We start from the raw sequence: 55636 nt of genomic DNA, 5'->3' as shown, positions 1-55636 counted from the left end.
ACAATTCAAAATATCGCGGTGCACAGGGGCTCGATCCGGCATTTATCGCCAGTCTTGAAAAGCAGTTCGGCCTCGACAAGCCGCCGCTGGAACGGTTCGGTCTGCTCGTCTGGAACTATGTGCGTTTCGATTTCGGCAAGAGCTACTTCCGCGACATCAGCGTCGTGGATCTGATCAAGGAAAAGCTGCCGGTTTCCATATCACTCGGCCTTTGGATGACGCTACTTTCCTACATGATCTCTATACCGCTTGGCATCCGCAAGGCTATACATGATGGCTCCACCTTCGATATCTGGACGAGCGGCGTCATCATCGTCGGCTATGCCATACCTGGCTTCCTCTTCGGCATCATGCTGATCGTCTTCTTTGCCGGCGGCTCGTTCTTTGACTGGTTCCCGTTGCGGGGTCTCACCTCGAACAATTTCTCGCAGCTTTCGCTCTGGGGCAAGATCGTGGACTACGCGTGGCACCTGGTCTTGCCGCTCACGGCCATGCTGCTGTCCGCCTTTGCGACGACGACGCTCCTCACCAAGAACTCGTTCCTCGATGAAATCCGCAAGCAGTATGTCACGACCGCCCGTGCCAAGGGGCTGAGCGAGCGCAAGATCCTCTACGGGCACGTGTTCCGCAACGCCATGCTGATCGTCATCTCCGGCTTTCCGAGCGCCTTCATCTCGATCTTCTTCACCGGGCAGCTCTTGATCGAAGCGATCTTCTCGCTCGATGGTCTTGGCCTCCTCGGCTACGAGTCCATCATCAACCGCGATTATCCGGTGGTGATCGCCACCGTCTATATCTTCGCGCTTGTCGGTGTAATCGTCAGCCTACTGTCGGATCTCCTCTACACCTGGATCGATCCGCGGATCGATTTCGAGCGGAGGGATGTCTGATGACCGATGTTGTTGGCGCACCGGCTCTACCTGTCCGCCGCCCTCGCCTGTCGCCGCTCAACGCGCGCCGCTGGCAGAATTTCAAGGCCAACCGGCGCGGCTGGTGGGCATTGTGGATTTTCCTTTTCCTGTTTGTTGCCTCGCTGTTCGCCGAGTTCATCGCCAACGACAAGCCGATCCTCGTCTCCTATAAGGGCGAGATCCTGTTTCCTGTCCTTGTTGATTACCCCGAGGAGAAATTCGGCGGCTTTTACGCGGTCACCGACTACCGCGACCCGGTGATCCAGGACGAGATCAACGCCAATGGCTGGGCAATCTGGCCGCCGGTCCGCTATTCCTACCGCACTGTCAACAATGAGCTACCCGATACAGCGCCGTCGAAACCATTCTGGCTCTACACACCAGAAGAGCGCTGCGCGCGCTATCCACAAGGTGTCAACGATCCGAACTGCACCTTCGGCAACATGAATGTTCTCGGCACGGATGACCAGGCGCGCGACGTCTTCGCGCGTGCGCTCTATGGGTTCCGCATCTCGGTGCTCTTCGGCCTGATCCTGACCGCCGCCTCCGCAGTCATTGGCGTGACTGCAGGCGCGTTGCAGGGCTATTTCGGCGGCTGGCTCGATCTGATCGCCCAGCGTTTCATCGAAATCTGGTCATCGGTCCCGACCCTCTATCTGCTCCTGATCATGGCCTCGATCCTGCCGCCAGGCTTCTGGATCCTTTTATGCATCATGCTGCTGTTTTCTTGGGTCAGCTTCGTCGGCATCGTCCGCGCCGAATTCCTGCGCGCCCGCAATTTCGAATATGTCAACGCCGCCCGGGCGCTTGGCGTGCGCAACCGTACGATCATGTTCAGGCATCTCCTGCCCAACGCCATGGTGACGACGCTGACCTTCCTGCCCTTCATTCTCAACGGATCGATCACCACTTTGACGTCGCTCGACTTCCTCGGCTTTGGCCTGCCGCCAGGATCGCCGTCGCTCGGTGAACTGCTGGCGCAGGGCAAGAACAATCTACAGGCGCCGTGGCTCGGACTTACAGGTTTCGTCGTCATCTCGCTGATGCTGTCGCTGCTGATTTTCGTGGGCGAAGCGACGCGCGATGCCTTCGACCCGCGGAAGGCATTCAAATGAGTGCCCCTCTCCTTTCCGTCCGCGACCTTTCCGTTGCCTTCACGCAAGGCGGGCGCGACACGCTCGCCGTCGATCGTATCTCTTTCGATATTGCCCAGGGTGAAACGGTGGCGCTCGTGGGCGAATCCGGTTCCGGCAAATCGGTCTCGGCGCTATCGATCCTGAAGCTCCTGCCCTACCCGCCCGCCTCGCATCCGTCGGGCCAGATCCTGTTCAACGGCGAAGACCTTCTGGACAAGGATGAGACTGATCTGCGCCGTGTCCGCGGCAACGACATCACCATGATCTTCCAGGAGCCGATGACTTCGCTCAATCCGCTCCACACGATCGAGGACCAGATCGGCGAAGTGCTGAAGCTGCACCAGGGCATGGGCGACAAGGCGGCCCGCCAGCGTACGCTGGCGCTGCTTGAAGAAGTCGGCATTCGCGAGCCTGAAAAGCGCATGTCGGCCTACCCGCACCAGCTCTCCGGTGGCCAGCGCCAGCGCGTGATGATCGCCATGGCACTCGCCAACAAGCCGAAGCTGTTGATCGCCGACGAACCGACGACTGCGCTCGACGTGACCGTCCAGGCGCAAATCCTCCAGCTCCTGGCCGATCTCAAGGCCGCGCAGGGCATGTCGATGTTGTTCATCACTCATGATCTCGGCATCGTGCGCAAGATCGCCGACCGCGTCTGCGTCATGACCGGCGGAAAGATCGTCGAGACCGGGCCGACCAAAGAGATCTTCGACAATCCGCAGCACGCATACACACGGCACCTCCTTGCCGCGGAGCCCAAGGGCAATCCACCATCCGCGAACCTTGCTGCAGAGCCAGTCATGCATGGCGAGCAGATCAAGGTATGGTTCCCGATCAAGCAGGGATTCCTGCGCAAGACCGTCGATCACGTGAAGGCCGTCGATGGTATCGACGTGACAATTCGCGCTGGGCAGACACTCGGCGTCGTCGGCGAATCCGGTTCGGGCAAGACGACGCTTGGCCTCGCCCTGTCGCGGATGATTTCGTCCGAGGGCGTCATCCGCTTCGGCGACAAGGACATCAACAAGTATTCGTTCAGGGAGATGCGGCCGCTGCGCCGCGCCCTGCAAATCGTCTTCCAGGACCCCTATGGCTCGCTTTCACCGCGCATGTCGATCTCCGACATCATCGCCGAAGGACTGCAGGTGCATGAACCCGGTCTCACACCAGACCAGCGCGATGCGCGTGTGGTCGCCGCCTTGAAGGAGGTTAACCTCGACCCGGAGAACCGCTTCCGCTATCCGCACGAGTTTTCGGGCGGCCAGCGCCAGCGTATTGCGATAGCCAGGGCCATGGTTCTCAATCCGCGGTTCGTGATGCTGGATGAGCCTACATCGGCGCTCGACATGAGCGTGCAGGCGCAGGTTGTCGACCTGTTGCGCGCATTGCAGCAGAAGCACAATCTGGCGTATCTTTTCATTAGCCACGACCTGAAAGTGGTCAAGGCGCTTGCCAATGACGTGCTGGTGATGCGCAATGGCAAGGCGGTGGAATACGGACCTTCGGAGGAGATCTTCGCGAGACCCAAGACCGACTATACAAAAGCCCTGATGGCCGCCGCCTTCAGGATAGAAACGGCCGAACAGGGAGCGGTTAGTGAATGACTGGGAATGCAGACGATAAGATCTTACTTGCCGTAACTGGATGGGATCCGGAGATCTGGCGTTCCGAGTTTGCCAAGGCCGCATCTGGCCGCAAACTCGTGCTCGATGCCGATACGGACAAGGAGAATATCCGCTACGCCCTTGTATGGAAACAACGGCAGGGGTCGCTCGCCGGACTACCCAACCTTGAGGTGATCTTCTCGCTCGGCGCCGGCGTCGATCACGTCTTCCATGACCTGCAGATTCCGGATGTTCCCATCGTCCGCATTGTCTCACCTGACCTCACCATGCGCATGAGCGAATATGTGGTCTGGCAGGTGCTCGACCATCAGCGGCTCGGGCAGCGCTACCGTCAGCAGCAACGCCAGAAAGTCTGGCATGAGGATCGCCGCCAGCCCGCAGCGCATGAGGTCACCGTTGGCATCCTGGGCCTCGGTGTGCTTGGACGTGATGCCGCGCAAAAACTCCGCATGCTTGGCTTCAGGGTCAGCGGCTGGAGCCGCCGGCTGCAGACGATCGAAGGGGTGACTACCCATTTCGGCAAGGATGGCCTCAAGGACTTCCTCAAGGATGTCGACATCGTGGTTTGCTTGCTGCCGCTGACGCCCGATACCAAGGGTATCCTCTCAATGACCATGTTTGCGCAGATGAAAGCGGAGGGTCCGCTCGGCGCACCGACGCTGATCAATGCCGGACGCGGCGGGCTGCAGAACGAGCCTGATATTCTGTCGGCGCTGGATCGCGGCATGCTGTCGGTGGTGACGCTTGATGTTTTCAACAAGGAACCGCTGCCGAAGGACAGCCCCTTGTGGACCCATCCGCAGGTCATGGTCACGCCGCATGCTGCCGCAAGCTCCAGCCCGCAGGCGCTTGTCCCCGAGATTATCGCCCAGATCGAATCCTACGAGCGCGGCGAGCCTCTGAAAAACATCGTCGACCGGGCAGCACAATATTAGAAATTTGGCTTTGATCGCCGAAACCGTTCGACTATGGTGCCAGCCGTTAAGTGTTCTCAGGGCGGGGCGCAATTCCCCACCGGCGGTAATCACCGGATGCCGGAAGGTGTCAGGTGCGAGCCCGCGAGCGCTTTCCAGCCCGCTGGAAAGGTCAGCAGATTTCGGTGCAATCCCGAAGCCGACGGTATAGTCCGGATGAAAGAGAACAACTGAAAGGCGAGACCGCCCTAGAAGCGGCCCCGAGCCATATTTGGTTGTGCCCTGATTCACGTCCACTCGAAGGAGAAAGACATGGATCAGTTCCAGAATAGCAATACCCCACACAATCCACCACCAAATCCGCGCATCGCCTTCATCCAGGCGCGATGGCACGCCGATATCGTCGACCAGTGCCGCATCGGCTTCGAAGGCGAGCTACAGCGTCAGGGCGTCAAGCCAGAGCGCTTCGATGTGTTCGACGCACCCGGTTCGTTCGATATTCCACTTCTCGCCAAGAGACTGGCGGAGACCGGACGCTACGACGCGATCATCGCCGCCGGTCTTGTCGTCGATGGCGGCATCTACCGGCATGATTTCGTTGCGGGAAGCGTCGTGAATGCTCTGCTCACGGCGCAAATGGAAACCGGCGTACCCATGCTGTCAGCGGTACTGACGCCACATCACTTCCAGGAACACGCACAACATATCGACTTCTTCACGCGGCACTTCCTGACCAAGGGCCAGGAGGCTGCCCGGGCCTGCCTGCAAATCATCCATACGTTTCGCCAGGTGGCACAGCTGACGGTTGGCTGACTTTGCTTGCCCGTCGTCCCGGCGGCGGGCTTCTGCTCTAAAGGCGCCGCACGGCGGTAGGCTGACCATAGAGATAGTCGATGCGCTCGATGGCATCACGCAGCGGCTCCAGCGTTACGCTCATCGTGTGGCCGCTGGCGTGCACCAGCATGGAATGGCTCGCCATCATGGCGACATGGCCCTTCCAGAACACGAAATCCCCCCGCTGCAAGTTGTGATAATCCCTATCGGGCTCAATGAGCTCCCCGACTGAGGTAGCCTGCATGTCGGTATCCCGCAGAACGGGCTGTCCTGTCATCAGCAAGGAGAGCTGGACGAGACCGGAACAATCAATACCAAAGCCCGAGACACCGCCCCATAGATAAGGCGTATGCATCAACGTTTCGGCGACCGCCACATGATCGTCTGTTACCTCGTCGATCGGTACCAGATGCTTGGCGATGACCGCCTCCCCACTCGGCAGCATGCCGTAGAGCGTGCCCCGCCGTTCCTCGCCGCCGATGACCGTGACCAGCGACCCCATCGACAGCGCCCTGGTCCGCGGAAATTTCAGATCCGAGCCAGGATAGACGAACGTCCTCGGCGCAATGACGATATGCGTCGGATCGGTTGAACGGCGGTCGAGCGTGGTGTCCACAACGTAGCCGACATAACCGTCGCGCTCATTCTGGACCCAGCACCAGCCGTTATCATCCTCGAAGACGAGTACATCGTCGCCGTAAAGTAATTGGGTGATTATGCCTGCATCGCCGCGGGGTTCCGAACGCACATCGACAACCGGATCAGCAACACGCATCGGCTTGCCGGGAACGAAGCGTTCCGCCGCGGCCATCCCGCGCAAGCTTTCATCAGCAAGATCGGGCCGAAAGGCGTTCAGCCGTTTGTCCAAGTTCGCATCGTTCACAGCGGTAATCCCTTTGCCTTGGCGATGACGAGATCGCCGAGCCTTTCAACATAGAGCGCACCCTTTACCGTTCTCTTGACGAGAACGTTGCGCTTGTCCTTCTCATCGCGGTGGCGATCGACCAAACCATAGCCGCCCATTGTGTCGAGAGCGCGGGTGATCACGGGCTTTGTCACACCAAGTTTCGCCGCCATGCCGCGTATCGTATGCGGCGGCGATTCGAGATAGACCGTCAGAAGCACCGCCAGCTGCCGCATGGTGAGGTCATGGGCATCATCGCGCACTTCCGAGAGCGCGATTTCCTTCCACAATGTCAGCGCCTGGATAGGCTTCAGTTCGATCATCATGAACGGCATCCGCGATCATTTCGGCTCCGTTCCAGTTTAGACTTCGTCTTGTCTGGCGCAAGCAGTTCATTTCACCGGGTAACGCTGTCTTAGAAGATGGTAAAGCGCGCGTATACCCTGCGCCTCGCCGCCAACCGGCGCATGCGGCTTCTCGACAGGATTCCAGCCGAAAATGTCGAAATGGGCCCAAACCTTCGCCTTGCCGACAAAACGCTGCAGAAAGAGTGCCGCGGTGATCGAACCGGCAAAGCCGTCGCTCGTCACATTGTTCATGTCGGCAATGCGCGACGAAAGCTTGGCATCGTAGGGCTGCCATAGCGGCATGCGCCAGAGCGGGTCGGCAACCGCATCCGCAGCCCTCGCCACGTCGAACGCGAAGGCATCATCATCGGAATAGAAGGGGGGAAGGTCAGGCCCGAGCGCGACACGCGCGGCTCCCGTCAGGGTCGCCATGTCAATCAGGATTTCTGGCTCCTCGTCGTCGGCCAATGCCAGTGCATCCGCCAGGACCAAGCGCCCCTCCGCATCGGTGTTACCGATCTCGACCGTCAGGCCCTTGCGGCTGGTCAACACGTCGCCTGGACGGAACGCATTGGCAGAAATCGAATTTTCGACTGCGGGAATGAGCACACGCAGTCGTATGGGAAGCTTGGCGTCCATGATCAGGCTCGCCAGCGCCAGGACGTTGGCCGCGCCGCCCATGTCCTTCTTCATCAGCAGCATGCTGCTTGATGGCTTGATATCGAGCCCACCCGTGTCGAAACAGACACCCTTGCCAACCAGCGTCACCCTGGGCGCATCTTTCTTGCCCCATTCAAGGTCGATCAGCCGCGGCTCCTCGCTTCCTGCCCTGCCGACCGCATGGATCATCGGGAAGTTCTTCTTGAGCAGGGCATCGCCCTTGATCACACTGACGGACGCCTTGTGCTCTTCGCCCAGCTTGCGCACCGCGGCTTCCAGCGCCTCCGGCCCCATGTCGTTGGTCGGCGTGTTGATCAGATCGCGCGCAAGCGTAACGGCCTTGGCCAGACGCTTCACATCGGCCTTGTCCGCTCCATCCGGCAACGCCAGTGTGACATCGACATCATCCTTGCTGGCATAACGGTCGAACTTGTAACCACCGAGCAGAAACGCCAGGGCCGCGAGGTCAGGCTCTTTGACGGAGTTCGCCAGATGCCACGACCCTTTTGGCAGACCGGTCGCCAGTCTTCCGGCAACAAGGCGGGAGTCATCCTTTCCGATGCCAAGCAACGCACCTGAAATCTCACCCTTTTCACCGGGAACGATCAGCACCCTCCCCGGCTGCCCGTCGAAGCCATTCGCATTGGCCCAGGCGAGTGCTCTGCTGTCCAGTCCGGCATTGTCCAGCCCGCCCTTGTGCACAAACCACACGGGCTTGCTGTCAGAGGCTTTTTTCCTGGTAATTTCAGCAGGCATTTCGGCGTCTCCTTGGTCGATCAAGCACACAACGACCCCAAATATGGCGTCATTAACGGTCCGTTAGGGTTAACAGAATATTTCTAATCCGTGGGAATGGGTTAATGCACAGATGATTTGTGCTGTGGATGGGGCAAATTATGACAAGCGCAGGCATTATTCAACGTAATCGCCGCTTCATTTTTTCTATCGCAATCATTGCGCTGGCAACCGGTCTATCCGGCTGTGCCACAACGGACAAGACGACGACCGGCTCGATCACGCCGGCGTCAGGTGCGGACGCCGGTCCGGCCGGCAATTTCGACCAGATGAACGAACAGCAGTTGATGCAGGCGTCGACCAGTCTCGGTGCCCGCTATCAGGCCAATCCAAAAGACAAAACGACGGCAGTGAACTTTGCCGCGGTCTTGCGCATGACCGGCCGCAGTGATCAGGCCCTTGCCGTGATGCGAAGCCTCGCCATCGCCTATCCGAAGGACCGCGACGTTCTCGCCGCTTATGGCAAGGCACTCGCCAGCAGCGGCGAATTTGAAGCCGCACTCGATGCTTTGCGCCGCGCCCAGACGCCAGAATATCCGGATTGGAAACTGCTCTCGGCCCAAGGCGCCATTCTCGACCAGCTCGGCAAGACCAGCGAAGCCCGCGACCTTTACCGCCAGGCGTTGCAGATCAATCCCAACGAGGCATCGATTCTCTCCAATATGGGCATGTCCTACGTGCTTTCCGGAGAATTGAGTACAGCGGAAAGCTATATGCGCAAAGCCGTCGGGGCACCGGGTTCCGACAGCCGGGTCCGGCAGAACCTTGCACTGGTCGTGGGGCTGCAAGGGCGGTTTGACGAGGCCGAAACGATCGCTAAGCAGGAGCTCTCGCCGCAACAGGCGCAGGCCAATATCAAGTATCTGCGATCCATGCTGTCACAGCAGAATTCATGGAGCATGCTGAAAGACAAGAGCAAGCCGAAGACCTGAACCGATTTCAACAGCCACAAAAAAGCCGCCCCGTCCCGAGCGGCTTTTTTTTGTGATGGCGCATCGTTATTTCGGGGTTGCAGGTCCGAATATGCCGCCCTGTGCGGATATCTGGATGAAGGCCGGTCCAAGAATGACGGCGAAAAGTACGGGAAGCAGGAAGACGATCATTGGCACGGTCAATTTTGGCGGCAGTGCTGCGGCCTTTTTCTCGGCCGCCATCAGCCTCGCCTCACGGCTCTCATCGGACAGAACCCGCAAAGCGCTGCCGATTGACGTTCCGTAGCGTTCGGATTGAACCAGCGCCTGCACCACCGATTTGACCGTCTCGAGTCCGGTACGGCTTGCAAGATTGTCATAGGCCTGACGACGTTCGGGCAGGAATGACAATTCAGCATTGGTCAGAACCAGTTCTTCGGCAAGTTCGGCCGATTGCACGCCGATCTCCTCGGAGACCTTCTTGAAGGCCGCCTCGATCGACATGCCTGATTCAACGCAGATCAGCATCAGGTCCAACGCATCGGGCCAGGCGAGCTGGATCGATTGCTGGCGCTTGGTGCCGGCATTGCGAACATAGAGATTTGGCAGATAGAACCCGACATAGGCGCCGGCAAAACAGGCGGCTACCCGGATCATCGTCGACTTCTCCGCCAGGCCACCCATGCCGAAAATCCAGAAGACCGTCAGGCCGAGTGTGACGAAGGGCAGCCCGAAGCGTGCGACCAGGAAGATATTCAGGGCGTTCTGTCCGCGAAAACCGGCCGTGCGCAGGGACGAAACGGTTTTCTCATCGGCGAGCGCACGTTGCAAATCCAGTTTCTCGACGAACTGCCGTACCCCCTGCCGTTCCGTGATACGGAGGGAGCTGCGGCCATTCTTGCGCCGGTTGTCGCTTTCAGTTGCCATGCGGGCCCGTTCACGCGAACGGATCTGGTCCCGTTCGAGCGCTACCGACTTCATTCGCGATTTCAGATCCGAACCAGAGAACATCGGCATCACGAAGGTAACGAGCGTCGCAAAAATGGAGATCCCGACAAGGACAGCAAAGATAAAGGCCGGATCGTGCAAGGCTTTGGCAATGGTGGCAATCATTTTCGAGCGCTCCGGCTAGGATCTAGGACCCTAGAACTTGAAGTTGATCATCTTCTTCATGACCAGGATACCAATCGACATCCAGACGGCAGCACAACCGAGAATGACGTGGCCAGTATCCGAGCTGAAGAGAACCATGATGTATTTGGGGGTTGTCAGATAGACGAGCCCTGCGACGATGAACGGCAGCGCGCCGATGATATAGGCCGAGGCCTTGGCCTCCATCGACAAGGCCTTGACCTTGGCTGCCATCTTTTTCCGGTCTCGCAAGACCCGCGAAAGATTGCCGAGCGCTTCAGAAAGGTTGCCGCCCGCCTGCGATTGAATCTGGATGACGATGCCGAAGAAGCTGGCCTCCGGGCATGGCATGTATTCGGACATGCGCATCGCGGATTCGGGAATGCTGACGCCAACCTGCTGCGCATCGACCATGCGGCGAAATTCACCACGCACCGGTTCCTGCGATTCCTGCGCGATGAGCCGAATTCCGTCGTTGAGCGGAAGACCCGACCGAATGGCGCGCACGATCACGTCGATGGCATTGGGAAATTCGTTGAGAAACGCCTTGATGCGGCGTCCGCGGCGGAAATAGATGAACCATCGCGGCAGGCCGAAAGCTCCCGCGAGAAATAGGCCCGGCGCGAGATAAAGCGGCGACCCCAGAAACAGCCCGAGGGCGCTCACCAGCATCCCTGTAATGACTGAGTATGTATAAAACCGCGGAACCGGCACTTTCATGCCCGCCTGCATGAGCAGCATCTTCAGCGGCGGCGATTTGATGTTCTTGTCGCGCAGTTTCTGCCGCTGCTCGATATCCTTCAACGTATCCTGAACGGATTTGCGGCGTTTGAGCGCTTCGGCTTGCTTGTCACGGACTGCAAATTTGCCGAGGCTGTCGGTTGCGGAGAGCTTGACCGACTTCAGTCGTTCATCCGATTTCTTCTGCCACGCCATCGATTCGAAGAAGAACACATAGGCTAGGGCCGCGAATGCCAGCGCGACCAGGCAAACAAAAGCGAGCTGCGCCAGATCAAGCCCGAACATGTCGTTGTCCCCCGGGCAGCATCAGTTCTTCACCGTTTCCATTGCATCCAGAGCAGTGGCGAGGCGGCGGTCTTCATTGTAGTAGCGCGCTTTTTCCCAGAAATGCGGCCGGCTGATGCCGGTCGAGGCGTGATGGCCAGTCAGCCGGCCATTGGCGTCCTCGCCAGTGATCTGGTAGACGACCAGATCCTGGGTGATGATGACGTCGCCTTCCATGCCGATAACTTCGGTGACGTGGGTGATGCGGCGCGATCCGTCGCGCAGGCGCGCCGCCTGGATGATGATATCCACCGAACCAACAATGATCTCGCGCACAGTCTTCTGCGGCAGGGCAAACCCGCCCATGGCGATCATGGATTCGATACGGCTCAGGCATTCCCTGGGGCTATTGGAGTGAATGGTTCCCATGGAACCATCATGACCGGTGTTCATCGCCGACAGGAGATCGAAAACCTCCGGTCCGCGCACTTCGCCGACGATGATCCGTTCCGGACGCATGCGCAGGCAATTCTTGACGAGATCGCGCATGGTGATCTCGCCTTCACCTTCCAGATTTGCCGGTCGCGTTTCGAGACGGACCACATGCGGCTGTTGCAGTTGCAATTCCGCCGAGTCCTCGCAGGTGATGACGCGTTCATCCTTATCGATGTAGTTCGTCAGGCAGTTCAGAAGCGTCGTTTTGCCGGAACCCGTTCCACCCGAGATTACGATATTGCAGCGGACGCGACCAATGATCTGCAGCAGCTCTGCGCCCGCCGGAGAGATGGCACCGAAGCGGACAAGCTGGTCAAGGGTCAACTTATCCTTCTTGAACTTACGAATGGTCAGTACCGGCCCGTCGATCGCGAGCGGAGGGGCGATGACATTGACGCGCGAGCCATCTGGCAGACGGGCATCGCAGATCGGGCTTGATTCATCGACACGGCGGCCAACCTGACTGACGATGCGCTGGCAGATATTGAGAAGCTGCTGGTTGTCGCGGAACCTGACGCCGGATTCCTGCACCTTGCCCTGCACTTCGATATAGGTCTTGCGGGCGCCATTCACCATGATATCGGCAATGTCGTCGCGCGCGAGCAACGGCTCGAGCGGGCCATACCCAAGAACATCGTTGCAGATGTCATCGAGCAGTTCCTCCTGCTCGGAAATTGACATGGCGAAGTTTTTGATCGCGATGATGTCGTTGACGATATCGCGGATTTCCTCGCGTGCGACCTCGGGATCGAGTTTCGACAGCTGCGCAAGATCGATGGTGTCGATCAGCGCCGCGAAAACCTGCGATTTCGTATCGTAGTAGGCTTCATTCTTCTCGCGCAGGGGCGCAACAGGCTTGGGCGCTTCGACCGGGCTACGCTTTGGCTCCAGAATGTCCCGGGGTAACCGGCTGGCTTCGGCGGCAATTGCGCCAGCAGGCGGCAACACAGTTTCGAGCGCAACTGCCCGAAACTCCTGAAACTGTTGATTTCCACCGGCGCCGCCGCGTTTACCAAACATGATGCCTCTTCTACTTCTTGCGCTTCAGCCGGGACAAAACCGACGTGAGCCCAGGCTTTTTCTTTGCCTTCAGCGTCATGCGGCCCGTCAGGATATGCGCAATCTCATTGATGCTCTGTACGATCGGGCTGGCAGCGTCGGTTTCCGCCAGCATCCGGCCATTGTTTGCGGCGCTACCGAACAGCGCCGGATCAAACGGGATGGTCGCCATCGGCAAGATGCCGAGCGGGCTGCAGAAGTCGAGCGGCGCAATCTCCGGGCGCTTCGGAACACCTACTTGATTGAGAACAAGTCTCGGAGGAGCATCGTTGGGGCGGAGTTGCTTCAGCGTGTCAAGCAGGTTCTTGGTGTTGCGAAGATTTGCAAGTTCCGGTGATGCGATGATGACCACCTCATCGGCCCGGGCCAAAGTAGTCCGGGTCCAGCCATTCCATGTGTGCGGCACATCGAGAATGACGTGGGGAACGGATCGTTGTGCCACATCGATCAGGTGTGCGAAGGAATCGTCGCGGAAATCGAAGACCCGGTCCAGCGTGGAGGGCGCTGCCAGGAGCGAAAGATGCTCGGCACATTGTGCAAGGAGCCGGTCGAGATAGACATCGTCGATGCGTTCCGGCGAAAACACAGCTTCGGCAATTCCCTGCGCCGGGTCCTGGTCGAAATTGATGTTCGCCGTGCCGTAGGGCAGGTCCATGTCGGCAATCACCACCTCATTCTTGAACAGCGACGAGATCGACCAGGCGATGTTGTGGGCGATGGTCGATGCGCCGACGCCGCCTTTCGCGCCGATGAAGGCGATCGCATGGCCAAGAGGCTTTGCCTCTGGATCAACGAACAAGCCGCCGATCACGCCGACAATGTCCGACAGATCGATGGGCGCGACCATATATTCGGAGATGCCGTTGCGGATGAGTTCGCGATAGAGCCAGACGTCATTGAAATGACCGATAATGACGACCTTCGTACTTGGATCGCATACTTCGGAGAGAGCCGTGAGGCTTTGCAACATGTCGCGCGGAGCAGCCGATGTCTCGAGCAGAATAAGATTGGGCGTCGGTACGGTCTGGAACAATTCGACCGCCCGCTCTACGCCGCCCATATGCACCTGCGTATGCGCCTTCGCCATGCGCCGGTCTTCGCTGGCGCGTCCGACCTGCCTGGCTACTGCATCGGTCTCACAAAAGGCCTGGATCGAAATCCGGGGTATCGGCCGAAAGGCGTGCAGTCCCGATCCAGCTGGCCGGTCGTGGCTCTCTCCGGATTGATTTTCTGTTTCAAAGGCGAGCTGGCTCATTTTAGCATTCCGCTTTTCAAGAGAGCTGCAGATCAGTTGAAGTCATAGTTGACTTCCTGCGTGGTGACTGGCTTCGGTGTCTCGGCGTTCCTATAGTCGTCGATGACAACGCCGCGCCGTTCTGCATCGATTGGTGACGTTGCTCTTGGGCCAAGCAGATCTGCTGGGTTAGCGATCTGTGCGGCCAGGTTTGTCTGACTAGCACAGCCGAAATTGGCGTAGTGCCGGTTGTCGGCCGTCTCAAGCAAATCCTTGGGCCACTGGCCGCAGGGGTGCGTTGATGCCGTGATCGCGGAGTAAACGAGACGTATTGGCGGAGACTCGCTCCCCCCTGCAGGGTATGGCTCACTGGAAATGTTGAATGGCTTGACGCCGCCCCGCCGCAGAGTTGCAGCGACGTCCTTGCGCAACCTCGTTGCTGCGCGTTCGTTCGGAGAACCGGTCGGAAGCAGGATGTGGATGACGCCGGAACCGTTGGCGCGATAATTGGCTATCGTGTTCTGGACAATGCTGCGCTGCGTAAGCGACAATTTGCTGTCCGCATGACCGACCGGAATATCAGCAACCTGCTCCTTTTCCGAGATGACGATCGGATGATTGGTCCGATAGTCGTCGGGGATGCTGCCAGTCATCACGCGCTGCGCGCAGCCTGCGAGCAATGACACGGCAAGCAGAGCCAGGACGGGCTTAGTGCGGAACTTTTTTGTTTTTGACATAGCCTGGTCCTTGCTCATTTGTAGATATAACCGACGGCGCCCTCGTAGCGTCCGTCGGGCAGATTGGCTTCCTTCGTGCCATAGACACGATTGACTTTGCCGAGGAAAATGCCGGCAGCATCACTGGCGGGATTTAGATTATCGTCGGGCCGCGCAAGCGCGGTGCGCGGAACCGGTCTGACAAGATAAGGCGTTATGATGATGACAAGTTCGCTTTCATTGCGAACGAATTCACGGCTGCGAAACAGAGTTCCCAGCACTGGAATTTTCGACATTCCCGGCAGTCCGGATATGGCCGCACGGTTTTCATCGCGCATGAGACCGGCGATCATCATCGAACCACCAGATGGCAGTTCAACTGTTGTGTCGGCGAGGCGCTTGCGCAACGAAATTAGGTTTGTTGCTGGCTGCTGCGCCCGATTCTTATTCCCGACCCCGTCAAACGACGAATTGACGCCCGCACCCAAGGAGACAGAACCCTCGAGCGTTGGCTCAGATACCGATGTCCTGACCTTCAGACTGATCCGACCGGGAGAAAGAACAACGGGAACGAATTCAAGCCCAATGCCGTATTCTACCTTGGTGATCGTGTATTGAATGCCACCTTGGTTATTGACGGTTTGGCCGGTGATCAGGTTGTACTCGCCGCCAACCTTGAATTGCGCCTGCTCTCCTGAGATCGCTGTCAGCGACGGTTCCGCCAGTGTTTTCATGACACCGGCAAGTTCCATTGCGTTCAGATACGAGTCGATCGTGGCGCTGCCGATTGATATGGGCGCTGTAATTCCAGAGTTGGTCAGACCTTTGCCAACCAGCGAAGCGATGTTGGTCGAACTGAAGAAAATGCCGTCGGACTTCGTCTTGCCAACAAGATTGACACCCAATTGTTTCATAACAGTCCGGCTGACCTCCGCGACCGTAACTTTAAGCGTGACTTGGTCTTCACCGGCAATCTGAATGAGATTGACGATCTTGCTGGTCTGGCGGGCTTCGTCCGGGTCGCTGATGGCAACGTCCGAGCCGCCACCACCATTGCTGCCGCCCTGACCAGATGCCGTGATTGCATATTGTCCGGTCGTCGCTTCGCCGCCGGAGACCAGAAGATTGGCAAGGTCACTTGCCCTCTTGGCATCGAGCGGTGTCTGAACTGTTCCAGTCAGGATGACGTTGTCGTTCATCAGTTCGACTTTGATGTCGGAATCCGGAATATATTTTTTCAGGCTGTCCTCGAGCCCGGCAACGTCGCGCTCGACCACCAGATCAAAGCTGGCGAGCTGCTCACCATTCGGACCGAAGACGAAGATATTGGTCTGGCCAACCTGCTTGCCGAAGAGATAGATGCGCCGTGCCGTGCGGGTGACAGCATCGGCGACGGTCGGATTGGCAACAAGAATGTCATAGGCGTCTGCCGGGAGGTCCACAACCAGCGACTTGCTTAGGCCAAGATTGATGCGCTTGCTGGCGCCCTGGGCCTGATTGAGCTTCACGACATTACTCTCGGCAACGGCCGTGCCGCTGACCGGCAGAACTGCCAGAGCGCTGCTGACGGCTAAAGCCATCGCCTGCAAGGACCGGGACCTGCGTTTGAACAACGTGGTGGTTGGATCGTTTCCCATTTTGTTATTTCCGCCCCAGGATTTCAATGACCGTTCCGGACTTGATCAGTTTCACGTTGCCGGCACGGCCCGGCGAATTGACGAGATATTCCGCGCCGGGGCCCGTTGCCTCTTGCGCATCCTGCAAGGAGCGCAACGCCAGCGTCATTCGGGTCGCCATTTGCTCTGCAACGGCCAGGATCTCGGCCTGTTCGGGCGTCAGTTCAAGCGTTGCGGTGGACCCGACCTTGGTCTTTTGCCCAGTCTCATCCTCCTGAATCGTCTGGTCGATCGCCAGGACGCGGATGTTGCGAAGGATGGTCTCGGTTGTAAATTGCTTTGGCATCTCGTCGTTCATCTGGCGGATCATGATGACGTCGACATAGTCGTCGGGCAGAATGAAACCGCCCGCGGACGTTTCAGCAGCGATCTGTGTTGCGACGGCTCGCATCCCGGCCGGAAGCTGTGCCGACATGAAGCTCTGGCCCTTGCCGATGAGTTTCGCTTCGCGGATTGGTTCGCCCGGGAAAATCTGCAGGCGGACGGTGGAGCCGCGCAATTCCTCCTCCGCGTTCGGTCGGTCAGTGCGCTTGATATAGCCGTCAGCCAAAGCATCCTCGGGCCACGCCTGCCAGCGCATCTGACCCTGCATTTCTGCGCCGACCCCGAGGTTTTCGGTTGCTACCAGAATGTCCTGCAATTTGATCTGCGGTTTTGCGTTTTCGACAACCACTGTCGTAGGCTTCATACGCGTGGCGATATAGCCAGCTGCCCCCGCAGCAGCGACCGCCACGATCAAAATGACAAGACGTGCTTTTTGCATTCTGCGCCCCAATAGACTTTCGTCTTAGATACTAAGGTCGCACTCTGACTTACCAATCGTGTAATTAAGGTTAACGCTTTGCTTAAAAGTATGATTAACAACGCTTAACGTTTACTATTTGGGCAAGAAGCTGCTGGACCAAGTCCGTTGCTTCTAGATCTGGGCAAGACGATTGATCACCCATTGACACAAGGGCGACCCGGGGAAGGTCAGCAGGCCGGCCATCCCCAGCGCAATTCCGTAAGGCACACCCACATCTTTTCTTGCCAGACGGCGCATGAATTCAAAACGGTCAGTATATGCGACCGCAAACTGGGAACTCCGGTAACGCAGTATTGCGATTGTCAGCAGACCACCGAGCATCGACATCGTCAGGAGATATTCGACCAACCCGAGATTCCATCCGAGCCAGACTGCCGTGGCGGACATGAGCTTCGCGTCGCCCCCGCCCATCGTTCCCGTCGCGAATAGTGCAAACGTTGTGGCAAGGACGGCGGCACCTGCAACAAAATGCATTCCGTAAAGCTCCCACGGCATTCCGGTCAGGGGCGCAAGAACCGCGAAGGATATGATGAGTATGAGCGAGACACGGTTCTGAATTGTCATGGACAGCAAGTCCGAGACGGCCGCGAATGCCATTGCGAATGGAAAAACGGTGAGTATGGCCGCTTCGATCATCAATATCATCCGTGATTAGTTCATGGCTTCTGTGACGTCTTCCGCAAGATCGGCGTACAGATCCTGGACCGATACGCCGAGTATTCCGGCACCAACGATGACACCGATGCTGACGAGCGAGGCGATCAGCGTATATTCGATGGCAGTTGCACCGGCGTCGTCCCTAAGGAACCGGGCGAAAGCATTGAGGAGCGCGCCTTTGCTGCGTTTCATGTCAAGCCCTCTCGTTGTTCCACCGCCTTGATAATGATTGAAAACTATCTGTGGTGACTTGCATTCACCTTAAGAAATACCGTTACGGAAGTGTAAAACAGACATAAATCAAAATCCCGTATTTGAAGGGTAAAGAGCACTGCAGGGATTTATTATAAATGCGATCTATCTCCATGCGTGCCAGATCATGAACCTGCATCATACTTAACAGTTCGTTCGGAGATTTAAGCTTTCCTTCACCATTCCACGCCATTGTTTATCAAGCGTTTTTTCGAAGGGTTTCCCCATGGTTCGCATTAAAGGCCACCGCATCCGTTCCTGTGGACTGGCCGCAGCAATGACGCTGACAGCTGTCCTGTCGGCGGCCGCAACGGCCGGGGCCGATACGGGCATTCACGTGATCATGAACCAGGCCAAGATCCTGAAGCTGGCGCGGCCGGCCGACACTGTCGTTGTGGGTGATCCGGAAATCGCCGATGCCGTCGTCAAGGATGCGCGGACGGTCGTCCTCACCGGCAAAGGTTTCGGGATCACCAATATCGTCATCATGGATGCCGATGGCGCTGCCATCGTCGATGATCAGGTCATGGTCAGCCGCAGTGTCGCCAACACGACGCGCGTCTACCGGCGGGCCTATGTGCAAACGCTTTCGTGCACGCCCTATTGCGAGACTGCGCAGAAGACCGAGGCTGAAAAGGCCTCCGATGCCCAGATTGGCGGCAATTGATCCGCTGTTGCCGGATCACGGTTGAGAAACAGTGAATCCAATAGTTGCAATTTGTACCGGGCTTCGAACGAGATTCTAACATCTGGCGTGATAGAGATTTCCCAAGCCTGAGTGGTGCGGGGAAAACCAAGTTGCGAAATACCGATAAACTTCTCGATGATCAGACCCATGCTGGAAGCGCACGTCCGCGATCGTCGTTGACTGCGCGCTTTTGCGCCAACAGGCGTGGCACAGTGGCAATCGAATTCGCCTTGATCGCGCTGCCTTTCTTCCTGCTGATCTTCGCCATTATCGAAGTCAGCCTGAGCTTCACCGCCCAGCAGGTCATGTCAAACGCCGCCGACGACATTGCGCGCCAACTGCGCACAGGCGAGATCACCGCCGCAGCCATCAGTGCCCCTAACAGATTAAAACAAACCATTTGCGGTAGATTGTTCATGCCTGCAGCCGGCTGCCCCGACCTCTTCGTCGATCTGCAGACTTATACCACCTTCGCCAACGTTCCGAGAACGCTGCCTCTGACCACCGCCGGGGATGTTGACGTGTCCCAACTGAGAGTTACGCCCGGTGGGGCCAGCACAATCAATCAACTGCGCATCTTCTACCGCTGGCCGATTCTGACCGACCTGATGAAACACCGCATCGAAAGCGTCGACGGCCAGGGAAAGATGATGCTCTTCTCGACCGCGACCTGGAGAAACGAACCCTATCTTTGACGCCAATAAGACAGTCGAACAGGCTGCTCGTGCATTCTTCCAAGGGTATGACACATGAAAGCGTATAATAGACAAATGCTGGGGGCCGGAAGACTTGCAACGCTCGCCAAGCGTTTCCTCAGCGACAAACGCGGCGTTGCAGCGATGGAGTTCGCATTTATCGCGCCCATCCTGATTGCCCTCTATCTAGGTAGCATTGAGGCGACGTCGGGGCTCGACGTCAACAAGAAGCTCGGCCGTTCGACCAACATGGTGGCCGATCTGGTGACGCAGCAGCAGACGATCAACACGGATCAGCTCAGGGACATTATGGAGATCGGCACGGCTCTCCTCCTGCCTTACCGGTCCGACACACCGCAGATCACGATAACGGCCATCAACATCCCCGCGGCGGGCTCACCAACAGTTGCCTGGTCGCGAAGGGTGGTGAATAACGTCTTTTCAAGGCCGTATGCACCGGGCTCCAATGTGGTCCTCGATCCCAATCTGGTTATTCCCGGAACGACGGTGATCCGCGTGGAAACCAAAATCGCGTACGTTCCATTGATGGCATTCAACTACAAAGATTCGGTCGGCACAGCCGCTGGTGGTTCGAAGCTCGGAATACCCATGGGAAGGACTGCTTTTGGGCGCGTGCGTCAAGGCACAGCCGTCGCCTGCTCCAACTGCTGACAAGTATTCTTCGTGACCAGCAATCACTTGCGCCATTGATTTGTCATGACGCCCTGTTTGACCTATCTGTGATGTCTGGTCTAACGGAGTGAGGCATGTCACGCACTTTCCTTTTTGTCCTCGATTCCTTCGGGATCGGCGGCGCACCCGATGCCAAAACATTTGGCGATGAGGGTTCAAACACGTTTGGTCATATCGCCGAGGCCTGTGCTGCCGGCCGCGGCGACAAGACCGGACTCCGCTCCGGCCCGCTGAAATTGCCCAACATGGCCTCGCTCGGATTGTTCCACGCGGCCAATCTGGCCTCGAATGTGCCGCTTCAGCCACAAATGCCGGAGCCGGTCGGGCTTTGGGGCGCTGCAGAAGAAGTCTCGAACGGCAAAGACACACCATCGGGACACTGGGAGATCGCGGGAGTACCTGTCACGTTCAACTGGGGTTACTTCCCGCAGACCATCCCGACCTTCCCGGACAGTCTGGTTGCCGATGCCGCGCGCCGCGCAAAGCTGCCCGGGATTCTTGGGAACAAACATGCCTCCGGCACCGATGTCATCGATGAATATGGCGAGGAACATATCCGGACCGGTAAGCCGATATTCTATACTTCAACCGATTCTGTTATTCAGATCGCCGCCCATGAGACGCATTTCGGTCTCGATCGGCTGTACGAGCTCTGCGGGATTGTCCGCGAGCTGGTCGATCCGCTGAACATTGGCCGGGTGATCGCCAGGCCTTTTGTCGGCGAGACCCGCGAAACCTTCACCCGCACCGGCAACCGCCGCGACTATTCGGTGCCGCCGCCGGAACCGACACTGCTCGACCGGCTGACACAGGCCGGACGTTCCGTCATCGCCATTGGCAAGATCGGCGATATCTATGCGCATCAGGGCATCAGCCAGGTGCGCAAAGCCAATGGCAATATGGCGCTGTTCGACGAGACACTGATCGCCATGGATGATGCGCAGGAGGGCGACCTCGTCTTTACCAATTTTGTCGATTTCGACATGCTTTATGGCCACCGCCGCGATGTACCGGGCTATGCGGCGGCGCTGGAAGCATTCGACCGGCGTCTGCCCGAAGCCATCGCCAAGCTGCGCCAGGGCGATCTGATGGTGCTCACTGCCGACCACGGCTGCGACCCGAGCTACAAGGGGACAGATCATACGCGCGAACGGGTGCCCGTGCTCTGCTTTGGCCCGGACCTGCCGCACGGGTCATTCGGCATCCGCCCAACCTTTGCCGACATTGGCGAGACTGTCGCTGCGCATCTGGGAATTGAGGCGGGTCCGCATGGCAAGAGTTTCCTGAAGGGCACGGGAGTCCGCACGCCCGATGCCTGAATTACCTGAGGTTGAAACTGTCAGGCGCGGACTGCAACCCTTCATGGAAGGTGCGACCATCCTTGCCGTCGAGCAAAGGCGTGCGGACCTGCGCTTTCCCTTCCCCGAGCATTTCGCCGAACGGCTGGCCGGGCGAAAGATCGAGGCGCTGGAACGCCGCGCCAAATATCTCATCGTGCATCTCGATGATGGTCTCGGCCTGATCAGCCATCTCGGCATGTCCGGCTCGTACCGGATCGAACAGGATGATGAGGGCAATACTCCCGGCGTTTTCCATCATGATCGGTCGAAAAACGGCTTGCATGATCATGTGGTGATGCATCTCGGGGCGAAGGACGGAACGAAAAACCGCATCATCTACAATGACCCTCGGCGTTTTGGCTTCATGCTGTTTGCTGAACCCGGCGGCCTCAATACGCATCCGCTGATCAAGGATCTCGGTACCGAACCGACGGGCAACCGTCTGGATGGGGCGTTGCTGGCCAAGCTGTTCCAAAACAAGGCGGCTCCCTTGAAGGCAGCGCTGCTCGACCAGAAGCTGATTGCCGGCCTTGGCAATATCTATGTCTGCGAGGCCATGTGGCGCGCCGAACTCTCCCCAACGCGACCTGCTGGCAGTATCGCGGACGCAAACGGCGAGGTTACCGACATGGCGAACCGGCTTGCCGCTGCCATCCGCTCGGTTATTGCCGATGCCATCAAGGCGGGCGGATCGAGCCTGAAGGATTACCGCCAGGCGGACGGCGAGCTCGGCTATTTCCAGCATTCGTTTTCAGTCTATGATCGCGAAGGAAACCCTTGCCCGCGCGCCGGTTGCAATGGCACCGTTGCGCGTATCGTTCAAAGCGGGCGCTCGACGTTCTACTGCCCAGTCTGTCAGCATTAAATGGAGGAAAGCCGGATGACTTACGAAAACATCATTGTCGAGACACGCGAAAAAGTCGGTTTCGTCCAGCTCAACCGTCCGCAGGCGCTCAATGCGCTCAACTCTGCCCTCCTTGCCGAGCTCAATGTCGCCCTTGAGGCCTTCGACAAGGACGACAATATCGGCGCCATTGTGATCACCGGCTCGGAAAAAGCCTTCGCGGCCGGTGCTGACATCAAGGAGATGCAGACGCTGGCGTTTGCCGATGCGTATCTCGGCGATTACTTCAGCGAATGGGAACGGGTGACGCGGCTGCGCAAACCCCTGATCGCTGCTGTGGCCGGCTATGCGCTGGGCGGAGGGTGTGAACTTGCCATGATGTGCGATTTCATCATCGCAGCTGAGAACGCGAAATTCGGCCAACCCGAAATCACGCTCGGTGTAATGCCGGGCATGGGCGGATCACAGCGTCTTACCCGTTTCATCGGCAAGTCGAAGGCCATGGATCTCTGCCTGACCGGGCGCATGATGGACGCGGCCGAAGCGGAACGCTGCGGTCTGGTCTCGCGTGTGGTTCCGTCCGGGGATCTCATTGAGGAAACCCTCAAGGCCGCGGGCAAGATTGCCTCCTTCTCGCTTCCGGTCGTTATGATGACCAAGGAGACCGTCAATCGCGCCTATGAGACGACGCTCTCGGAAGGCCTGCGTTTCGAACGGCGCGTCTTCCACTCGATGTTCGCCCTGGAAGATCAGAGAGAGGGCATGGCTGCCTTTGCCGAAAAGCGTCCGCCAAAATTCAAGAACCGGTGAGGACAAATTATCCGTTCGGATCGCGTAGATTCCAAGTTGACGCAAAAGGAAACGTCCTCTATAAGCCCGACAACGTTCGGTGGCCCCTCGGCCGCCCTATTATTTTGTGACGGCTGCTACAAGGCTGCCGATTAGCTGACAGAAAAGAGAGGCATCATGGCCAACACTCCTTCGGCCAAGAAAGCGGCGCGCAAGATCGAAGCCCGCACCGAAGTAAACAAGTCCCGCCGCTCCCGCGTGCGCACCTTCCTTCGCAAGTTCGAAGATGCGGTGGCAAGTGGTGACCAGGCAGCCGCTTCCATCGCCTTTAAGGCGGTCGAACCGGAAGTAATGCGTGCAGCATCCAAGGGCGTCATGCACAAGAATACTGCCTCGCGTAAGGTATCGCGCCTCTCGGCCCGCCTGAAGAGTATGTCTGCATAAACAGACCTCTCATTTTTCTATTTGAAAACCCGGCTTCTCTTTAGCCGGGTTTTCTTATTTGGCCCTGATTCTGGGAATAAATTCGTTTCCCGGGGAAAAGATTGTGGCTTATCAAAACCATGACATATGACGGTTATAAATGGATTAGGACAAAAAGCGTCAATCATCATTTTACATTTAATTTCAATGGCTTATGGCAGGTAATCATTATAGCACAAACCTAGCGCGGAGAATCTGGAGCCCCAGCATGTGTCAAGCGATAATTTAATATTTTTTTTTGATCGCGAGAGTCTGCAGTGCAGCAAAATTGGCATTCCAAAAAAGGCTTTGAATCCGAAGGCTTTTTCCTCGTCAAACCGGAGACGGTTAAAAAAAACGGTAATCCGTTAACCTTTAATTCATCAAAAAACCCATGGTGCTGCCCTTGCTCTTCCTGCCAAGGTTTTTGTAAGGTCCAGACATCGAAGGGGTGGGCATAAACCCATTTAATAGGCTTATAAAATTGTGGTTTCGGGCGCAAATTTCGTGTTTGCGTAACGAGTAGGTTTTGTCGGTACTCAGGTCCAACGGATTTGAGTCGTTTCATAAAACAAGCGCGGTGACGACGCTGGCGGAAGCCGGGCGGGAGTCTTTCTGCGCCTAAACTGAGAGGGATGCGAACGTGGTAGTTAACAATATTCTGGACAACATTCAGTCAGTCCAACACCGCGTGATCGCTGTAACCTCCACTCACTAGTTTCAGGATTTTCGGGCTGACCATTGGGGCGGTTGGCTGGAACTATTGCAGGCGAGCAATCGACTGCACCCATAAAAACACGGGCATACAATAGACCCGATCGAGATATATCAGGATGAGGCAATGACAATGACCAGCGGAATAATGGAAAACGGCACAAAAGCCATAGTCCCGCTCCATATGGAAGGGGACGATATGGATGTGGCCAGCAGTCAAAGCGAGATGATCTTTGAACGCGTCAAGAGCAAGCTCAAAGCCAAGCTCGGAAGCGAGGTCTATTCGAGCTGGTTTGGCCGTCTGAAGCTGGATGAGACCTCCAAGAGCATAGTCCGCCTGTCCGTACCGACGGCGTTCCTGCGCTCCTGGATCAACAACCATTACTCCGACATGATTGCAGGGCTGTGGCGCGAAGAAGACGAGCAGGTGCTGAAGGTTGAGATCGTGTTCCGCAGCGCCAGCCGCGCCGTGCGGCCAGTCTGCGATGCCGAAGCAACGCCGCGCGAAACCCGCGCCCTTGCCCGCGACAAGCCGGTATTTCCGGTTGGCAATACCGTGCAGGACAAGAAAGCGCCAGCGCACTTTGCCGACCGCTCCCAGAATTCCGTTTTTGGCTCGCCGCTTGATCCGCGCTATACGTTCGACACCTTCGTCGACGGAACTCCCAATCGCGTCGCGCTTGCCGCTGCCCGCACCATTGCCGATGCCGGCGCCAGCGCCGTGCGCTTCAATCCATTGTTCATCCACGCCTCGGTCGGCCTCGGCAAGACGCACCTTCTGCAGGCGATCGCCGCAGAAGCTCTGAAACGTCCGGAACGCGCCCGCGTCGTTTATCTCACCGCTGAATATTTCATGTGGCGCTTTGCGACGGCCATCCGCGACAACAACGCGCTGTCGTTCAAGGAGCAACTGCGCGATATCGACCTCCTGATCATCGACGACATGCAGTTCCTGCAGGGCAAGTCGATCCAGCATGAATTCTGCCATCTGATCAATACGCTGCTCGACAGCGCCAAGCAGGTCGTCGTCGCAGCTGACCGTCCGCCGTCCGAGCTTGAATCGCTGGACCCGCGCGTTCGTTCGCGTCTTCAAGGCGGTGTCGCGCTTGAAATGATCTCACCGGATTATGCAATGCGCCTCGAAATCCTCAAGCGCCGCCTCGTCGCAGCGCAGGCGGAAGATCATTCGCTCGACATCTCGCCGGAAATCCTCGATCACGTTGCCCAATCCGTGACGGGTAGCGGCCGCGAACTCGAAGGTGCGTTCAATCAACTCCTGTTCCGCCAGACCTTCGAGCCCAACCTTTCTGTCGATCGCGTCGACGAACTCTTGAGCCATCTGATGCGCGGCGGCGAAGCCAAGCGCATCCGTATCGAAGAAATCCAGCGTATCGTCGCGCGGCACTACAATGTGTCGAAGCAGGACCTCCTGTCCAACCGCCGTACGCGCACGATCGTCAAGCCGCGCCAGATCGCCATGTATCTGGCCAAGATGCTGACACCGCGTTCGCTACCGGAAATCGGCCGCCGCTTTGGCGGGCGCGATCACACCACCGTTCTCCATGCCGTGCGCAAGATCGAGGACATTGTCGGCAAGGATCAGAAACTGTCGCAGGAGCTCGAACTCCTGAAGCGCCTCATCAATGATCAGGCCTGACGCTTCATAGTTTATCAACAGAAAGCCTGTGGTATGGTACGCTGATACCCGCCACAGGCTTGCTTTTTGCGTTTGTTTTCTGCCAATTTGCTTGACCCTGGGGAAATTGCATTCCTCACCAGCGAGATGCCGCAACCCCGCGGTGATGGTGCTGGGATAGAAGTCAGCGAGACCGGTTTATCATGCGTGTAACTCTTGAACGTTCCAATCTTCTGAAGTCGCTCAATCATGTCCACCGCGTGGTCGAACGACGCAATACCATTCCGATCCTGTCGAATGTTCTCCTGAATGCGGATGGCGGAAGCCTTGCGCTGAAAGCGACTGACCTTGATCTCGAAGTGACAGAAGCGACGGCCGCGCAGATCGAACAGTCCGGTGCGACCACCGTTCCGGCCCACCTGCTCTACGATATCGTGCGCAAGCTGCCGGATGGCGCCGAAGTCATGCTGGCGACCAATACGGACGGCAATTCCATGGCCGTCACCTCTGGCCGGTCGACCTTTCGTTTGCAGTGCCTGCCGCAGTCGGACTTCCCCGAACTGACTGCCGGTACCTTCTCACATACGTTCCGCATGCCTTCGAGCGCGCTGAAGAGCCTGATCGAGCGCACGCAGTTTGCCATTTCCACCGAAGAGACCCGCTATTATCTCAACGGTATCTATTTCCATGCCATTGAGAGCGATGGCGCACTGAAGCTGCGCGCTGTCGCGACCGACGGCCATCGCCTCGCCCGCGCCGAGCTTGAGGCTCCGTCCGGTGCCGAAGGCATGCCCGGCATCATTATCCCGCGCAAGACCGTCGCTGAGCTTCAGAAGCTGGTCGATGATCCGGATGTGGCCGTCACAGTCGAATTGTCGGAAACCAAGATTCGCTTCACCATCGGCTCGGTGGTTCTTACCTCCAAGCTCATCGACGGCACTTTCCCGGACTATCAGCGCGTCATTCCTTCCGGCAATGACAAGAAGCTGGCGATCGACCGCCAGAGCTTTGCCGCTGCCGTCGATCGCGTTTCGACGATTTCCAGCGAGCGTGGTCGCGCCGTCAAGCTGACGATTGCCGATGGGCAGCTGACGCTGACCGTTAACAATCCGGATTCCGGAAGCGCGACGGACGAGCTTGCCGCAGATTATGATTCCGATCCGATCGAAATCGGCTTCAATGCCAAGTATCTGCTCGATATCACTGGACAGCTGACCGGCTCCGAAGCGATTTTCATGCTGGCCGATGCGGGTTCCCCCACGCTGGTGCGCGATACGGGCGATGAAAATGCACTCTATGTGCTCATGCCGATGCGGGTTTAGCGCGGTCAAAGCATTGTCCCATGAGCGATGATCCCAATACGGACGCGGGCAAACCGGCCCGCGTTGCGATCAGCCGGTTGAAGCTCGCCAATTTTCGCAACTATGAGAGCCTGTCCCTGAGACTTGGGCTCTCGCACGTCGTGCTGACCGGCGAGAACGGTGCCGGCAAGACCAACCTGCTTGAGGCCGTATCATTCCTGTCACCCGGGCGTGGGCTTCGCCGCGCCACCTATACCGACGTGACCCGCAATGATGCGCCGGACGGCTTTGCCATCCACGCCGCGATTGAAACCGCCGAGGGCTCGGTCGATGTCGGGACGGGCCTTGCTGGCAATGCGCCGGGTGACACGGCGCGCCGCGTCCGCATCAATGGGGTGACTGCGGCGAGCGCCGACGAACTCCTCGATTATTCCCGCATTCTCTGGCTTGTTCCGGCCATGGACGGCCTGTTCACCGGCCCGGCCGCGGATCGCCGCCGTTTCCTCGACCGCATGGTCCTCGCCATTGATCCCGCCCATGGCAAGCGCGTTCTCGATTACGAGAAGGCGATGCGAAGCCGTAACCGTCTGCTTACAGAAGATCGGGGCAACGATGCCTGGCTCGATGCTATCGAGACTCCCATGGCCGAACTCGGCATTGCCATTGCTGCGGCGCGCGCCGAACTGATGCGGCTGATCAATGGCATGATCGAGCGGCTGCCGGATGACAGCCCCTTCCCCAAGGCTGACTGCCTGCTCGACGGCGAACTGGAACAGCGCGTCGGTATTGAAGCTGCAACCGATGTGGAGGAAACCTTCCGGCGCGCCCTGCATGATGGACGCAGCCGTGACCGGGCCGCTGGACGGACACTCGATGGTCCGCACCGGTCGGACCTGCTCGTCCGTCATCGGCCAAAGGCAATGCCGGCGGAACTGTGCTCGACCGGCGAACAGAAGGCGCTGCTCATCGGCCTCATCCTCGCCCATGCGCAGCTGACCGGCGAGCTCGCCGGCATGGCGCCGATTCTCCTGCTTGATGAGATCGCCGCGCATCTTGACGAGGGCCGCCGCGCCGCGCTCTTCGACATTATCGAGGATCTCGGCGGCCAGGCTTTCATGACCGGCACGGACAAGGCGCTGTTCCGGAGCCTCGAAGGACGTGCCCAGTTCTTCGACGTGTCAAATGGCGAAATACAGCAAGGTTGATCCCTGCTGCTATTGCGCAATGACCTGTTGAAGGGCCGGAATCATCGTCACCGGGGGCGGATTCCATTTTCCCGTCAGTGCTTCCATTTCCGGTCCATAGAGCCGCATCGTCAGATTGAACGGTCCGGCCGGTGCAGGCAGCCAGTTGGCCTCCTTACCCTTCCCGGGGCTCTTGTTCTGGAAATAGATATCGAGCGAGCCATCGGCGTTGTACTCAAATGGCATCCAGCTGCTTACGGCGAAGCGATTGAGGCTGTTGGCAACCTGGAACCCCTCCGGGTCATAAAGCGTGATGGACCAGAATGCCTTGACTGGCGGCAGCGACGCCTTGTCGAAATGAATCGCATAATCGTTCGCTCCGTTCAGCGGGTTGCCCTTTTCGTCGCCAAGGTTGAGCGGGTAGATTGCATCGTCTGGAAGATTTGCGCCAAGTCCGACCTGCGCGACAATTGCACGTTTCAGATAGTAATTGCCGTAAACGCCCATTGTATCGGTATTCATCGACCAATTATTCGCAACCCGGGCCAGAGTCGCCATCTTCCACTCCATCAGTTTGCGCGCCTCGGCGGGCACATTCTCGAGCGCCTTCGCGACCACCGGATCGGCTTTGCCCATGTCGAAACTCTGGCCGGCCTCGATGCCGATCCGCTTCATCTGGGCAAGCAAGGGCTGATCGGTCAGGTGGGGTGGATTAACCTTCAGGATTTCTGCAGCTCTGGCGAAAAATTCGCCGGCTGTCATTCCGTCTACGGTCGTCTTCGGCGATGTCTTCATGTCAACCGTCGGATCGATCGTTACTTTGATCGAATCCGGCGTTTTGCCCCACTGCGACAGCGGCGTTACCTTGTAGCCCGCCTGTATCTTGTGGACGGCGTCGTAGTCCGGCGGGCCATCGGTCTTCGTACGCCCGATTATCCAGACGAAGGGCGTCGGCGCGTCAATCCGCTGCGTCCCCTCCGGCAGCTCCCCACCTGCCCACTTCGGAGGAACGATGGCAAAGTCGGCCTTGGCAGTTCCCGTCGTCCGCCAACCGGGTGAGGCAAAGACGTCCGACCACATGTCGAGCATCGGCAGCAAGTAAAACCGCCCATTCGTGTCCGGAACCGAAACAATCATCGGCTCCTTGGTCATGTCCAGCCAGGCGACTGAATAGAGCGTATCGAAATTGACACGAACGACATCGCGCATGTCAGCCGTCGGGAATTCCGGCACGTTGGTGAATTCATTGGCCGGTCCGCGGCCCGTCACCTTGCCAGCCTCGATATTGGTGGCCTGTTTGCGGGTGACGTCCATCGTCACCAGCGGATAAAAATACACATAGGCGTCCACGCCTATGGCATGCGCATCCTGTTCGGTAATGGCATCGGCGCCCACACTTTCATGCACGGGCGACACGATAAACAAAAGCATGCAGGTGATAAGTGTAAACAATCTCGTTTTCATGATGCGCTCCCCTCATCAAAGACAGGTCTGCTCATGGCGTGTGCATTCAGTCAGCTTGCGTGGATTTGTATTGAAGAGTTTATCGGACGAGGCGTCACCAGAATGACGTCGGGCAAGTTGATCAATCGACACTGCGCTAAGGAGCCAGCCAACAATCTGTCTGCCGATCATCGTTCGTACCTCTCATGAAGGGCAAGTACGTTACGGTAACAAGCCCTGCAGCGACGGGCATTTCAACGGATATTCTTGCTGATCCGGCATGTTGGATGCCTTCTTGGGCGCGAGAAGTTGTCGATCCTGGCTGGACCTATTAGTGAGACTTAGCAAAAGCTTTCTCGCCGCCGTCCCTTGCATTCTCGGATTATCGCGTCACAAATAGGCGAATCTGACACATATACTAGTATGGTGGAGCACGGGTTCCTGCGCATCTGGCAGCCACAGGTGATCTGGACATCGGCCAAGCTGCGGACGCGCGACGATTCCGCTTCCCAGGTCCCCCCGGTAAAGACCTCGAAACGGGAACCAACCCGCGCCGAGGTCTGGGCCTCACTGACGCCGTGGATCATCGTCTGCGCGGTCCTGCTGCTGTGGGGGACGGACTGGTTCAAGGGCCTCGTCAATCCTTGGGCAACGCTCAGCTATGAGGTTCCCGGCCTCAACAACATGATTGCCAAGGTCGCGCCCATTGCAGCCACGCCAACCCCAGAAAAGGCCGTCTTTGCCTTCACATGGCTGTCCTATACCGGATCCGGCATGCTGATTGCGGCCATCATCTCCGGCTTCATCATGGGGTAAACGCCGCTCGAACTGATCAAGACCTATGGCCGGACGATCAAGCTCTGCGCCTATTCGCTGATCACCATCTCGGCCATGCTGGCGATCGGCACGCTCACACGGCTTTCGGGCATCGACGCGACGCTCGGTCTCGCCTTTGCCGCGACAGGCGTGCTTTATCCGTTCTTTGGTACGTTGCTCGGCTGGCTTGGCGTGGCCCTTACCGGATCCGATACGGCTTCGAACGTCCTCTTCGGCAACCTGCAGAAGATCACCTCGGAACAGCTCGGCCTGTCGCCGATCCTTATGGGCGCAGCAAACTCCTCCGGCGGCGTCATGGGCAAGATGATCGATGCACAGTCGATCGTCGTCGCCTCGACGGCGACCAACTGGTACGGCCACGAAGGCACGATCCTGCGCTTCGTCTTCAAGCATTCGACGAAGGCACGATCCTGCGCTTCGTCTTCAAGCATTCGATCATCCTGGCCTGTATGGTGGGTGTCCTGGTGATGCTTCAGGCCTATGTCTTTACGGGCATGATCGTCACGCCTCCATGAGGCGAGACAAAGAGGGAGCCAGCTGGCCCCCTTTTTATTTGGCCGTTTTGCGGTCATGACAAAAATAATCTGGCGGTACTGTCGGCACAGTCATCTTCCAATCGTCCTTATGACAGTCTTCAAACAAACGCATCGAACCATTGGAAGGACATAGTCATGGAACTCACCATACAAGGCACACCAGCCGTTTCAAACAAGTCAGTCTGGGCTGGCCGCGTTCTCAGCAGCCTCGTCATCCTGTTTCTGGTCTTCGACGGCGGCATAAAACTTGTGCCGCTGGACGTGGTCACGGAAACGACAGCCCAACTCGGATATCCGGGCACTGCCAGTTTCGCTCGCTTCCTCGGCGTTCTCACACTGGTTTGCACACTGCTCTATGCCTATCCGCGCACAGCGGTCCTGGGTGCAATTCTCTTGACCGGTTATCTCGGTGGCGCAATCGCCACGCATGTGCGTATCGGAAACCCGCTGTTCAGCCACACCCTGTTCGGTGTCTATCTGGGCCTGATGATCTGGGGCGGGCTTTACCTGCGCGACCCACGCATCCGCGCTCTGATTCCATTCAGCCGGTAGCATCTCGCATTCCGGCATGTGTTGACCGGGCGAATGGCTGGGCGCATTCTCTAAAGCTCTAACAAACGCAATGTCATTGATATGTGTGCACGCTGAGGAAACCAGCCATGACACAGCCGGATGCCTACCTGCTTGGACGTGCCGAAGCCGAAGAATTGCGGCTCAAGCGTCAGATTGCCAATCTCGCGCCGGATTCCGACGCGCAACTCGACAAAATCGGGATCAGCCAGGGTGAGCGCGTCGTCGACCTCGGCTGCGGCCCGGGCGGCGTCTTGCACCTTCTCGGCAAGCGTGTCGGTCCCACCGGATCCGTACTCGGCATCGAGCGAAGTCCACACTTCGTCGAGTTGGCGCGCCGCTTCGTCGCCGATCATGGGTTGCAGCAAGTTGAGGTGCGCGAAGGCGACGCCTACGACACCGGCCTGCCCCGGGCGTCGTTTGACGGCGCCCACATGCGTCTTGTGCTTGTCAATGTGCCGAAGCCCGAGCTTATCGTCCGGGAGATGGTGTCGCTGGTGCGTCCCGGGGGCTGGATCGCCAGTTTCGAGGCGGATTTTCTCGCCCACATCTGCGATCCGCCTTTGCCCGCATGGTCCCGTCTTCTCGATGCCTATATCGCCTACTCGACCGCGCAGGGCATTGATCTCTTCATCGGACGGCGCACGCACCGCCTGTTTCGCGAGGCCGGTGTCACGGACATCCGTACCGATGCCGTCGTCCATGTCTATCCGCCCGGCCACGACAGGCGGACGATCCTGCGTGATTTCATCAACAACGTCAGTGGCAAGCTGGTCGATGGCGGTTTCATCCGCCGCGCCGAACTGGAGGAGGATCTATCGGCGCTCGAACTTTACCTGTTGCGGCCTGACACAATGGTGACCTCGCATATGTTTTTCCGGTTGTGCGGGCGCCTGCCGCTCTGAGGCCCGGCAAAAGAGGAGCCTTGCTTATGCCCGACTATAAGCGAACACCCGCGGACACGTATGACGAACTCTTCGTACCGGCATTGTTCCAGCAATGGGCACCGATCGTGCTCGATGCGGCACGTGTCGTTCCGGGCAACACCATCCTTGACGTGGCCTGCGGCACCGGCGTGTTAGCGCTTGCCGCAGCGGAAAGGGTTGGCCCCAGCGGGGCCGTTGCCGCCCTCGACGCCACGCCCGAGATGTTGGCCGTGGCCCGGCGCAAGAGCACTACGATCGACTGGCACGATGGCATGGCGGAAGTGCTGCCCTTTGCGGATGACAGCTTCGATGCGGTGGTCAGCCAGTTCGGCATGATGTTCTTCAACGACCGGTCCGCTGCCATGCGGGAAATGTTTCGCGTCCTCCGACCTGGTGGACGCCTCGCCATTGCAGTCTGCGACTCGCTGGAGAATTCGCCGGGATATGCGGCGTTCGCCGCCTTGCTCGAGCACCTCTTTGGGGATTCCATCGCCGACGCCTTCCGTGCCCCTTTCGTACTTGGTGACCCGAAGCTGTTAATGTCGATCTGCAGCAACGCCGGCATTGCGGATGCGGAAGTTTATCAGCATGCGGGCGTTGTTCGTTTTGAGTCTATCGCATCGCTGGTCTCCACCGAAAGGGCGTGTGCGTGGACGCTTGGAGGCTTGCTAGACGATGCGCAGTTCGAACAGCTCTCAAAGGAGTCCGAGCGAGCGCTCCAGGGATTTGTTGCGCCGGATGGCACGATCGCATTTGAAATGCCGGCCTTGATCGTTACTGCACGCAAACCTTAGTCCCTGCGGGGCCACGTCGAGTATGGGGGCAACAAAGCGGAACTGCCTTCGGAAAGCAGGTCGCACCGTCGCTCGAAGATGGAAGCCTCATTGTCGCCATGCTAACGTTCCGGGCAGAATCAGGCTACCTGTGAGTAGGAGTTCCCATGTCAGTTCTGTCCGCCTTCGCCATCTCCACCCGGTGGCCAGCAAGGCATCTCGATCGCCTGCAGCTCTATTCCTTCCCGACGCCGAACGGCGTCAAGGTTTCGATTGCGCTGGAAGAGATCGGCCTGCCCTATGAGCCGCATGCTGTAGATATCGGCAAGAACGAAAGCTGGACACCCGAGTTTCTGTCGCTCAACCCCAATGGGAAGATTCCAGCGATCATCGATCCCGACGGTCCGGGCGGCAAACCGCTCGGCCTGTTTGAATCCGGCGCAATCCTGCTTTACCTGGCCGAGAAGACCGGCAAGCTTATTCCCGCCGACGCAGCCGGTCGCTATGAAACCATCCAGTGGGTGTTTTTCCAGATGGCCGGGATCGGACCGATGTTCGGGCAGGTCGGCTACTTCCATAAGTTCGCCGGTCGCGAAATCGAGGACAAGCGCCCGCTCGAGCGTTACCAGAATGAATCGAAACGTCTGCTTGGCGTCATCGAGACGCGGCTCGACGGCCGGCAATGGATCATGGGCGACGAATATACGATCGCCGACATTTCGATGCTGGGTTGGGTGCGCAACCTGGTCGGCTTTTATGGCGCGGGCGATCTGGTTGAGTTCGATCGCCTGAAACGCGTCCCCGAATGGTTGGAGCGCGGTCTCGCACGTCCGGCGGTTCAGCGCGGTCTGAACATTCCAAAGCGCCCGTAAAAGCGCCCCGGCCCACAGATGTGTAGGATCGGATACGGCTGTTTCGTCCTCGGACAAATCCTAGGGCACAAGGAGCAGCCAACATGGAACAGCAGGACAAGATTGCCGTCGAAAACGTCAACCATCCCGGTAAATCCAGACCAGTCGACCGGGCCATGTATGACGCGATGAAAAAAGCCTACCTCAAGGTGCTGCCGGGCAAGTCGCCTGGCCTGACGCTCGCTGAAATCAGTGCGCGTCTATCTCGCGAATTGCCCCAGGACCTCTATCCGGGGGGCGCAAGGGCCGGCTGGTGGGCCAAGACGGTCCAGCTCGATCTGGAGGCGAAGGGGCTGGTCCGACGCGAGAAAACAAGTCCGGTACGGCTCTTCAGGGCTTAAGTGATCAACAGGTCTCAGTGAATGGATATAATGCCGTCAACAGCCCGCCACTCGCGCGGCTCGATCAGGCGTTGGTGAACGATGCGAACCGAATGCAACGGTCCTTCGATGTCCTTGCACCAGAAATCAAGAAACCCTTTCAATTCCGGAAAAGTCGGAGCAAGATCGTACTCCTGCCATATGTATAGCTGGAGAAAACTGGGGTGGTCGGGGAGACGATAATGTATTTCCGCTGTCGTCAGCCCGTATCCCCTCAATTGCAGTTCGAATGCTCTGCTGGTCATGAATATTATCCCTATGGATCAACTCATGCGTTACACCGAATCTTGCCAGATTCTATTGTGTTTTCAAGGGGAAAATACGATTCTTCCTGAAAAGAGGAGTTAAGACTATGGCTGCAAAGGACGTAAAATTCAGCGCGGATGCGCGCGATCTCATGCTGCAGGGCGTCGACATCCTGGCCGATGCGGTCAAGGTGACCCTCGGCCCCAAAGGCCGCAACGTCGTCATCGACAAATCCTTCGGTGCGCCGCGCATCACAAAAGATGGCGTTACGGTCGCCAAGGAGATCGAACTTGAGAACAAGTTCGAGAACATGGGCGCCCAGATGCTGCGCGAAGTCGCGTCGAGAACCAGCGACACGGCAGGCGATGGCACGACGACCGCGACAGTCCTCGCCCAGGCGATCGTGCGCGAAGGCGCCAAGGCCGAGGCGGCCGGCATGAACCCGATGGACCTCAAGCGTGGCATTGATCTCGCGGTTATTGCGGTCGTCGAGGAGCTGAAGCGCAACGCTCGCAAGATATCGAACAATTCCGAAATCGCCCAGGTCGCGACGATTTCCGCCAATGGCGATACGGAGATCGGCCAATATCTCGCGGACGCCATGGGCAAGGTCGGGCATGAGGGCGTCATCACCGTCGAGGAAGCCAAGACGGCCGATACCGAGCTCGAAATCGTCGAGGGCATGCAGTTCGACCGGGGCTATCTCTCGCCCTACTTCGTCACCAATCAGGAGAAGATGCTGGTTGACTTTGAAGACCCGTACATTCTCATCCATGAAAAAAAGCTATCAAACCTGCAGGCGCTGCTTCCTATCCTTGAAGCAGCCATCCAGTCCGGCAAGCCGCTGCTCATTATCGCCGAAGATGTCGAGGGCGAGGCATTAGCCACTCTGGTTGTCAACAAGCTGCGCGGCGGGTTGAAAGTCGTTGCCGTCAAAGCTCCGGGATTTGGCGACCGCCGCAAGGCCATGCTTGAGGATATCGCCATCCTCACCAGCGGCACCGCCATCAGCGAGGATCTGGGGATCAAGCTTGAAAACGTAACGCTCGACATGCTCGGCCGGGCCAAGAAGGTTTTGATCGACAAGGAAAGCACCACGATTGTCGACGGCGCCGGTGCCAAGACGGAGATCGACGGAAGGGTTGCGCAGATCAAGGCGCAGATCGAGGACACGACATCCGATTACGATCGCGAGAAGCTGCAGGAGCGGCTAGCCAAACTTGCCGGCGGCGTTGCAGTCATCCGGGTCGGCGGTTCCACCGAAGTTGAAGTCCGGGAACGAAAGGATCGCGTCGACGATGCGTTGCACGCCACCCGCGCCGCGGTCGAAGAGGGTATCCTGCCGGGCGGCGGCGTGGCGCTGTTGCGGGCCGCCAAAGTGCTCACCGGCCTTCAGGGGTCCAATCCCGACCAGCGCGTCGGCATCGACATCGTGAGGCGCGCCATCGAGGCGCCAATCCGCCAGATCGCAGAGAATGCCGGCGCCGAAGGATCGCTCATCGTGGGCAAGTTGCGCGAGAACGACAATTTTTCGATCGGCTGGAATGCCCAGACAGGGGAGTACGGGGACCTCTTCGACATGGGCGTCATAGATCCGGCAAAAGTGGTCCGCACCGCGCTTCAAGGCGCCGCCTCCATCGCCGGACTACTGGTGACGACCGAAGCCATGGTTGCCGAAATTCCGAAGAAGAGTGCCCCTGCCATGCCCGGCCAAGGCATGGAGTATTGATTCAGGCGCTGGCGCCTTATCGACCGAAAAAATCGAACGTCAGACGGCTCGCCGATTCAAGCCGGCGGCCGGGAATGCCGCCGCCTTTCTCCAGACTGCCATGGGCAATCTGACGAGCGTCGTCCAATGTGGCAGGTTCTTCAGCAGCTCACGGGCAAGCAATCCGACGGCGATGCCGCCGATGATCGACGCGGCGGCGAACACAGACCAGGGCAATTTCGCTTCCAGAGCCAAAACCAGTTCCGGGACGAACCTGTGGAACAGGTAGATGTAATAGCTTGCGGCTGAAATCGGGAGCACGATGCCCGCGACCCACCGTGGCATTGGCATGCGCGGGACAAACAGCAGCGCCCCAAGAAAGGCAAACTGCAGCATATATTTCACCCAGGAACCGACCCAGTTTCCGCCGTAATAGGCAACCAGCGGAAAGATGACCGCTCCGACAGCAAGCACCAGTATCTTCCTCGAAACACTGTCGGCATAATACGCAAGCCAGCCGAAAACGGTGAGGTAAAGAATCCACGGCACAGTAAAAACCTCCCGGTTGCCGAGCGGCCAGATCACCGGTCCGACGAAACGAAGCGTCATTGCCGTTACAAGAATTGATAGCCCAAAGAAGAATGGATTTTTTGCGCCAGCCTTGCGCAGGGCCGGAATGGCAAACAACCCGGCCCAGATTATCACCATCTGGACATAGGCTTCGACGAACCAGTACAGAAATGGCAGCATGGTTCGCTCAGCCGGATCGGCAAGGCCGAAATTCCCGACGAGAAATACCGATCCCCACGGCACCTTACCCCAGACGAGCCCATAAAGCGCGATGATCAGATAATAAGGCACAAGTACCGACGTCACGGGCCGGAAGACTCTCGTGATGTGGCCGGAGAACAGATTGTTGCTCTGGAAGCGCGCGAGGCTGTAGCCGATGAGCATCACCATCGCGGCAGCGCCCCCCGGCGCGGGCCAAAGCGTGGCGTGCTGGATGACGACAAGCAGGATTGCCAGGGTCCGTATCACCAGATCGGTGCCAAGGCTCTGCATCCGGGTCTTCGCCTGTTGCATGGTGGCGAGCTCCGCGATCGGCCTGTTCTCCCAGTTCTCGGGGAGATGGTTGAGGATGCGCTCAAGGTTCAATGACAGCCGCACATAGCGCAGCGAGTCACCGCCCAGTGAAACGAAGGTATCCTGATCGGCAGTGCTCTGCGGAAAGAACGCCTCCCTGAATGCTTCCCTGACATTTTCAGTTCTACGGAAGCGGCCGTCCTCATAACCCGCCTTGAGCTGCTGATAATCGATTTTTCCGGACGCGAGACGCGGCAGCTTGTCTTGCCGGCTAACGGCAACATGCATGGCCGTCAAACCGCTCGCTTCAATCAATGTCTTGCGTACGGCATCTTCCGCATGCGCCGAAGTATAAACGGCGAAAATGGCGTGATCGTCGCCGAAAACGGCCGCCTGGATACCCTTCAATGCCAATGCCTGCTCGAGCGCATCATGACCGACGCGCAAGCCTGCGATCTTCGACATTCTGCTGCGGCGGCCAACGATACGATAGAGCCCGTCTTTGTTGCGAACCGCCAGGTCTCCCGTCTTTAGTTCAGCCAGATCCGGTCCCCTGTGTAAATCGGCGCGGCTTGCAGCATAGCCCATCATGACGTTGGGGCCGCGATAGACCAGCTCACCGGGTGTGTCGGCGTCCCGGATCTCCCGTCCATCTTCGTCGGCGAGACCCAGCTCTCCGTTGGGAATTGCGATCCCGATGCTATCCGGATTGTCATCGAGCAGGTGCGGCGGGACAAAGGCGATGCGCGCTGTGGCCTCAGTCTGCCCATACATGACGAAAAATTCTGCGCCGTCCCGCGCAAGATGATCGCTGTAGAGGCGGACGAGATCGGCGGACAGCCGCCCGCCTGCTACCGTCACCATCCGCAGGTGCGGCAGGCGCTTTTCGCGGAAGCCTACCTTTTCCAAAAGTTCGAAGGAATAGGGGACGCCGGGAATGCTTGTGCAGCGATTATCGCGCAGGTCTTCGACAAAGCCGGGGTCGAGGATCGATTTGCCTGGCACGAAGAGACTGGCATGCACAGCCAGGTGAGAATTGAGAACCGAAAGCCCGTATGAATAGTGCAGCGGCAGGATGAGCGCTCCCCGGTCATCGCTATCGAGGTGCAGGTATTCCGCAATCGAGGCCGCATTGGCTGCGAGATTTGTACTGGAGAGCCGCACATATTTGCCCTCGCCGGTGCTGCCAGAGGTCGACAGCAGCAGTGCAAGATCGGGGTGCAGGATTTCAGGCGACGGTTGCGCTGTCTCGTCGGCGCGCCACCGATTTTCAAATTGGCGGAAATAGATGTGGGGCCTGAACTTGTCCTCGAAGCGGGCTGCAACACCTCTATCGCATGGGGGCAGCAAAGCGATCGCGTGCCCGCCAGCAAGCGCCGCCAGATAAGCAATAATCGCGTGTTCTGAAAGGCTGGCATCAATGGCGATCAGGCGCTTTTCCGTGCCAAATCCTGACGCCTGGCGCGCAACGCGCGCGGCCAGCTGCTCATATGTGATAGCGGCCCGGTCAGGAAAAATCAGGGCGGACAGGTTACCGCCGGCGGAGAGGCGTTCGACAAAAAATGGGACCATTGCAATGCCCAAACCACTTCTGAAAAATCGTAGACGCTATGAATGGTGTGCAGATACATTTCTGGAGTGGTTTAGTCAATTTTACGTTGTTTGAAAACGCGCGAACAGCTAGCAGAGTGGCGATGCCTGCGACCGAGCTTAAGAACACTCGCAGGTCTGCGTTATCGTCCATGCTCGGATTGGAGCCGCAATGACAATCGAAGCCATTCCGCCCAGAATATCAGGAGCGATCCCCCGCCAAGTCTGGGTCCTCGGTTTTGTCAGCCTGCTGATGGATGTTTCTTCGGAGATCGTGCAGACCCTCCTGCCGCTTTATCTCGTCGCGGGACTTGGCGCTTCGGCCGTGACCGTCGGCTTTGTCGAAGGGTTTTCCATCGCCGTCGCCATGGTGACCAGGCTGTCGTCAGGCTTCCTTTCTGATTGGTTCGGCAATCGAAAATTCCTCGCAGCGCTCGGCTATGGGCTCGCGGCGATATCAAAGCCGCTGTTTCCGCTGGCCGATTCCCTTTTTTGGATTGTCGGTGCAAAATTTCTTGACCGTGTTGGCAAGGGAATCAGGGCCGCACCCAGGGATGCGCTGATCGCTGATATCACCCCTGCCGAGATCCGCGGCGCGAGCTTCGGACTGCGCAAATCTCTCGATACCGTGGGCGGCTTTGTTGGACCGATTGCGGCCATCGGCCTGATGCTGTGGACCGGCGGCAGTTTCTCAACGATTTTCTGGATTGCAGTTATTCCCGCCTTTCTGGCTGTTGGTCTGCTCGTGGCCTGCGTCAAGGAACCGGACGTCCCCGCAGCACGAAAGAAAGGGGCCGCGCTGAATCTGAAGGATGCCGTCCTGCTCAATCGCGCGAACTGGGTCGTTATTCTCGTTTCGTCGATTTTGGCGATCGCGCGCTTCAGCGAAGCCTTCCTTCTCCTGCGATCGCAACCGTATCGGCCGCAACGTTATGCTCGGCATCAGCCTGTTGTTTCTTTTGGCGGGAGATCTCGTCCTCGCCTATACCGCGACTATCCCGTTCCTTATTCTGGGCATCGTATTGTGGGGGCTGCATATGGGCTTTTCGCAAGGGATCCTTGCCACACTCATAGCCGATACTGCGCCTTCCCATTTGCGCGGCACCGCTTTCGGTGTTTTCAGTTTGACCACAGGCATTCTGGCGCTTGTAGGTAATCTGGCCGCTGGCGCGTTGTGGGATCAGCAAGGGGCGCAAGCCACATTCCTGATGGGTGCCCTATTGAGCGGGGCGGCGATCATGGGCCTGCCGTTGCTGCGAAAATACTCCGTCAAGGCCCTATAAACCCGCTCGTCAAACAAAAGCGCAACTTTTTGGTTGCTCTTTCTCTCCTCCACTGCCATGATAAAGGCAACCAGGAGGTTGCACTTATGACTGATCGTATCGAGAAAAGCATCGAGATCAACGCCCCTGTCGAACGCGTCTGGCGGGCGCTAACGGATTACAAGGAGTTCGGCGAGTGGTTCCGGGTAAAACTGGACGGTCCATTCGTGGCGGGCGAAGTCTCGACCGGCCACATCACGTATCCCGGCTATGAGCACCTCAAATGGGAGGCGACGATCAAGCAGATCGAGCCGCCGCGCCTGTTTTCGATCACGTGGCACCCCTATGCCATCGACCCCAACGTCGATTACTCCGGCGAAACGCCGACGCTTGTTGAGTTCCGGCTGGAGCCAACATCGACCGGCACACGCCTGACGGTTACCGAATCCGGTTTCGATGCGGTGCCAAAGCACCGCATGCCGGAAGCCATGCGCATGAACGAAGGTGGCTGGGAAGAACAGGTCAAGAATATCAAGACACATGTCGAGCAATAACACTGCCCACGAAACTGCGCCGCAGTTCGCCGCCCATGTGTTTGCGGCGCTCGGTGATCACACGCGCCTGTCGCTGATTGAGAAACTCAGCGACGGGCAGACGCGCTCGATTGCCGGCCTGTCGGTCGACAGTCACCTCACAAGACAGGCGATCACCAAGCATCTGCATATCCTCGAAGAGGCCGGGCTTGTCATCAGCACCAAAGTCGGCCGTGAAAGCCAGTTCGCCTTCAAGCCCGATACGATTGAGGAAGTTCGCGCCTATCTCGATAGCGTCTCACGGCAATGGGATGATGCGCTGTCGCGGCTCCGCGCGTTTGTGGAAAGGTAGAGGCACCTCCGCTCCTACAACCATTTGGTTATACCCGTGCGCATTGTTCGCCTCGCACAACGGGCGTATAATTTTCCGCAACGGGGAGCGAGACATTCGCGGCCACCGGCGCGGGCCGTGCCGCGCGGGAGGTGTGCCATGACCACTTACGTGATGCTCATTAACTGGACCGATCAAGGCGTAAAAACCGTACGCGAGTCGCCATCACGGCTCGATGCAGCTAGAAAGCTGCTTGCCGAAATGGGCGGTTCCTTCAAGGAATTCTACCTGACCATGGGCGAGTATGACATGGTGGTGATTGGGGAAGCCTCAGACGATGCGGTGATGGCGCGATTCGCCCTTACCCTCGCCATGAAAGGCAACGTGCGCACCCGCACGCTCAAGGCGTTCCCGGAGGCCGCCTATCGCGAGATCATCAACTCGCTCGGCTGACAGTCACGGTCACATCAGGCCGTAAAATCACGAATGGAGCCGACGGGCGACGCTCGTCGCTGCCTGTCAGCTTATGCATGCTCTCACCCAACGGTACGGTAGGACGACGACCGCCGAGTGAGCTGCCTGGTCATGCCTTGTGCGCAGCGACGAGTACTGCCGGGAAATCCATGGCGTATCCGCCATCCTGTTCGAATTTTACCGTTCCCTCGATAATGGCCCGGTGAATGCTTTCGCGCGCTTCTGGTGTCTGGCGCTCAAGCAGCATGGCCGTGCGAACGGTGCTCGTGTAGATCACATCGACTGCGTCCTGCGGGCTTGCACAGCGCCAGACGAGCGGGATCTCCGTCACTGTGATGCTTTCGAAGCCGGCTTGCGTCAGGGCCCTGCGGCACTCTTCTGCGTCGCTGAAGCGGAAGAGTGAGGGCGCGGGCGGCAGAGGCACGTCGAGAGTGCCATGTGCCTTGATTGCGCCGAGAACCAGCTCGAAGAACTGGTGGCGGTCAGGCGTCGCCCACACGGTAAAAGCATAGTGTCCGCCAACAGCCAGCACGCGGGCGGCTTCGGCGATCGCCCGGTCGGGATCGGCCATGTGCAACAGCCCGAAGGCACAGGTCACCGCATCGAAGCGGCTATCCCCGAAGTTGAGGTTCTCTGCATCACCTTCGCGATATTCCGTATCGGGAAACTGCCGCCGTGCATGTTCCACCATGGCCGGGGCGAAGTCGACGCCGATGGCCTTGGCGCCCCGCGCCGTCGCCCGCGCGGCGCCGTAGCCCGGGCCACTGGCAACGTCGAGCAGGCGCGTTCCGCGGGTCACACGCGTTGCATCAAGCAGCGGATCGGCAGCACCTCTTGTGATCTCACCCAGCCAGGCCGCGTATCCGGACGCTTTGGCGATCCAACCCTGTTGTTCGAGGTCCTTGAACGTTGGCTCATGCGCGGATGCCATCGGAGCCTCCTTTATGCCTAGGATACCCTGCGTTTTTCGGCTGCGAAGGTGCTCAGGCCGAGCCACTGTTGCATGGCGCTTGCTATGTTCGGGTCGCCGTCGAATTCGAGATTGCCCGCCTCGACTTCGCGGCGAACGATCGTATGCCCCATCCAGATCGCCGTCATGCTCCTCAGCGAACTCGTCACCAGCAGGTCGATATCGTATCCCGGGTCGAAGCCGCAGAGATCCACCGAGGTTCCATCGACAACCAGCCACCAGTTCTGTTTTGCCTCGGGCAGTTCCGGGTACAGAAACTGTATCGTGCAGCGCCGCGGCGGCAGCGGTTGCGGATTGAGATTGCGCCGCATATCCCACATCAGAAGCGAGGGATCGAGATTGCGTAGAGTCAGCTGCGATTCAACCCAGCGCTGCCCCCACGAACCGATGCCGAGCACGATCGGGCGCAAATCCTCGCCGGCCGGCGTCAGATGATATTCGGTGATGCCGCTGGCGTTGGGCACCGCCACGACGACCCCTGCCCGCTCGAGTTCCTTCAAGCGTTTCGACAGCAGCGCGGGCGACATGCGCGGCACGCCGCGGCGCAGATCGTTGAAACGGGTCGTGCCGAGCAGGAGCTCGCGAACCACCAGTGTCGTCCATCGCGAGCACAATATTTCCGAAGCCATCGCCACCGGGCAGAACTGGCCATATCCTCCGCGCGTTTCCATATGTCCCACCATCCCAAAGGAGGAGGATACCGCAAAAGCCCGCTAACGCCTACGGGGTAGTACAGATCGAGTACTGGACAGGAGCCTCGCATGGGAGGATTCTTTCCCGCGGTCAGTAATGGCCCAAAGGAGGAGAATATGAACACTCTGGCACATAAATCACCAATCGATGCAGATGACGCACCACCCGGCAATGCGGTCGAGATTGCCCAGACACTGACACCAACCTTTGCCGCACGAGCGGCCGAGTTCGACGCGAGCGATACCTTCGTCGCCGAGAACTACAAGCTGCTCAAGGAATCGGGCCTCGTCGAGGCCGGCGTACCACGCGAGCTTGGCGGCGGGGGCGCGGAAGTCGCCGAGCTTGCCGAGATGCTGCGCGTCATGGCGCATGCCTGCTCGTCGACGGCGCTCGCCTTTTCCATGCACACCCATCAGGTCGCGATCCCCGCATGGCGCTGGCGTCACCAGAAGGTGGCGGCGGTCGAACCGCTTTTGAAGCGCGTTGCCGCGGAAAAGCTCATCCTGCTCTCAAGCGGCGGCTCCGACTGGATCGGCGGCTCCGGCATTGCCGAAAAGGTCGAGGGCGGCTACCGCATCTCGGCACGCAAGGTCTTCACATCCGGTGCCAATGCCGGCGACCTTTTGATGACCGGCGCCATTTGCCGCGCCGATGACGGCTCCGAGAATGTCATCCACTTCGGCGCGTCGATGAAGGCCGGTGGCGTCAAGATCGTCGATACGTGGAGAGCGCTCGGCATGCGCGGTACGGGTTCCAACGATGTCGTGCTCGAAGAATTCTTCGTGCCGGACGCAGGCGTTGCCTTCTCGCGCAAGGCCGGCGAATGGCATCCGGTGTTCCAGATCATCGCGACGACAGCCTTCCCGCTGATCTATGCGGTCTATCTCGGCGTCGCCGAAAGCGCCCGCGACATCGCCATTCATCTTGCCAAGAAGAAGAAGCCCAACGAGCATAGCTTCAACCTCGCTGGCCGCATGGATACGTCACTGCGCGCTGCGCAGCTGGCGCATCAATGGATGGTCAGGATCACCGAGCGCAATGCGCCTTCTGCCGAAACCGTCAACGAGGTCATGATCGGCCGCTCCCTCGTTGCCGATAATGCGATCAAGACGGTGGAACTCGCACTGGAGCTCGCCGGCGGCGCCGGCTTCTACCGCAGCAACGGGCTGGAACAGCGTTTCCGCGATGTACAGGGTGCCCGCTTCCATCCGCTGCAGCAGGGCCCGCAGGCGCGTTATGCCGGGGCGATGGCGCTCGGCCATTCGGTCAACGCCATCTTCTGATCGGGGGCGAGGAAGGCGGGACCGGCAGGACGGTCTCGCCTCCCTGGGATTCCTCTTTCCAATCCCGTTTGGTTTCTCTATCCTGACTAAGATTTTTGAAGACGTAGCGATTTTAACAAATTCATTTAAGAGAGATTATGCACGTGATGTTCGTGAGCGACCCCAAAAAGACCCTTCAGACGAAAAGCCACAGCCACAGAGAAAGCGGGACGTCAGCGAAGACGACGGTTACTGGCCAGATCGGCCAGACCAGGAGAAATTACGCGACGATCTCATCTAGGGTCCAGGCCCATTGATAGCCGCTGGCCTGCAACCACGTTGCCCGGTTGCAGGCTCGAAATCCGTTACAATTCAGGGTTGATGGCATGCCGAGCTTCACCTAGTGTTGCCAAGACGTCGTCGTTCCATATCTGGACATTGACCACCCACAGCCGCAGAGGAAGCCCCATGTTCACCAGAACAGTCCCCCTTCTTGTCGCTGCCGCCATGGCAATCGCCCTTTCCGCCGGATCGTCATTTGCTCAGGGTAAGGCGCTCCGGGACACGCTCGACAGCATGTTCGGCAGCCATGATAACTATCTTGCGATGATCAGCAATTTCCAGAACGCCGTGAAGGCACATGATACGGCCGCGGTCGCCGCCGCGGTGCGCTATCCGATCGGCGTCGAGATCAACGGCAAGACAACGACAATCACCTCGGCGCGGCAGTTCGTTCAGCACTATGATGCGATCATGACCAAGGAGATCACCAATGCGGTGGTCAGCCAGAAACTGGATGACCTTTTCGTCAACTGGAAAGGCATCATGTTCGGTGACGGCGAGATTTGGATCGATGGCGTTTGCCGCGACAATACCTGCAAGAACGTCGACATAAAGGTTGCGACGATCCAGTCTACCGCCAATTTAAGAGCGGCAGCACCATCGGGCGAAATGCGCTGCGGCTGGATCGAGAACCCGACGCCCGGCAATCTCTGGCTCATCGACAAGGATGCCACCTGGACGATCACCTCGCAGGGTCAGGCGGTAGGCCCAGATGCGGCTGGGGTCGACAACATTCCTCAAACCGACCCGAAGCAATTCGTCGACACGAGCCGTGGCGCCGGCCATGGCTATAGTTGCGGCTGTCTTTCGGTCGAGACCAGCGCCAAGGACAAGCGCATCACCAAGGTGATTTCCGGCAAGGCGCTGCCGCTGGCCAAATGCCGTGCCGATAAGGCCTTGCCCAAGCCGTAAGGGCTATCTGGAGGCGAAAAGCGTCGATGACGGCATGCGGGCGACCACGACGAGCTGCGTGATCTCACCCCGCTTGAAGGCGGCGAGGAAGCGGCGGTAATCCTTGATCGACACGCAGCCATTGGAATCGCCGCGCGGCCCGAGCATGTAGGTATGCGCCAGAAGTCCGTCGCGGCCGAAGATCTTGCCCGGCTCGACCGGATTGAGCCGGATCGCCTCGACGCCGTGGAACCGCTTCTCGCGCATGGTGAGCTTGTAGGTGTGAGGTGGCGTCGCGCCGCGCATCTTCTTGTGGACGTAGCGGACTTTGTCGCGCATCGGCCCGAGGCCCGAATGCGCTTCCAGCTTCTCGCCGTTCGGGAGATAGACCGTCTTCGCCTCGATGCTGTAGAAAGCGGTCCGGCTCCGGCCGGCGAGCCGGGGTGCAGGCGGTTCGTAGGTCGGCGCGATATCGCGCAGATCATTGTCCTGCGGCGCATAGGCGAGCGCCTGGGGAGCGACGCCCTTCAGAGCCGGGCGGCTTGGCCGCATCCCCGGCAGCGGGACTTCCGGAGAGTCTTCATCGCCCAATGAAGGGTCGGCCTCGTCCAGCACGAGGCTGAACGGCCCTTGCGGCGACATGCCGACCGGCGGCGGCGCGTTTTCCAGCGCAGCGATGGCGGCCGCGACGGATGGCCCCGTAACCTCAGATTCAGTGTCGAAAGTAGTGTAGGTCTGGACAGACGCGACCTGCATCGTATCGAGGCCGGCCAAGCGCGCGCTGAAATCCTCTTCGGCCAACAGTTCAATGCCCGACGCGCGGGCGCCAAACACTTCGGCAGCCAGAGGTGCCTGCGCCACGATCCTGGGCTTTGGCGAGGACATGAAGCTGATATCGCCCGACGGTCCGATGACCGCCCCTTCCTCCATGTCAGCGGCCTGCCAGGGTGTGGGTGTCAGTTCCGGCACGCGTGGATATTTCGGCTTCTCCGGCGCGATTTCATGCGCGGAGACAAGTGCGATGAGGCTGCCTGTAGAGGGCTTTTGCAAGAGACCTTGGGTAGTGGGAACGCCGTCGGCGGCGCGGGACAGGAAGGCGCCGTGCATGACCATCACGGTGGCGATAACGCCGAGGGATGTGACGGCGCCAAGACCGGCAGTCAGCGCGGCGGAGACGACCCGGCGGCCCGGACGACGGCCAATTTTATCCGATGGCTCGACGCCCGTCTTGACTGCAAACGCCATGAAAACCCGTACCCACCTGCTCGACCCACACGCCAGCCAGCGCAAAGCCACTATCGCCGTGGCAAAACTGAGGCACGACAAGGGAATCTCAACCCGTTGCGACTTTCTGGCTGGCATCGAGCATGGAGAAACTTGGTTACCAATTGATTGATGCGGGAGAAGGAATTGTCTTGATCGACTTGAGGGTCCGCTTCCGCGGTCGGGCCCGGGCAGGACGAAAAGGTTGAGGCATCATGGGAGCCCGCGTTCAGGCCCCGACTTCGACGACGAGTTCAATCTCGATCGGCAGTCCAAGGGGCAGGCTTGCGACACCAAGCACCACCCGGCCGGAGAGCTTTTCCTCTCCGAAGACCTGGAGCAGCAACTCGGACGCTCCGTCCGCGACTTTCGGATGATCTCTGAAATCACCCTCGGTCGCTATGTAGACGCCAAGCTTGGCGACAGCCTTAACCTTGTCGAGTGAGCCGAGATGGGCTCTCACTGCCGACAGTGCACTCAGCGTGGCGACTTCCGCGGCCTTGCGGCCTTCCTCGACGGTGAGTTCACCCCCAACGCGTCCGATGAACTGGGGCTTGCGGTCGATGACAGGCAACATCCCGCTGAAGAAGACGAGGTTGCCGATCGTCACGGCTTCCACGTAAGCGCCAAACGGGGTTGGTGGTGGTGGAAGCGTAATGCCCAGCTCCTGCAGCCGCTGTTCTGCAGCGGCTGCCAATGCTTTCGTACGGTTTACCATTTGCCCAGATGTGCGCCGCCGTCGACGTTCAGCACCTCCCCGGTTACATTTCGTGCTTCGGTCAGATAGACGACCGCGTCGACGATATCCTGGACATCGGAAATGGTCCCCATGGGTGACAAGCTCCGCAGGAAATCCTTGGGGTTGTCCTTGTGCAAAGGCGTGTCGACCACGCCGGGAGCGACCGTGTTGACCCGGATACCATCGCTTGCATATTCCATCGCGATGTTCTTGGAGATTGCGTCGATCCCGCCCTTGGTCATCATGGGGACCGAGGCGGAGAGGCCGGCGATCGGATGATCGATCAATGGCGTGGTGATGCTGACGATGCTGCCGCCGGATTTCTGCGCCAGCATCTGCTTTACGGCCCGCTGGGTCAGGTGGATGAAGCCCTCGAGATTGGTCGAGGACAGCTTCCTGAAGTCGTCCATCGTATAGTCGATGAACGGCTTGGTGTAGAAGATGCCGGCGTTGTTGACGAGGGCATCGATCGAGCCGAACCGGCTGATTGCGGTCTCTGCGACCCGCCTTGCTGTTTCGGGATCACCGATATCGCCGTCGACGACAGCGATCTGATTGGAAGCCCGGAAGGCATCTGACGAGGTTACCTGGCGGGACGTCGCGACGACATTGTAGCCGCGCTCGGCGAAGGCGTTGACGATGCCTGCCCCGATACCCTGGGAGGCTCCCGTGACGATGACAGTTTTAGGTGTTGGCATTTTAATCTCCATCGGTTGCTAGCGCAGCAATTGCGCTTGTTGCCGATGAATATGGCTGAGGCTCTATTGCGTGATTAGATGGAAATATCTGGAATCTATTTTCCATTTATGCAAAAATATGTCTATGACGGATTTGAACGATATCGCAGTTTTCGTGAAGGTTGCGCAGTTCGAGAGCTTCAGCCGCGCCGCTCGCTCACTCGGGATGCCGGTATCGACCGTTAGCCGCAAAGTCTCCGCGCTCGAAGACCAGCTCGGCGTCACCTTGATCCAGCGCACGACCCGCAAACTGACGCTGACGATGCAGGGGCGTGCCTACTACAACCAGTGCAGCGAACCTCTCAGCCACTTGTTTGATGCCGAGCAGGTTCTGACCCAAACACAGAAACAGCCGGAGGGCATCCTGAAAATCTCGGTGCCTGTGCTCATGGGGCAGGAACCATTTTATGATTTTCTCTCGGCATTCCTGAAAAGACACCCGCGCATCGAGGTCGATCTCTTCATCACAAACCTCTTCGTCGATCTGATTGCAGAGAATGTCGACGTCGGCATTCGCTTCGGAGAGCTGCGCGATTCGACGATCGTCACGCAAAGAATCGGCAAGAGCGTCCGCTATGTCGTCGCGACACCGGACTATCTCGACAGCCGGCCGCCCGTGGAGAAACCGGAGGACTTGAAGAACCACCAGTGCATCTTGCTCAACGGCCGTAATAACGAGGCGGAATGGCATCTGGTCAACGGACGCAAATCCCTCAAGCTGCATGTGTCAGGGCCGCTATCAAGCCGGGATTTCCAGTCGATCGCCGCGTTTACCTATCGCGGCCACGGGATCGGTCTTTTGCCGTCGACCTATTGCGATGAACAGATAAAACGGGGCGAACTCATCCGCTTGCTGCCGGACTGGTCATCGCCCGAGATCTTCGTGCACGCCGTCTACCCGACGCGCCGCTATCTGCCGGCGAAACTGCTGGTCTTTCTCGATGACCTGAAGGCATGGAAGAGCCCGCTATGGGTTCCATTGCACTGACCGCAGAACGGACACGCATTCAGCGTGCGGAGGCGGGCTCAGCCCAGCCTTGCGCCCGCCTGTGTCTGTCGATTAACATGGCGCGATGGCCAAGCAGATCCTCTTCGTTCAAGGCGCAGGCGAAGGTACCCACGATAGCTGGGACAGCAAGCTCGTGGCGAGCCTCGAGCGCGAACTCGGCGAAGGCTATGCTATCCGCTATCCGCGAATGCCCGGCGAGGACGACCCTTCCTACCCAGCCTGGAAGACTGCGCTATTGGAAGAATTCGACTCTCTGGAGGATGGGGCCATCCTCGTGGCCCACTCCTTCGGCGGCACCATTTTGATCCACGTGCTTGCCGAACAGCCGCTGGAACTCAGAGTCGGCGGGCTATTTGTCATCGCTGCACCCTTCATAGGTGAAGGCGGATGGCCGAGTGACGATTTCGATGATTTCAAGGACTTCTCGGAACGCCTCGCGCCCGGCGTTCCCGTCTATCTCTATCATGGCACCGGTGACGCCGAGGTGCCCACAGCCCATGTTCATCTCTATGCGAAAGCCATACCGCACGCCGTGGTCCGTACGTTGGAACGCAGGGATCACCAGCTCAACAATGATATGAGCGACGTGGCGCGAGACATCCGTTCAGTGGGCTAAGTTCGGCTTCACCGTTAACTTTGGAGGCCATCAAGCCCGACATGCATTTGACCGCCCTCAGGTGAACGAAGGTTTGCACAGCGAACCCGGGCCCGACCGACCAACAAAACTGTGATTTTGCCGGAATGGGATTAGCGGTTAAGCTGACTGCGCATCACAAAAGCTTAGGAGTTGGACGATGAGAACAATCCTCGTGCTTGCCGCTGCTTTCGGTTTTACGGTGTCGGCCGCCTCGGCCGATTGTGCCGGACATACCGCCTCCGTTGACAAAGAGATGACAACGGCAAGTGTGTCGAAAGACCAGACACCCATTCCGACACCCGTTCCGGCTGATTCCCAATCAGTGAAGCAGGAACTGCCGCAACAGGAAGCCGAATAGTTCGCGCCTCCAAGGAATGTGACCCATATTGTGCGATTGGTAAGCTCGACAGCTAGATCGTGCAGGTAACGTTGCGCCCATGAGAGCACCCGTCTCGTACTTCTGACGTGGCCGGCCTATTCCTCCAGCAAGCCGGCGAGTTTGTATCCCTCCACCAGCACATCGAACAATCGCGATACGTGGCGCCTCGGAATGGTGCTCCTCATCACCGAGATGGAAACATTGGGATCTGCCGCCCGCAGCTTTCCAACTGCGTCACGCGCAGTCACCAGATCCCCAGCCAGCGCCGAATAGGCCACAAGCTCGAACAATGCCCATGTTACGCGCGGGTTCTTGTCCAGCACACGCTGCGTCAGTTTGGCCGCCAGCGCATAATCGCCCTCCAGCGCGGTGGCCCATGCAATGCCCATCCTGAAGTTGTATTCGAGCGGATCGAGCGGGCTCAGCGTGAGCGCCCGTTCGAAATTTTCCCGGGCCGTTTCAGGCCGGTCGCGATGGACGGCAATCCAGCCGGCGCCGCCCCAGGCCCAGGCGTTGTTCGGGTCGAGCCACAGCGCCTCTTCCACATATGCCGCTGCCCGATCCGGATCAGCAAGGCACTGGAGGACCGCCGCCGCCTGCGCGGTCAAAGCCATCGGGTCATTGCTCACCCCTAGCCGCGATGCGGCGGAGATAGCGGCGAGTGTGAGTTCCCGATCCGCTTCCGGATCGGACGACCAGAGCCAGTCGATGTCCTGGGCGTGGCACCAGCCGAGCAGCGCATGCGCGCGCCCGAAGTCCGGATCGATGGCGATGGCCTCCCTGAGCAGTGCGATGGCTTGCCGGTTTCCCTCGGCTGTCGCGCTCCAGATCTTCGGCAATGCGGTTAGCACGAGCTCATAGGCTCTCAGGCTGTCGGGCGGCTTGCGTCTGGCTGCTTCGATCTCGGCATGGAGCAAGGCCGGGCGGACGGCGCCTGCCACCCGCGCCGCAATCTCGTCTTCGAGTTCGAAGATGTCGGAAGCGGCTCGATCAAAACGCTCGGACCAGAGCTGCGTCCGTGTGCCGGTGTCCGCCAGCTGGACAAAAATGCGCACACGGTCCGCCGCACGGCGGACCGTTCCCTCGACCGCATAGCTGACGCCGAACTCCTTGCCGATCTCGCGCACGTCCACGCGGCGGCCCTTGTAGGCGAACGCGGATTGCCGCGCGATCACAAAGAAACTGCGAACGCGCGACAGCATTGCCGTTATTTCCTCTACAACACCGTCGACAAAATACTCATCTCCTGGGCCGCTGAGATTTTCGAACGGCAGGACGACGACCGACGGGTGGTCCGTGTCACGCTGCACGGCAGCGGGTGGCGCTTCCACGGCCGGAGGAGGTGTCGGATTGGCCGGCCGCTCCCCGTTTTCGCGGTGTTCGGCAATCAGCGGCTCGACACCAAGTTCCCGCTGCAAGGCATCCCTGAATGACCGGAATTGGCGAAGCGCCGCATTGGCTTTCCCCCGATTGAGATAGAGCCTGATCAGGGCGCGGTGGGCTTCCTCTGCCGTGGGATCCGATGCCACGAGGCGTTCGGCCAGGCGTTCACAGGCAAGCTCCTCGGTGGTTCCAACAGCTGGGTATGTGCGGCTGAGCCGGTCTACGAGCTCCAGGGCTTTTCGCCGGTAAGCGCTCCGGTACGGCGCGAACCACTGGTCCAGTTGTTCCGGCATTGTAAGGCCATCAAGCAGGTCGCCCTGGTAGAGATCGGCTGCCGAGGCCAGGCTGCCGGGCTCTCCCCGCTGGATCATCTGGTCAAAGAGCCAGATGTCTCCGCCTGCGGGATCGACGGCCAGCGCGGCAGTTTCAAGGTCGGCTTCGATGCGAATGGCTGCGCCATTTCCTCACGGGAACGAGCGCCGGATGGCGACCAGCGCCTGGCGCAGGCTGTTTCGAGCCTGTGCCTCGCCCCTGCCCGGCCAAAAGGCCTCGCACAGCGCCTCCCGCCTCACGCCCCTTTGTCCGGCAAGTGCGAGAGCGGCAAACAACAGTGCCGTCTTTCGCGTGGCGAAGCGGACCGGCTCGCCGAGCGGAGAGATCAGTTCAAGGCCGCCCAACAACCGAATACGCATGACATAGCTCCGGTTTCGCGAGATCAGAGGCCAGAATATCACGTCCAGCGTTCGATTTAACGCAGATTTAACGGGACCGCCGTCGGATTAACCGCATTCTTCACGCGCAGCCGAACGTTGGCAAATCGCTGCAGTGGCAAAGTGACCCCATCGAAATCGAAGATGGAGGTCGCATGTCAACGACGTTACGCGCTTTGGCCCAATCAAGCCGCTTTGCAGCATCGATGGTCCTTGCCGTTGGTGCGGCTGCATTTTTCGCGCAGGTTGAACCGGTTCAAGCCAAGTCAAAGCGGGCGCTTTTTGCGAGTGCCGCTCAATGCCGGCAGTTGACAAAAGCCAACATGGAGACGTGCTGCTACGCCTTGAACAGCAGGCTTGTCCTTGCTCGCCAGCAAAAGGCAATGTGCCCCCCTCGGAGCACCGGTGCGATTGTAAAGTATGTATCTCTGTCAGCATCCACGGGGATAGTTAGCGGCCGGTACGCGCAACCAAGCCAGTACGCGCAACCAAAAGGTCTCGAGGGCGGCGGTGGCCTGAACATCGGGACAGGAGCCAGCATGCGCGACGAGGGGATCAATGCTTCGGCCAGCATCAGCACGAGCCAGCGCAGCGAAAGCACCAGCGGCGACACAGTCGCGCGCAGTGAAACCAGCGGCAGCGCGACCTCCGGCGGCGGCCGCACCAGCGGTGGCAACAGTACGAGCGGCAATCCCGGCGGAGCCCCCGATGCAGGTGGCACAGGGAGCGGTGGCACTGGCGGCGACACCAGCGCAAGCAGCGGCGGCAGCAATCCCGGAGGCAGTACTCCAGGCAGTACGGATAGCAGTGACGCAGGGTCCACGAGCGCCGGTGGCCGCGGTGACCGTGAACATAATGACAACGGCCATGGCAACGATCCCGGCAAGCAGGATGACAGCAATCCGGGCGGCGGCGGAAACCGCAAGTAGTCGCTCTTTACGGCGAACGCTGCGTGGCCGCGCTCGGCCAAATGGCGGGAATGGGAATGAGGTAGAGCCTCCGGTGTCGGGGGCTTCATTTATACCAGCAGCGTTCTGCGATATTGCTGCTTCACGCATTGGTTTCCCCCTTTCACTCCCCTTGAACTTAAACACCAAAATTACTCATCTCTTCGCTGTCTTGCCAATTCCGCCGGTCGACCCTAAATAACTCAGCGGAGGACGACCTCCACGCTTCCCAAGCGTTTCCAGACAATCCGGGACGGCCCGATCAGATAATGAAGGATGGTCGTCATGGCCTGGACAATACTCATTCTTGCGGGTCTCTTTGAAATCGGCTGGGCCATCGGGCTCAAATACACCGACGGCTTTACCCGCATCACCCCCTCCGTTCTCACCGCCGTCAGCATGGTGATCAGCGTCATGCTGCTCGGCCTCGCGCTCCGGGAACTGCCGGTCGGCAGCGCCTATGCGGTGTGGACCGGCATCGGCACGGTCGGCACGGCGCTGCTCGGCATGTATCTCTTCGCAGAACCCGCGACAGTGATCCGCCTCGTCTGCATCGGCCTCATTGTCTCGGGCATTGGCGGGCTGAAATTCTTGACGTAGTGCATATGTTCGGCCAGTAATCTTTCCCCTTGCTGGAGATAAGCAGCGGCGTTGTTTCCTATGGGCTCATCATATCCTAGTGTGTCGTCATGACTGATCCGCAATCAACCGCCCTCACCCCATCCGAAATCGAGCGCTATGCCCGCCATATCATCCTTGGCGAGGTGGGCGGGCCCGGCCAGCAGAAGCTGAAGCGCGCCCGCGTGCTCGTCGTCGGCGCCGGCGGGCTCGGTGCGCCGGTGCTGCAATATCTCGCCGCGTCCGGCGTCGGCACGCTCGGCATCATCGATGATGACCGGGTGTCGCTGTCGAACCTGCAGCGGCAGATCATCCATTCGACCGAGCTCGTCGGCTCGGCCAAGGTGGAAAGCGCGGCGCGCGCCATTGCGGCCATCAACCCGCATGTGACCGTTGAGGCGCACGAGACGCGCATCGCGCCGGACAACGTCGCCGAACTCGTGCGCCGCTATGACATCGTCGTCGATGGCTCCGACAATTTCGATACGCGCTATCTGCTGGCCGATACCTGCCTTGAAGAGAAGCGGCCGCTGGTCTCGGCGGCGCTGGGGCGCTTCGACGGCTCGGTGACGACGCTGATCCCTTACGCGGCGAATGCGGCCAGCGAGCCGAACCCGTCCTATCGCGACCTCTTCCCCAATCCGCCGCCGCCCGGCCTGCTTCCGGCCTGCGCCGAGGCCGGGGTGCTGGGCGTCCTGCCGGGTGTCATCGGCACGCTGCAGGCGACCGAGGTCATCAAGCTCATCACCGGCATTGGCGAACCCCTGATCGGGCGGCTCTTGCTTTATGATGCGCTGACCTCGCGCTTCGAAACTATCAAATACAAAGCCCGCAAGGCCTGACGCCATGGCGCTCGAGCTTTCCGCGCAGCAGCAGGCGATTGCCGATGGCGCGCGCGGGGAAGGCGCCGCCATGGCCATGCGCATCGTCGCCGCCACCGCGCGGCTGATGGGCGCGCCTTCGCTGATCCCCATTGCTTCGGCGCATATTGACGGCGCGCTGTACCATGGCGATTCCGGCACGCACTTTGCCGAAAAGCT

57 protein-coding genes, 2 pseudogenes and 1 riboswitch (2 of these 60 only partly in view) are annotated in these 55636 nt (G+C 58.9%); of the genes and pseudogenes, 37 read left to right on the top strand and 22 right to left on the bottom strand.

Annotation, left to right across the window (positions count from 1 at the left end; all coding sequences use genetic code 11):
* From CU102_RS13815 to CU102_RS13795, 5 genes are all read left to right on the top strand, one after another.
* Positions 1-890, top strand: the 3' portion of a protein-coding gene (locus tag CU102_RS13815) for a microcin C ABC transporter permease YejB (RefSeq protein WP_106711682.1). It extends 214 nt beyond the left edge of the window; only the last 890 of its 1104 coding nucleotides appear in the window; its start codon lies off the left edge, out of view; its stop codon occupies positions 888-890.
* Positions 890-2026: an ABC transporter permease gene (locus tag CU102_RS13810; RefSeq protein ID WP_106711681.1), complete on the top strand. Its 1137-nt coding sequence runs from the start codon at positions 890-892 to the stop codon at positions 2024-2026. Before CU102_RS13815 ends, CU102_RS13810 begins: the two co-directional genes overlap by 1 nt.
* Entirely contained in the window at positions 2023-3651 is a 1629-nt protein-coding gene (locus tag CU102_RS13805) for an ABC transporter ATP-binding protein (protein ID WP_106711680.1), read from the top strand. The genes CU102_RS13810 and CU102_RS13805 overlap by 4 nt, the downstream gene beginning before the upstream one ends.
* Entirely contained in the window at positions 3648-4607 is a 960-nt protein-coding gene (locus CU102_RS13800; protein ID WP_106711679.1) for a 2-hydroxyacid dehydrogenase, read from the top strand. The genes CU102_RS13805 and CU102_RS13800 overlap by 4 nt, the downstream gene beginning before the upstream one ends.
* A gap of 48 nt (positions 4608-4655) precedes the next feature.
* Positions 4656-4818, top strand: a riboswitch (FMN riboswitch).
* Between the two features lie 80 nt (positions 4819-4898).
* Positions 4899-5399, top strand: coding sequence for a 6,7-dimethyl-8-ribityllumazine synthase (locus tag CU102_RS13795; protein WP_106711678.1), 501 nt, complete (start codon positions 4899-4901; stop codon positions 5397-5399).
* 37 nt (positions 5400-5436) lie between these two features.
* On the opposite strand, the gene CU102_RS13790 is transcribed toward CU102_RS13795, so the two are convergent.
* The 3 genes from CU102_RS13790 to CU102_RS13780 all read right to left on the bottom strand — a co-directional run bounded on the left by CU102_RS13790 (position 5437) and on the right by CU102_RS13780 (position 8087).
* Positions 5437-6312 carry a C40 family peptidase gene (locus CU102_RS13790; RefSeq protein ID WP_208113824.1) on the bottom strand — a complete coding sequence of 292 codons (876 nt, stop codon included), beginning with the start codon at positions 6310-6312 and terminating at the stop codon, positions 5437-5439.
* On the bottom strand, positions 6300-6650 hold the full coding sequence (locus CU102_RS13785; RefSeq protein ID WP_106711775.1) for a MarR family transcriptional regulator: 351 nt from the start codon (positions 6648-6650) through the stop codon (positions 6300-6302). Before CU102_RS13785 ends, CU102_RS13790 begins: the two co-directional genes overlap by 13 nt.
* Before the next feature lie 66 nt (positions 6651-6716).
* Entirely contained in the window at positions 6717-8087 is a 1371-nt protein-coding gene (locus CU102_RS13780) for a leucyl aminopeptidase family protein (protein WP_106711774.1), read from the bottom strand.
* A gap of 140 nt (positions 8088-8227) precedes the next feature.
* Between CU102_RS13780 and CU102_RS13775 the strand changes: the two genes are divergently transcribed.
* Positions 8228-9058: a tetratricopeptide repeat protein gene (locus CU102_RS13775; RefSeq protein ID WP_106711677.1), complete on the top strand. Its 831-nt coding sequence runs from the start codon at positions 8228-8230 to the stop codon at positions 9056-9058.
* A 66-nt stretch (positions 9059-9124) separates the two neighbouring features.
* On the opposite strand, the gene CU102_RS13770 is transcribed toward CU102_RS13775, so the two are convergent.
* The 9 genes from CU102_RS13770 to CU102_RS13730 form a co-directional block, all read right to left on the bottom strand.
* Positions 9125-10150: a type II secretion system F family protein gene (locus CU102_RS13770; protein ID WP_106711676.1), complete on the bottom strand. Its 1026-nt coding sequence runs from the start codon at positions 10148-10150 to the stop codon at positions 9125-9127.
* Between the two features lie 30 nt (positions 10151-10180).
* On the bottom strand, positions 10181-11194 hold the full coding sequence (locus tag CU102_RS13765) for a type II secretion system F family protein (protein WP_106711675.1): 1014 nt from the start codon (positions 11192-11194) through the stop codon (positions 10181-10183).
* Between the two features lie 21 nt (positions 11195-11215).
* Complete coding sequence (locus CU102_RS13760) at positions 11216-12688, bottom strand: TadA family conjugal transfer-associated ATPase (RefSeq protein WP_106711674.1); 1473 nt, start codon at positions 12686-12688, stop codon at positions 11216-11218.
* A gap of 10 nt (positions 12689-12698) precedes the next feature.
* The gene (locus CU102_RS13755; RefSeq protein WP_106711673.1) at positions 12699-13982 is read right to left on the bottom strand and encodes a CpaE/TadZ family protein; all 1284 of its coding nucleotides are present in this window, start codon (positions 13980-13982) and stop codon (positions 12699-12701) included.
* A gap of 32 nt (positions 13983-14014) precedes the next feature.
* Positions 14015-14698, bottom strand: coding sequence for a CpaD family pilus assembly protein (locus CU102_RS13750; protein ID WP_106711773.1), 684 nt, complete (start codon positions 14696-14698; stop codon positions 14015-14017).
* 14 nt (positions 14699-14712) lie between these two features.
* Entirely contained in the window at positions 14713-16314 is a 1602-nt protein-coding gene (locus CU102_RS13745) for a type II and III secretion system protein family protein (RefSeq protein ID WP_245425329.1), read from the bottom strand.
* Between the two features lie 4 nt (positions 16315-16318).
* Complete coding sequence (cpaB, locus tag CU102_RS13740) at positions 16319-17116, bottom strand: Flp pilus assembly protein CpaB (RefSeq protein ID WP_106711672.1); 798 nt, start codon at positions 17114-17116, stop codon at positions 16319-16321.
* 153 nt (positions 17117-17269) lie between these two features.
* Positions 17270-17794, bottom strand: a complete 525-nt coding sequence (locus CU102_RS13735) for an A24 family peptidase (protein WP_106711771.1) — start codon at positions 17792-17794, stop codon at positions 17270-17272.
* Positions 17795-17809: 15 nt separating this feature from the next.
* Positions 17810-18007, bottom strand: coding sequence for a Flp family type IVb pilin (locus tag CU102_RS13730; protein WP_106711671.1), 198 nt, complete (start codon positions 18005-18007; stop codon positions 17810-17812).
* A gap of 286 nt (positions 18008-18293) precedes the next feature.
* Between CU102_RS13730 and CU102_RS13725 the strand changes: the two genes are divergently transcribed.
* The 10 genes from CU102_RS13725 (at position 18294) to recF (ending at position 28434) form a co-directional block, all read left to right on the top strand.
* The gene (locus CU102_RS13725; protein WP_106711670.1) at positions 18294-18734 is read left to right on the top strand and encodes a pilus assembly protein N-terminal domain-containing protein; all 441 of its coding nucleotides are present in this window, start codon (positions 18294-18296) and stop codon (positions 18732-18734) included.
* 233 nt (positions 18735-18967) lie between these two features.
* The gene (locus CU102_RS13720; RefSeq protein WP_166648409.1) at positions 18968-19450 is read left to right on the top strand and encodes a TadE/TadG family type IV pilus assembly protein; all 483 of its coding nucleotides are present in this window, start codon (positions 18968-18970) and stop codon (positions 19448-19450) included.
* Positions 19451-19504: 54 nt separating this feature from the next.
* Positions 19505-20122 (top strand): TadE/TadG family type IV pilus assembly protein, encoded by a 618-nt coding sequence (locus CU102_RS13715; protein WP_133624523.1) that lies wholly within the window; start codon positions 19505-19507, stop codon positions 20120-20122.
* A gap of 95 nt (positions 20123-20217) precedes the next feature.
* A complete protein-coding gene (locus CU102_RS13710) occupies positions 20218-21462 on the top strand; it encodes a phosphopentomutase (RefSeq protein WP_106711667.1) in 1245 nt (414 codons plus the stop codon).
* The gene (gene mutM / locus CU102_RS13705; protein WP_106711666.1) at positions 21455-22348 is read left to right on the top strand and encodes a bifunctional DNA-formamidopyrimidine glycosylase/DNA-(apurinic or apyrimidinic site) lyase; all 894 of its coding nucleotides are present in this window, start codon (positions 21455-21457) and stop codon (positions 22346-22348) included. The genes CU102_RS13710 and mutM overlap by 8 nt, the downstream gene beginning before the upstream one ends.
* Positions 22349-22363: 15 nt before the next feature.
* Positions 22364-23137 carry an enoyl-CoA hydratase gene (locus tag CU102_RS13700; protein ID WP_106711770.1) on the top strand — a complete coding sequence of 258 codons (774 nt, stop codon included), beginning with the start codon at positions 22364-22366 and terminating at the stop codon, positions 23135-23137.
* Between the two features lie 156 nt (positions 23138-23293).
* Positions 23294-23560, top strand: a complete 267-nt coding sequence (gene rpsT, locus CU102_RS13695) for a 30S ribosomal protein S20 (RefSeq protein ID WP_106711665.1) — start codon at positions 23294-23296, stop codon at positions 23558-23560.
* Between the two features lie 916 nt (positions 23561-24476).
* Positions 24477-25949 carry a chromosomal replication initiator protein DnaA gene (dnaA, locus tag CU102_RS13690; RefSeq protein ID WP_245425341.1) on the top strand — a complete coding sequence of 491 codons (1473 nt, stop codon included), beginning with the start codon at positions 24477-24479 and terminating at the stop codon, positions 25947-25949.
* Between the two features lie 182 nt (positions 25950-26131).
* Positions 26132-27250, top strand: coding sequence for a DNA polymerase III subunit beta (gene dnaN, locus CU102_RS13685; protein ID WP_106711664.1), 1119 nt, complete (start codon positions 26132-26134; stop codon positions 27248-27250).
* A 20-nt stretch (positions 27251-27270) separates the two neighbouring features.
* Positions 27271-28434 carry a DNA replication/repair protein RecF gene (recF, locus tag CU102_RS13680; protein WP_106711663.1) on the top strand — a complete coding sequence of 388 codons (1164 nt, stop codon included), beginning with the start codon at positions 27271-27273 and terminating at the stop codon, positions 28432-28434.
* 9 nt (positions 28435-28443) lie between these two features.
* Here recF and CU102_RS13675 read toward each other — a convergent pair whose 3' ends face one another.
* Positions 28444-29844, bottom strand: coding sequence for a DUF1254 domain-containing protein (locus CU102_RS13675; RefSeq protein WP_245425340.1), 1401 nt, complete (start codon positions 29842-29844; stop codon positions 28444-28446).
* 450 nt (positions 29845-30294) lie between these two features.
* Here CU102_RS13675 and CU102_RS13670 point away from each other — a divergent pair.
* The 6 genes and pseudogenes from CU102_RS13670 to CU102_RS13645 form a co-directional block, all read left to right on the top strand.
* A pseudogene (locus CU102_RS13670) lies at positions 30295-31208 on the top strand (L-lactate permease); the annotation flags it as partial.
* Positions 31209-31364: 156 nt separating this feature from the next.
* Positions 31365-31781, top strand: coding sequence for a DoxX family protein (locus CU102_RS13665; RefSeq protein ID WP_106711661.1), 417 nt, complete (start codon positions 31365-31367; stop codon positions 31779-31781).
* A gap of 107 nt (positions 31782-31888) precedes the next feature.
* Positions 31889-32704 (top strand): methyltransferase domain-containing protein, encoded by an 816-nt coding sequence (locus CU102_RS13660; RefSeq protein WP_106711660.1) that lies wholly within the window; start codon positions 31889-31891, stop codon positions 32702-32704.
* A gap of 26 nt (positions 32705-32730) precedes the next feature.
* The gene (locus CU102_RS13655) at positions 32731-33519 is read left to right on the top strand and encodes a class I SAM-dependent methyltransferase (RefSeq protein WP_106711659.1); all 789 of its coding nucleotides are present in this window, start codon (positions 32731-32733) and stop codon (positions 33517-33519) included.
* 146 nt (positions 33520-33665) lie between these two features.
* The gene (locus CU102_RS13650; protein ID WP_106711658.1) at positions 33666-34370 is read left to right on the top strand and encodes a glutathione S-transferase family protein; all 705 of its coding nucleotides are present in this window, start codon (positions 33666-33668) and stop codon (positions 34368-34370) included.
* 83 nt (positions 34371-34453) lie between these two features.
* A complete protein-coding gene (locus CU102_RS13645; RefSeq protein ID WP_106711657.1) occupies positions 34454-34750 on the top strand; it encodes a DUF6958 family protein in 297 nt (98 codons plus the stop codon).
* A gap of 14 nt (positions 34751-34764) precedes the next feature.
* On the opposite strand, the gene CU102_RS13640 is transcribed toward CU102_RS13645, so the two are convergent.
* Complete coding sequence (locus CU102_RS13640; protein WP_106711656.1) at positions 34765-35034, bottom strand: usg protein; 270 nt, start codon at positions 35032-35034, stop codon at positions 34765-34767.
* Between the two features lie 107 nt (positions 35035-35141).
* Between CU102_RS13640 and groL the strand changes: the two genes are divergently transcribed.
* Positions 35142-36764, top strand: coding sequence for a chaperonin GroEL (groL, locus tag CU102_RS13635; protein ID WP_106711655.1), 1623 nt, complete (start codon positions 35142-35144; stop codon positions 36762-36764).
* A gap of 39 nt (positions 36765-36803) precedes the next feature.
* Here the strand turns inward: groL and CU102_RS13630 are convergent, their stop codons facing one another.
* Positions 36804-39398, bottom strand: coding sequence for an AMP-binding protein (locus CU102_RS13630; RefSeq protein ID WP_106711654.1), 2595 nt, complete (start codon positions 39396-39398; stop codon positions 36804-36806).
* 190 nt (positions 39399-39588) lie between these two features.
* Between CU102_RS13630 and CU102_RS31005 the strand changes: the two are divergent.
* From CU102_RS31005 to CU102_RS13610, 5 genes and pseudogenes are all read left to right on the top strand, one after another.
* A pseudogene (locus CU102_RS31005) lies at positions 39589-40236 on the top strand (MFS transporter); the annotation flags it as partial.
* Positions 40229-40699, top strand: coding sequence for an MFS transporter (locus CU102_RS31000; protein WP_342588765.1), 471 nt, complete (start codon positions 40229-40231; stop codon positions 40697-40699). The pseudogene CU102_RS31005 and the gene CU102_RS31000, both read left to right, overlap by 8 nt.
* 86 nt (positions 40700-40785) lie before the next feature.
* Positions 40786-41232, top strand: a complete 447-nt coding sequence (locus tag CU102_RS13620; RefSeq protein ID WP_106711653.1) for an SRPBCC family protein — start codon at positions 40786-40788, stop codon at positions 41230-41232.
* Complete coding sequence (locus CU102_RS13615) at positions 41219-41563, top strand: ArsR/SmtB family transcription factor (protein ID WP_106711652.1); 345 nt, start codon at positions 41219-41221, stop codon at positions 41561-41563. Before CU102_RS13620 ends, CU102_RS13615 begins: the two co-directional genes overlap by 14 nt.
* A gap of 138 nt (positions 41564-41701) precedes the next feature.
* A complete protein-coding gene (locus CU102_RS13610) occupies positions 41702-41995 on the top strand; it encodes a GYD domain-containing protein (RefSeq protein ID WP_106711651.1) in 294 nt (97 codons plus the stop codon).
* Between the two features lie 130 nt (positions 41996-42125).
* Here CU102_RS13610 and CU102_RS13605 read toward each other — a convergent pair whose 3' ends face one another.
* Positions 42126-42947 carry a class I SAM-dependent methyltransferase gene (locus CU102_RS13605; protein WP_106711650.1) on the bottom strand — a complete coding sequence of 274 codons (822 nt, stop codon included), beginning with the start codon at positions 42945-42947 and terminating at the stop codon, positions 42126-42128.
* Between the two features lie 17 nt (positions 42948-42964).
* Positions 42965-43657 (bottom strand): winged helix-turn-helix transcriptional regulator, encoded by a 693-nt coding sequence (locus CU102_RS13600; protein ID WP_106711649.1) that lies wholly within the window; start codon positions 43655-43657, stop codon positions 42965-42967.
* A 138-nt stretch (positions 43658-43795) separates the two neighbouring features.
* Between CU102_RS13600 and CU102_RS13595 the strand changes: the two genes are divergently transcribed.
* Both CU102_RS13595 and CU102_RS30995 read left to right on the top strand, forming a co-directional pair.
* On the top strand, positions 43796-44962 hold the full coding sequence (locus CU102_RS13595; protein ID WP_106711648.1) for an acyl-CoA dehydrogenase family protein: 1167 nt from the start codon (positions 43796-43798) through the stop codon (positions 44960-44962).
* 447 nt (positions 44963-45409) lie between these two features.
* Complete coding sequence (locus CU102_RS30995; protein WP_342588764.1) at positions 45410-46195, top strand: DUF4087 domain-containing protein; 786 nt, start codon at positions 45410-45412, stop codon at positions 46193-46195.
* Between the two features lie 3 nt (positions 46196-46198).
* On the opposite strand, the gene CU102_RS13585 is transcribed toward CU102_RS30995, so the two are convergent.
* The 3 genes from CU102_RS13585 to CU102_RS13575 form a co-directional block, all read right to left on the bottom strand.
* Entirely contained in the window at positions 46199-47419 is a 1221-nt protein-coding gene (locus CU102_RS13585) for a DUF2778 domain-containing protein (protein ID WP_106711647.1), read from the bottom strand.
* A 247-nt stretch (positions 47420-47666) separates the two neighbouring features.
* Complete coding sequence (locus CU102_RS13580; RefSeq protein WP_106711646.1) at positions 47667-48155, bottom strand: RidA family protein; 489 nt, start codon at positions 48153-48155, stop codon at positions 47667-47669.
* Positions 48149-48874: an SDR family NAD(P)-dependent oxidoreductase gene (locus tag CU102_RS13575; protein WP_106711767.1), complete on the bottom strand. Its 726-nt coding sequence runs from the start codon at positions 48872-48874 to the stop codon at positions 48149-48151. Before CU102_RS13575 ends, CU102_RS13580 begins: the two co-directional genes overlap by 7 nt.
* A 124-nt stretch (positions 48875-48998) precedes the next feature.
* On the opposite strand from CU102_RS13575, the gene CU102_RS13570 reads away from it, so the two are divergent.
* From CU102_RS13570 to CU102_RS13560, 3 genes are all read left to right on the top strand, one after another.
* Positions 48999-49901, top strand: a complete 903-nt coding sequence (locus CU102_RS13570) for a LysR family transcriptional regulator (RefSeq protein ID WP_106711645.1) — start codon at positions 48999-49001, stop codon at positions 49899-49901.
* A gap of 85 nt (positions 49902-49986) precedes the next feature.
* Positions 49987-50538, top strand: a complete 552-nt coding sequence (locus CU102_RS13565) for an alpha/beta fold hydrolase (protein WP_106711644.1) — start codon at positions 49987-49989, stop codon at positions 50536-50538.
* A 178-nt stretch (positions 50539-50716) separates the two neighbouring features.
* A complete protein-coding gene (locus CU102_RS13560) occupies positions 50717-50917 on the top strand; it encodes a hypothetical protein (RefSeq protein WP_106711643.1) in 201 nt (66 codons plus the stop codon).
* Positions 50918-51033: 116 nt separating this feature from the next.
* Here the strand turns inward: CU102_RS13560 and CU102_RS13555 are convergent, their stop codons facing one another.
* Together CU102_RS13555 and CU102_RS13550 are read right to left on the bottom strand one after the other, a co-directional pair.
* Positions 51034-52692: a BTAD domain-containing putative transcriptional regulator gene (locus CU102_RS13555; RefSeq protein WP_106711642.1), complete on the bottom strand. Its 1659-nt coding sequence runs from the start codon at positions 52690-52692 to the stop codon at positions 51034-51036.
* 93 nt (positions 52693-52785) lie between these two features.
* On the bottom strand, positions 52786-53013 hold the full coding sequence (locus tag CU102_RS13550; protein ID WP_106711641.1) for an AfsR/SARP family transcriptional regulator: 228 nt from the start codon (positions 53011-53013) through the stop codon (positions 52786-52788).
* A gap of 557 nt (positions 53014-53570) precedes the next feature.
* Here CU102_RS13550 and CU102_RS29415 point away from each other — a divergent pair.
* The 4 genes from CU102_RS29415 to CU102_RS13530 all read left to right on the top strand — a co-directional run.
* A complete protein-coding gene (locus CU102_RS29415; RefSeq protein WP_133624525.1) occupies positions 53571-53960 on the top strand; it encodes a hypothetical protein in 390 nt (129 codons plus the stop codon).
* A gap of 303 nt (positions 53961-54263) precedes the next feature.
* Positions 54264-54578, top strand: a complete 315-nt coding sequence (gene sugE, locus CU102_RS13540) for a quaternary ammonium compound efflux SMR transporter SugE (protein ID WP_106711766.1) — start codon at positions 54264-54266, stop codon at positions 54576-54578.
* Positions 54579-54667: 89 nt separating this feature from the next.
* Positions 54668-55438, top strand: a complete 771-nt coding sequence (locus CU102_RS13535; protein ID WP_106711639.1) for a molybdopterin-synthase adenylyltransferase MoeB — start codon at positions 54668-54670, stop codon at positions 55436-55438.
* A 4-nt stretch (positions 55439-55442) separates the two neighbouring features.
* Positions 55443-55636: the start of an aconitase X gene (locus CU102_RS13530; protein ID WP_106711638.1), read on the top strand. It continues 1063 nt past the right edge of the window; 194 of the gene's 1257 nt are visible here — the first part of the coding sequence; its start codon is at positions 55443-55445; its stop codon lies beyond the right edge, outside the window.

It is taken from the genome of Phyllobacterium brassicacearum (assembly GCF_003010955.1).
GTDB classification, from domain to species: domain Bacteria; phylum Pseudomonadota; class Alphaproteobacteria; order Rhizobiales; family Rhizobiaceae; genus Phyllobacterium; species Phyllobacterium brassicacearum.
This window is presented reverse-complemented; position numbering and strand designations above follow the sequence as displayed.

Bases quoted from the DNA above. Each gene is read 5' to 3' on its own strand.
- CU102_RS13745 (WP_245425329.1), bottom strand. From the start codon at position 16,314: ATGGGAAACGATCCAACCACCACGTTGTTCAAACGCAGGTCCCGGTCC.
- groL (WP_106711655.1), top strand. From the start codon at position 35,142: ATGGCTGCAAAGGACGTAAAATTCAGCGCGGATGCGCGCGATCTCATG.
- dnaA (WP_245425341.1), top strand. From the start codon at position 24,477: ATGGAAGGGGACGATATGGATGTGGCCAGCAGTCAAAGCGAGATGATC.
- CU102_RS13780 (WP_106711774.1), bottom strand. From the start codon at position 8,087: ATGCCTGCTGAAATTACCAGGAAAAAAGCCTCTGACAGCAAGCCCGTG.
- CU102_RS13610 (WP_106711651.1), top strand. From the start codon at position 41,702: ATGACCACTTACGTGATGCTCATTAACTGGACCGATCAAGGCGTAAAA.
- CU102_RS13765 (WP_106711675.1), bottom strand. From the start codon at position 11,194: ATGTTCGGGCTTGATCTGGCGCAGCTCGCTTTTGTTTGCCTGGTCGCG.
- CU102_RS31000 (WP_342588765.1), top strand. From the start codon at position 40,229: ATGCCGTCCTGCTCAATCGCGCGAACTGGGTCGTTATTCTCGTTTCGT.
- CU102_RS13715 (WP_133624523.1), top strand. From the start codon at position 19,505: ATGAAAGCGTATAATAGACAAATGCTGGGGGCCGGAAGACTTGCAACG.
- recF (WP_106711663.1), top strand. From the start codon at position 27,271: ATGAGCGATGATCCCAATACGGACGCGGGCAAACCGGCCCGCGTTGCG.
- dnaN (WP_106711664.1), top strand. From the start codon at position 26,132: ATGCGTGTAACTCTTGAACGTTCCAATCTTCTGAAGTCGCTCAATCAT.
- CU102_RS13555 (WP_106711642.1), bottom strand. From the start codon at position 52,692: ATGATCCAGCGGGGAGAGCCCGGCAGCCTGGCCTCGGCAGCCGATCTC.
- CU102_RS13725 (WP_106711670.1), top strand. From the start codon at position 18,294: ATGGTTCGCATTAAAGGCCACCGCATCCGTTCCTGTGGACTGGCCGCA.
- CU102_RS13710 (WP_106711667.1), top strand. From the start codon at position 20,218: ATGTCACGCACTTTCCTTTTTGTCCTCGATTCCTTCGGGATCGGCGGC.
- CU102_RS13675 (WP_245425340.1), bottom strand. From the start codon at position 29,844: ATGCTTTTGTTTATCGTGTCGCCCGTGCATGAAAGTGTGGGCGCCGAT.
- CU102_RS13615 (WP_106711652.1), top strand. From the start codon at position 41,219: ATGTCGAGCAATAACACTGCCCACGAAACTGCGCCGCAGTTCGCCGCC.
- CU102_RS13575 (WP_106711767.1), bottom strand. From the start codon at position 48,874: ATGCCAACACCTAAAACTGTCATCGTCACGGGAGCCTCCCAGGGTATC.
- CU102_RS13585 (WP_106711647.1), bottom strand. From the start codon at position 47,419: ATGGCGTTTGCAGTCAAGACGGGCGTCGAGCCATCGGATAAAATTGGC.
- rpsT (WP_106711665.1), top strand. From the start codon at position 23,294: ATGGCCAACACTCCTTCGGCCAAGAAAGCGGCGCGCAAGATCGAAGCC.
- CU102_RS13630 (WP_106711654.1), bottom strand. From the start codon at position 39,398: ATGGTCCCATTTTTTGTCGAACGCCTCTCCGCCGGCGGTAACCTGTCC.
- mutM (WP_106711666.1), top strand. From the start codon at position 21,455: ATGCCTGAATTACCTGAGGTTGAAACTGTCAGGCGCGGACTGCAACCC.
- CU102_RS13730 (WP_106711671.1), bottom strand. From the start codon at position 18,007: ATGAAACGCAGCAAAGGCGCGCTCCTCAATGCTTTCGCCCGGTTCCTT.
- CU102_RS13750 (WP_106711773.1), bottom strand. From the start codon at position 14,698: ATGTCAAAAACAAAAAAGTTCCGCACTAAGCCCGTCCTGGCTCTGCTT.
- CU102_RS13660 (WP_106711660.1), top strand. From the start codon at position 31,889: ATGACACAGCCGGATGCCTACCTGCTTGGACGTGCCGAAGCCGAAGAA.
- CU102_RS13645 (WP_106711657.1), top strand. From the start codon at position 34,454: ATGGAACAGCAGGACAAGATTGCCGTCGAAAACGTCAACCATCCCGGT.
- sugE (WP_106711766.1), top strand. From the start codon at position 54,264: ATGGCCTGGACAATACTCATTCTTGCGGGTCTCTTTGAAATCGGCTGG.
- CU102_RS13755 (WP_106711673.1), bottom strand. From the start codon at position 13,982: ATGAGCCAGCTCGCCTTTGAAACAGAAAATCAATCCGGAGAGAGCCAC.
- CU102_RS13600 (WP_106711649.1), bottom strand. From the start codon at position 43,657: ATGGAAACGCGCGGAGGATATGGCCAGTTCTGCCCGGTGGCGATGGCT.
- CU102_RS13655 (WP_106711659.1), top strand. From the start codon at position 32,731: ATGCCCGACTATAAGCGAACACCCGCGGACACGTATGACGAACTCTTC.
- CU102_RS13800 (WP_106711679.1), top strand. From the start codon at position 3,648: ATGACTGGGAATGCAGACGATAAGATCTTACTTGCCGTAACTGGATGG.
- CU102_RS13665 (WP_106711661.1), top strand. From the start codon at position 31,365: ATGGAACTCACCATACAAGGCACACCAGCCGTTTCAAACAAGTCAGTC.
- CU102_RS13810 (WP_106711681.1), top strand. From the start codon at position 890: ATGACCGATGTTGTTGGCGCACCGGCTCTACCTGTCCGCCGCCCTCGC.
- CU102_RS13650 (WP_106711658.1), top strand. From the start codon at position 33,666: ATGTCAGTTCTGTCCGCCTTCGCCATCTCCACCCGGTGGCCAGCAAGG.
- CU102_RS13640 (WP_106711656.1), bottom strand. From the start codon at position 35,034: ATGACCAGCAGAGCATTCGAACTGCAATTGAGGGGATACGGGCTGACG.
- CU102_RS13560 (WP_106711643.1), top strand. From the start codon at position 50,717: ATGAGAACAATCCTCGTGCTTGCCGCTGCTTTCGGTTTTACGGTGTCG.
- CU102_RS13535 (WP_106711639.1), top strand. From the start codon at position 54,668: ATGACTGATCCGCAATCAACCGCCCTCACCCCATCCGAAATCGAGCGC.
- CU102_RS13605 (WP_106711650.1), bottom strand. From the start codon at position 42,947: ATGGCATCCGCGCATGAGCCAACGTTCAAGGACCTCGAACAACAGGGT.
- CU102_RS13595 (WP_106711648.1), top strand. From the start codon at position 43,796: ATGAACACTCTGGCACATAAATCACCAATCGATGCAGATGACGCACCA.
- CU102_RS13570 (WP_106711645.1), top strand. From the start codon at position 48,999: ATGACGGATTTGAACGATATCGCAGTTTTCGTGAAGGTTGCGCAGTTC.
- CU102_RS13770 (WP_106711676.1), bottom strand. From the start codon at position 10,150: ATGATTGCCACCATTGCCAAAGCCTTGCACGATCCGGCCTTTATCTTT.
- CU102_RS13795 (WP_106711678.1), top strand. From the start codon at position 4,899: ATGGATCAGTTCCAGAATAGCAATACCCCACACAATCCACCACCAAAT.
- CU102_RS13620 (WP_106711653.1), top strand. From the start codon at position 40,786: ATGACTGATCGTATCGAGAAAAGCATCGAGATCAACGCCCCTGTCGAA.
- cpaB (WP_106711672.1), bottom strand. From the start codon at position 17,116: ATGCAAAAAGCACGTCTTGTCATTTTGATCGTGGCGGTCGCTGCTGCG.
- CU102_RS13785 (WP_106711775.1), bottom strand. From the start codon at position 6,650: ATGATGATCGAACTGAAGCCTATCCAGGCGCTGACATTGTGGAAGGAA.
- CU102_RS13550 (WP_106711641.1), bottom strand. From the start codon at position 53,013: ATGCGTATTCGGTTGTTGGGCGGCCTTGAACTGATCTCTCCGCTCGGC.
- CU102_RS13760 (WP_106711674.1), bottom strand. From the start codon at position 12,688: ATGTTTGGTAAACGCGGCGGCGCCGGTGGAAATCAACAGTTTCAGGAG.
- CU102_RS13580 (WP_106711646.1), bottom strand. From the start codon at position 48,155: ATGGTAAACCGTACGAAAGCATTGGCAGCCGCTGCAGAACAGCGGCTG.
- CU102_RS13735 (WP_106711771.1), bottom strand. From the start codon at position 17,794: ATGATCGAAGCGGCCATACTCACCGTTTTTCCATTCGCAATGGCATTC.
- CU102_RS13565 (WP_106711644.1), top strand. From the start codon at position 49,987: ATGGCCAAGCAGATCCTCTTCGTTCAAGGCGCAGGCGAAGGTACCCAC.
- CU102_RS13700 (WP_106711770.1), top strand. From the start codon at position 22,364: ATGACTTACGAAAACATCATTGTCGAGACACGCGAAAAAGTCGGTTTC.
- CU102_RS13805 (WP_106711680.1), top strand. From the start codon at position 2,023: ATGAGTGCCCCTCTCCTTTCCGTCCGCGACCTTTCCGTTGCCTTCACG.
- CU102_RS30995 (WP_342588764.1), top strand. From the start codon at position 45,410: ATGTTCACCAGAACAGTCCCCCTTCTTGTCGCTGCCGCCATGGCAATC.
- CU102_RS29415 (WP_133624525.1), top strand. From the start codon at position 53,571: ATGCGCGACGAGGGGATCAATGCTTCGGCCAGCATCAGCACGAGCCAG.
- CU102_RS13775 (WP_106711677.1), top strand. From the start codon at position 8,228: ATGACAAGCGCAGGCATTATTCAACGTAATCGCCGCTTCATTTTTTCT.